Origin of the sequence: Gloeocapsa sp. DLM2.Bin57, from assembly GCA_007693955.1 — a bacterium.
Classification (GTDB): Bacteria; Cyanobacteriota; Cyanobacteriia; order Cyanobacteriales; family Gloeocapsaceae; genus Gloeocapsa.
The window spans coordinates 1-57,671 of record RECR01000062.1 but is presented as its reverse complement, the minus strand read 5'-3'; the positions used below and the strand labels follow the sequence as shown (position 1 = coordinate 57,671).

At 38.2% G+C, this 57,671-nt stretch carries 54 protein-coding genes, 1 tRNA gene and 2 pseudogenes (1 of these 57 running past the window's edge); 40 read left to right on the top strand and 17 right to left on the bottom strand.

Annotation, left to right across the window (positions count from 1 at the left end):
• The 10 genes from EA365_07165 to EA365_07120 form a co-directional block, all read left to right on the top strand.
• A protein-coding gene (locus tag EA365_07165; protein ID TVQ45831.1) for a glucose-6-phosphate isomerase crosses the window boundary here: on the top strand, positions 1-888 show its 3' portion. Its footprint begins 702 nt before the window's first position; only the last 888 of its 1,590 coding nucleotides appear in the window; its start codon lies off the left edge, out of view; it ends in the stop codon at positions 886-888.
• A gap of 168 nt (positions 889-1,056) precedes the next feature.
• Complete coding sequence (gene gap / locus EA365_07160; GenBank protein TVQ45830.1) at positions 1,057-2,073, top strand: type I glyceraldehyde-3-phosphate dehydrogenase; 1,017 nt, start codon at positions 1,057-1,059, stop codon at positions 2,071-2,073.
• Positions 2,070-3,497 carry a pyruvate kinase gene (gene pyk, locus EA365_07155; GenBank protein ID TVQ45829.1) on the top strand — a complete coding sequence of 476 codons (1,428 nt, stop codon included), beginning with the start codon at positions 2,070-2,072 and terminating at the stop codon, positions 3,495-3,497. Before gap ends, pyk begins: the two co-directional genes overlap by 4 nt.
• An 86-nt stretch (positions 3,498-3,583) precedes the next feature.
• On the top strand, positions 3,584-4,258 hold the full coding sequence (locus EA365_07150; GenBank protein TVQ45828.1) for a hypothetical protein: 675 nt from the start codon (positions 3,584-3,586) through the stop codon (positions 4,256-4,258).
• Positions 4,259-4,282: 24 nt separating this feature from the next.
• Entirely contained in the window at positions 4,283-4,753 is a 471-nt protein-coding gene (locus tag EA365_07145; GenBank protein ID TVQ45827.1) for an MEKHLA domain-containing protein, read from the top strand.
• An 85-nt stretch (positions 4,754-4,838) separates the two neighbouring features.
• Entirely contained in the window at positions 4,839-6,227 is a 1,389-nt protein-coding gene (locus EA365_07140) for an NCS2 family permease (GenBank protein TVQ45826.1), read from the top strand.
• 183 nt (positions 6,228-6,410) lie between these two features.
• On the top strand, positions 6,411-7,940 hold the full coding sequence (locus tag EA365_07135) for a glucose-6-phosphate dehydrogenase (GenBank protein ID TVQ45825.1): 1,530 nt from the start codon (positions 6,411-6,413) through the stop codon (positions 7,938-7,940).
• A 28-nt stretch (positions 7,941-7,968) separates the two neighbouring features.
• A complete protein-coding gene (opcA, locus tag EA365_07130) occupies positions 7,969-9,342 on the top strand; it encodes a glucose-6-phosphate dehydrogenase assembly protein OpcA (GenBank protein ID TVQ45824.1) in 1,374 nt (457 codons plus the stop codon).
• A complete protein-coding gene (locus EA365_07125) occupies positions 9,342-10,661 on the top strand; it encodes a cobyrinate a,c-diamide synthase (GenBank protein ID TVQ45823.1) in 1,320 nt (439 codons plus the stop codon). Before opcA ends, EA365_07125 begins: the two co-directional genes overlap by 1 nt.
• Positions 10,658-11,524, top strand: a complete 867-nt coding sequence (locus EA365_07120) for an Rpn family recombination-promoting nuclease/putative transposase (protein ID TVQ45822.1) — start codon at positions 10,658-10,660, stop codon at positions 11,522-11,524. Before EA365_07125 ends, EA365_07120 begins: the two co-directional genes overlap by 4 nt.
• 70 nt (positions 11,525-11,594) lie before the next feature.
• Here the strand turns inward: EA365_07120 and EA365_07115 are convergent, their stop codons facing one another.
• Positions 11,595-12,236: a PEP-CTERM sorting domain-containing protein gene (locus tag EA365_07115; GenBank protein TVQ45821.1), complete on the bottom strand. Its 642-nt coding sequence runs from the start codon at positions 12,234-12,236 to the stop codon at positions 11,595-11,597.
• A gap of 297 nt (positions 12,237-12,533) precedes the next feature.
• On the opposite strand from EA365_07115, the gene EA365_07110 reads away from it, so the two are divergent.
• A complete protein-coding gene (locus tag EA365_07110; protein TVQ45820.1) occupies positions 12,534-12,875 on the top strand; it encodes a hypothetical protein in 342 nt (113 codons plus the stop codon).
• Between the two features lie 225 nt (positions 12,876-13,100).
• Here EA365_07110 and EA365_07105 read toward each other — a convergent pair.
• Positions 13,101-13,193 (bottom strand): annotated as a pseudogene (locus EA365_07105) (energy transducer TonB).
• Positions 13,194-13,302: 109 nt separating this feature from the next.
• On the opposite strand from EA365_07105, the gene EA365_07100 reads away from it, so the two are divergent.
• Positions 13,303-13,614 (top strand): hypothetical protein, encoded by a 312-nt coding sequence (locus tag EA365_07100; protein TVQ45819.1) that lies wholly within the window; start codon positions 13,303-13,305, stop codon positions 13,612-13,614.
• Positions 13,615-13,673: 59 nt separating this feature from the next.
• Here the strand turns inward: EA365_07100 and EA365_07095 are convergent, their stop codons facing one another.
• Positions 13,674-14,009, bottom strand: a complete 336-nt coding sequence (locus tag EA365_07095; protein TVQ45839.1) for a hypothetical protein — start codon at positions 14,007-14,009, stop codon at positions 13,674-13,676.
• 26 nt (positions 14,010-14,035) lie between these two features.
• On the opposite strand from EA365_07095, the gene EA365_07090 reads away from it, so the two are divergent.
• The 3 genes from EA365_07090 (at position 14,036) to EA365_07080 (ending at position 15,504) form a co-directional block, all read left to right on the top strand.
• Positions 14,036-14,515 (top strand): 2-C-methyl-D-erythritol 2,4-cyclodiphosphate synthase, encoded by a 480-nt coding sequence (locus tag EA365_07090; GenBank protein TVQ45818.1) that lies wholly within the window; start codon positions 14,036-14,038, stop codon positions 14,513-14,515.
• 34 nt (positions 14,516-14,549) lie between these two features.
• Positions 14,550-14,957, top strand: coding sequence for a hypothetical protein (locus tag EA365_07085; protein TVQ45817.1), 408 nt, complete (start codon positions 14,550-14,552; stop codon positions 14,955-14,957).
• 73 nt (positions 14,958-15,030) lie between these two features.
• A complete protein-coding gene (locus EA365_07080) occupies positions 15,031-15,504 on the top strand; it encodes a hypothetical protein (GenBank protein ID TVQ45816.1) in 474 nt (157 codons plus the stop codon).
• A 211-nt stretch (positions 15,505-15,715) separates the two neighbouring features.
• On the opposite strand, the gene EA365_07075 is transcribed toward EA365_07080, so the two are convergent.
• The 5 genes from EA365_07075 to EA365_07055 all read right to left on the bottom strand — a co-directional run bounded on the left by EA365_07075 (position 15,716) and on the right by EA365_07055 (position 20,850).
• Positions 15,716-16,297 carry a Uma2 family endonuclease gene (locus EA365_07075; GenBank protein ID TVQ45815.1) on the bottom strand — a complete coding sequence of 194 codons (582 nt, stop codon included), beginning with the start codon at positions 16,295-16,297 and terminating at the stop codon, positions 15,716-15,718.
• Positions 16,298-16,552: 255 nt separating this feature from the next.
• The gene (locus EA365_07070; protein TVQ45814.1) at positions 16,553-17,905 is read right to left on the bottom strand and encodes an anthranilate synthase component I; all 1,353 of its coding nucleotides are present in this window, start codon (positions 17,903-17,905) and stop codon (positions 16,553-16,555) included.
• Positions 17,898-18,377, bottom strand: coding sequence for a pantetheine-phosphate adenylyltransferase (locus tag EA365_07065; GenBank protein ID TVQ45813.1), 480 nt, complete (start codon positions 18,375-18,377; stop codon positions 17,898-17,900). Before EA365_07065 ends, EA365_07070 begins: the two co-directional genes overlap by 8 nt.
• 15 nt (positions 18,378-18,392) lie before the next feature.
• Positions 18,393-19,154: a pyrroloquinoline quinone biosynthesis protein gene (locus tag EA365_07060; protein TVQ45812.1), complete on the bottom strand. Its 762-nt coding sequence runs from the start codon at positions 19,152-19,154 to the stop codon at positions 18,393-18,395.
• Positions 19,155-19,224: 70 nt separating this feature from the next.
• Entirely contained in the window at positions 19,225-20,850 is a 1,626-nt protein-coding gene (locus EA365_07055; protein ID TVQ45811.1) for a Ppx/GppA family phosphatase, read from the bottom strand.
• Positions 20,851-20,909: 59 nt separating this feature from the next.
• Between EA365_07055 and EA365_07050 the strand changes: the two genes are divergently transcribed.
• The 3 genes from EA365_07050 (at position 20,910) to EA365_07040 (ending at position 21,876) form a co-directional block, all read left to right on the top strand.
• The gene (locus EA365_07050; protein TVQ45810.1) at positions 20,910-21,275 is read left to right on the top strand and encodes a sulfite exporter TauE/SafE family protein; all 366 of its coding nucleotides are present in this window, start codon (positions 20,910-20,912) and stop codon (positions 21,273-21,275) included.
• A 111-nt stretch (positions 21,276-21,386) separates the two neighbouring features.
• Positions 21,387-21,632, top strand: a complete 246-nt coding sequence (locus tag EA365_07045) for a DUF4160 domain-containing protein (GenBank protein TVQ45809.1) — start codon at positions 21,387-21,389, stop codon at positions 21,630-21,632.
• Complete coding sequence (locus tag EA365_07040; protein TVQ45808.1) at positions 21,604-21,876, top strand: DUF2442 domain-containing protein; 273 nt, start codon at positions 21,604-21,606, stop codon at positions 21,874-21,876. The genes EA365_07045 and EA365_07040 overlap by 29 nt, the downstream gene beginning before the upstream one ends.
• Here EA365_07040 and EA365_07035 read toward each other — a convergent pair.
• On the bottom strand, positions 21,851-22,453 hold the full coding sequence (locus EA365_07035) for a sigma-70 family RNA polymerase sigma factor (GenBank protein TVQ45807.1): 603 nt from the start codon (positions 22,451-22,453) through the stop codon (positions 21,851-21,853). The genes EA365_07040 and EA365_07035 overlap by 26 nt on opposite strands.
• 377 nt (positions 22,454-22,830) lie before the next feature.
• On the opposite strand from EA365_07035, the gene EA365_07030 reads away from it, so the two are divergent.
• The 3 genes from EA365_07030 to EA365_07020 are packed head-to-tail and all read left to right on the top strand — an operon-like array spanning position 22,831 to position 24,956.
• Entirely contained in the window at positions 22,831-23,412 is a 582-nt protein-coding gene (locus tag EA365_07030) for a glyoxalase-like domain protein (GenBank protein ID TVQ45806.1), read from the top strand.
• A 1-nt stretch (position 23,413) separates the two neighbouring features.
• Positions 23,414-24,742, top strand: coding sequence for an FADH(2)-oxidizing methylenetetrahydrofolate--tRNA-(uracil(54)-C(5))-methyltransferase TrmFO (gene trmFO / locus EA365_07025; protein ID TVQ45805.1), 1,329 nt, complete (start codon positions 23,414-23,416; stop codon positions 24,740-24,742).
• Positions 24,714-24,956 (top strand): hypothetical protein, encoded by a 243-nt coding sequence (locus tag EA365_07020; protein ID TVQ45804.1) that lies wholly within the window; start codon positions 24,714-24,716, stop codon positions 24,954-24,956. The genes trmFO and EA365_07020 overlap by 29 nt, the downstream gene beginning before the upstream one ends.
• On the opposite strand, the gene EA365_07015 is transcribed toward EA365_07020, so the two are convergent.
• The gene (locus EA365_07015; protein ID TVQ45803.1) at positions 24,953-25,570 is read right to left on the bottom strand and encodes a LysE family translocator; all 618 of its coding nucleotides are present in this window, start codon (positions 25,568-25,570) and stop codon (positions 24,953-24,955) included. The two genes, EA365_07020 and EA365_07015, sit on opposite strands and share 4 nt — an antisense overlap.
• Position 25,571: 1 nt before the next feature.
• Complete coding sequence (locus tag EA365_07010; protein TVQ45802.1) at positions 25,572-27,359, bottom strand: sodium:solute symporter; 1,788 nt, start codon at positions 27,357-27,359, stop codon at positions 25,572-25,574.
• An 88-nt stretch (positions 27,360-27,447) separates the two neighbouring features.
• Here EA365_07010 and EA365_07005 point away from each other — a divergent pair, with 88 nt between their 5' ends.
• On the top strand, positions 27,448-27,684 hold the full coding sequence (locus tag EA365_07005) for a hypothetical protein (GenBank protein TVQ45801.1): 237 nt from the start codon (positions 27,448-27,450) through the stop codon (positions 27,682-27,684).
• On the opposite strand, the gene EA365_07000 is transcribed toward EA365_07005, so the two are convergent.
• Positions 27,666-27,746, bottom strand: a tRNA-Leu gene (locus EA365_07000). The genes EA365_07005 and EA365_07000 overlap by 19 nt on opposite strands.
• Before the next feature lie 49 nt (positions 27,747-27,795).
• Here EA365_07000 and EA365_06995 point away from each other — a divergent pair.
• Both EA365_06995 and EA365_06990 read left to right on the top strand, forming a co-directional pair.
• Positions 27,796-30,066: a single-stranded-DNA-specific exonuclease RecJ gene (locus EA365_06995; GenBank protein TVQ45800.1), complete on the top strand. Its 2,271-nt coding sequence runs from the start codon at positions 27,796-27,798 to the stop codon at positions 30,064-30,066.
• 157 nt (positions 30,067-30,223) lie between these two features.
• Complete coding sequence (locus EA365_06990; protein ID TVQ45799.1) at positions 30,224-30,403, top strand: ssl1498 family light-harvesting-like protein; 180 nt, start codon at positions 30,224-30,226, stop codon at positions 30,401-30,403.
• 23 nt (positions 30,404-30,426) lie between these two features.
• On the opposite strand, the gene EA365_06985 is transcribed toward EA365_06990, so the two are convergent.
• The 4 genes from EA365_06985 to EA365_06970 form a co-directional block, all read right to left on the bottom strand.
• A complete protein-coding gene (locus EA365_06985; GenBank protein ID TVQ45838.1) occupies positions 30,427-31,194 on the bottom strand; it encodes a tetratricopeptide repeat protein in 768 nt (255 codons plus the stop codon).
• Positions 31,195-31,199: 5 nt separating this feature from the next.
• Positions 31,200-33,836, bottom strand: a complete 2,637-nt coding sequence (locus EA365_06980; GenBank protein TVQ45798.1) for an aminopeptidase N — start codon at positions 33,834-33,836, stop codon at positions 31,200-31,202.
• A gap of 76 nt (positions 33,837-33,912) precedes the next feature.
• A complete protein-coding gene (locus EA365_06975; protein ID TVQ45797.1) occupies positions 33,913-34,386 on the bottom strand; it encodes a hypothetical protein in 474 nt (157 codons plus the stop codon).
• Positions 34,387-34,479: 93 nt separating this feature from the next.
• Positions 34,480-35,340 carry a 6-pyruvoyl tetrahydropterin synthase gene (locus EA365_06970; protein ID TVQ45796.1) on the bottom strand — a complete coding sequence of 287 codons (861 nt, stop codon included), beginning with the start codon at positions 35,338-35,340 and terminating at the stop codon, positions 34,480-34,482.
• 247 nt (positions 35,341-35,587) lie between these two features.
• Here EA365_06970 and rimP point away from each other — a divergent pair, with 247 nt between their 5' ends.
• From rimP to EA365_06925, 9 genes are all read left to right on the top strand, one after another.
• The gene (gene rimP, locus EA365_06965; GenBank protein TVQ45837.1) at positions 35,588-36,049 is read left to right on the top strand and encodes a ribosome maturation factor RimP; all 462 of its coding nucleotides are present in this window, start codon (positions 35,588-35,590) and stop codon (positions 36,047-36,049) included.
• 25 nt (positions 36,050-36,074) lie between these two features.
• On the top strand, positions 36,075-37,238 hold the full coding sequence (gene nusA / locus EA365_06960; GenBank protein TVQ45795.1) for a transcription termination factor NusA: 1,164 nt from the start codon (positions 36,075-36,077) through the stop codon (positions 37,236-37,238).
• Complete coding sequence (locus EA365_06955; GenBank protein TVQ45794.1) at positions 37,235-37,486, top strand: YlxR family protein; 252 nt, start codon at positions 37,235-37,237, stop codon at positions 37,484-37,486. The genes nusA and EA365_06955 overlap by 4 nt, the downstream gene beginning before the upstream one ends.
• Before the next feature lie 136 nt (positions 37,487-37,622).
• Entirely contained in the window at positions 37,623-40,562 is a 2,940-nt protein-coding gene (locus tag EA365_06950; protein TVQ45793.1) for a translation initiation factor IF-2, read from the top strand.
• A gap of 41 nt (positions 40,563-40,603) precedes the next feature.
• Positions 40,604-41,404 (top strand): glutaminyl-peptide cyclotransferase, encoded by an 801-nt coding sequence (locus tag EA365_06945; GenBank protein TVQ45792.1) that lies wholly within the window; start codon positions 40,604-40,606, stop codon positions 41,402-41,404.
• A 48-nt stretch (positions 41,405-41,452) separates the two neighbouring features.
• The gene (locus tag EA365_06940; GenBank protein TVQ45791.1) at positions 41,453-43,090 is read left to right on the top strand and encodes a hypothetical protein; all 1,638 of its coding nucleotides are present in this window, start codon (positions 41,453-41,455) and stop codon (positions 43,088-43,090) included.
• Positions 43,091-43,133: 43 nt separating this feature from the next.
• The gene (locus EA365_06935; protein TVQ45836.1) at positions 43,134-44,057 is read left to right on the top strand and encodes a histone deacetylase; all 924 of its coding nucleotides are present in this window, start codon (positions 43,134-43,136) and stop codon (positions 44,055-44,057) included.
• Positions 44,058-47,546, top strand: coding sequence for a PAS domain S-box protein (locus tag EA365_06930; protein TVQ45790.1), 3,489 nt, complete (start codon positions 44,058-44,060; stop codon positions 47,544-47,546).
• Complete coding sequence (locus EA365_06925) at positions 47,527-49,233, top strand: diguanylate cyclase (GenBank protein TVQ45789.1); 1,707 nt, start codon at positions 47,527-47,529, stop codon at positions 49,231-49,233. Before EA365_06930 ends, EA365_06925 begins: the two co-directional genes overlap by 20 nt.
• Before the next feature lie 2 nt (positions 49,234-49,235).
• Here the strand turns inward: EA365_06925 and EA365_06920 are convergent, their stop codons facing one another.
• A complete protein-coding gene (locus EA365_06920) occupies positions 49,236-51,515 on the bottom strand; it encodes a hypothetical protein (GenBank protein ID TVQ45788.1) in 2,280 nt (759 codons plus the stop codon).
• A 141-nt stretch (positions 51,516-51,656) separates the two neighbouring features.
• On the opposite strand from EA365_06920, the gene EA365_06915 reads away from it, so the two are divergent.
• The 7 genes and pseudogenes from EA365_06915 to EA365_06885 all read left to right on the top strand — a co-directional run bounded on the left by EA365_06915 (position 51,657) and on the right by EA365_06885 (position 57,310).
• Complete coding sequence (locus tag EA365_06915; protein TVQ45787.1) at positions 51,657-51,971, top strand: hypothetical protein; 315 nt, start codon at positions 51,657-51,659, stop codon at positions 51,969-51,971.
• 88 nt (positions 51,972-52,059) lie between these two features.
• Positions 52,060-53,778 (top strand): AarF/ABC1/UbiB kinase family protein, encoded by a 1,719-nt coding sequence (locus tag EA365_06910; GenBank protein ID TVQ45786.1) that lies wholly within the window; start codon positions 52,060-52,062, stop codon positions 53,776-53,778.
• A 15-nt stretch (positions 53,779-53,793) separates the two neighbouring features.
• A complete protein-coding gene (locus tag EA365_06905) occupies positions 53,794-54,516 on the top strand; it encodes a Stp1/IreP family PP2C-type Ser/Thr phosphatase (protein TVQ45785.1) in 723 nt (240 codons plus the stop codon).
• The gene (pyrR, locus tag EA365_06900) at positions 54,517-55,056 is read left to right on the top strand and encodes a bifunctional pyr operon transcriptional regulator/uracil phosphoribosyltransferase PyrR (protein TVQ45784.1); all 540 of its coding nucleotides are present in this window, start codon (positions 54,517-54,519) and stop codon (positions 55,054-55,056) included. It begins immediately after the preceding gene.
• A 300-nt stretch (positions 55,057-55,356) separates the two neighbouring features.
• Positions 55,357-55,602 carry a DUF3134 domain-containing protein gene (locus tag EA365_06895; GenBank protein TVQ45783.1) on the top strand — a complete coding sequence of 82 codons (246 nt, stop codon included), beginning with the start codon at positions 55,357-55,359 and terminating at the stop codon, positions 55,600-55,602.
• A gap of 5 nt (positions 55,603-55,607) precedes the next feature.
• The gene (locus EA365_06890) at positions 55,608-56,651 is read left to right on the top strand and encodes a phospho-N-acetylmuramoyl-pentapeptide-transferase (GenBank protein TVQ45782.1); all 1,044 of its coding nucleotides are present in this window, start codon (positions 55,608-55,610) and stop codon (positions 56,649-56,651) included.
• A 209-nt stretch (positions 56,652-56,860) separates the two neighbouring features.
• Positions 56,861-57,310: pseudogene (locus EA365_06885) on the top strand (hypothetical protein).
• The last annotated feature ends 361 nt before the right edge of the window (positions 57,311-57,671 follow it).

Below are 57,671 nucleotides of genomic sequence, written 5' to 3'. Positions count from 1 at the left end.
GGAGGTCGTACTTCTGTAATGTCAGCGGTAGGCTTACTTGGCGCAGGGTTACTAGGTGTAGATCTCAAAGCCATGATCGCGGGAGCAAAAGAAATGGATATGGCTACTCGTATAGCAGATATCAAAAAAAATCCCGCCGCCTTGTTAACCTTAGCTTGGTACTATAGCGGTGATGGCAAAGGTAGCAAAGATATGGTCATACTTCCTTATAAAGATAGTCTTCTCCTCTTCTCTCGCTATCTCCAACAATTAGTTATGGAGTCACTAGGGAAAGAAAAAGACTTAGACGGTAACACCGTTTATCAGGGTATCGCTGTTTATGGTAACAAAGGTTCAACGGACCAACACGCTTACGTACAACAGTTAAGAGAAGGTGTACCCAACTTCTTCGCTACCTTTATTGAAGTGCTAGAAGATAGAAACGGAAAATCCCTCGAAGTAGAAAGGGATGCTACCTCGGGAGACTTCCTCTCAGGATTCCTCCTCGGAACACGACAAGCACTCTATGAGAATAATCGCGATTCCATCACCATTACCATCCCTAAAGTAGATGCACGTCGTGTGGGTGCATTAATCGCCCTCTACGAAAGAGCAGTTAGTTTCTACGCTTCTATTGTCAATATCAACGCCTATCACCAACCTGGAGTAGAAGCAGGTAAAAAAGCCGCAGCTTCAGTATTAGACCTACAGCGTAGTATCTTAAAAGCCATCAAAAATAGCTCAGCACCCCTGAGTATCGCCGATTTAGCAGCTAAAGCAGGTGCAACCGAACAGGTGGAAACCGTTTATAAGATTGTGCGTCATTTAGCAGCTAATAACCGTGGAGTATCTCTAGAAGGAAATCCCTCCACCCCAGGAAGTCTCATGGTTTCCATGGTTCAGGCTTAGGTAGAACGGTTTTAGTGGTTATTCCGAATGCGCGAATGCGCGAATTAATGATTTTTTCGCTCATTCTACATTCTTCATTTCCATCTCCCCCTCTCCCCCTCTTTTGCCTCTTCCCTTTTGCCTCTTCCCTTTTCCCTTTTCCCTTTTTAACCTTACGGAGTCAATCAAATGATTAAAATTGCTATCAATGGTTTCGGTCGTATTGGTCGTTTAGTAGCTCGTATCGCTATGCAACACCCAGAAGTACAATTAGTAGGTGTTAACGACTTAGTACCCGCAGACAACCTCGGTTACCTATTTAAATACGACTCTACCCATGGTCGTTACCAAGGCACAGTAGATGTTAAAGATGAAGCGATTAAAATCGACGATCAAGTCGTTCCCTGTCTCTCAGTCAGAAATCCCGAAGAACTACCCTGGAAAGACCTTGGCGTTGATTATGTAGTAGAATCTACAGGACTATTTACCGACTATCAAGGAGCAGAAAAACACCTAAACGCAGGTGCAAAAAAAGTAATTATTTCCGCACCCACTAAAGACCCCGATCGCGTCCATACCTTCGTCATGGGTGTTAACCACACAGAATATAAACCCGATTATAAAATCGTTTCTAACGCTAGCTGTACCACTAACTGTCTCGCTCCCATAGCTAAAGTCCTAAGCGATAATTTTGGTATCAGCGAAGGTTTAATGACCACGGTACACTCTATGACAGCTACTCAACCCACCGTCGATGGACCAAGTAAAAAAGATATGCGCGGTGGTCGTGGAGCATCCCAGAATATCATCCCCTCTTCTACAGGTGCAGCTAAAGCAGTAGCTTTAGTTTTACCCCATCTGAAAGGAAAACTTACAGGGATGGCTTTCCGTGTGGGTACTCCTAACGTGTCTGTAGTGGATTTAACCTTTAAAACCGAAAAAGCTACTAGTTATGAAGAAATCTGTAAAGTGGTTAAAGCAGCTTCGGAAGGAGAATTAAAAGGTATCCTCGGTTATACAGATGAAGCAGTAGTATCTAGCGATTTTCTCACCGATCCTCACTCCAGTATCTTTGATGCAGGAGCAGGAATCGCCCTGAACTCCAACTTCTTTAAAGTTGTCTGCTGGTATGACAACGAGTGGGGTTATTCCCAACGCGTAATTGACTTAATGCTCTATATGGCGAAACAAGAAGGACTTGTATGAAACCCCTAAATTTCCGCACTAAAATAGTCGCTACCATCGGTCCTGCTAGTAGCTCTCCTGAAATGCTTAAGCAAATGCTCCTAGCTGGTTTAAACGTAGCTCGTCTTAATTTCTCTCACGGTAGTTACGAAGACCACGCAGCCAGAATTAAACTACTGCGCTCAATATCTGAAGAGTTGGATTTACCCCTGACTCTCTTACAAGATTTACAAGGACCTAAAATTAGAGTAGGGGAATTACCACCAGAGGGAATTAATTTAGTTCCCGGTCAGTCTTTGACTCTTGTACCCTTAGCAGAGTTAAACGGACAAGAAAATACCGTCGGTATCGACTATCCCTATGTAGCGGAAGAAGCCCAAAAAGGTACTCAAGTACTCCTAGACGATGGTTTACTAGAGTTAACCGTAGAATCGGTTCAAGGTAATCGGGTAACTTGTACAGTAGTCCAAGGTGGAGTGTTAAAGAGTCACAAAGGGGTTAATTTCCCTACTCTTAATCTCCGCTTACCTTCCATGACTCAAAAGGATAAAAAGGATTTAGAGTTCGGTATCTCTCAAGGGATTGATATCGTCTCTTTGAGCTTTGTTCGTAAACCTGAAGATATTCAAGAACTCAAGGCGTTTTTACAAGAGCGTAATTCCGATCTACCTGTCTTGGCTAAAATCGAAAAACCCCAAGCAGTAGAAAATCTTGAGGCGATCGTCGATGAGTGTGACGCGATTATGGTAGCAAGAGGTGATTTGGGTGTAGAAATGCGCCCCGAAAAAGTCCCTCTGATCCAAAAACGCATCATCCGCATCTGTAACCAAAAAGCTATCCCCGTGATTACTGCTACTCAGATGCTCGATAGTATGATCCATAATCCTCGTCCTACTCGCGCTGAAGCTAGCGACGTGGCTAACGCTATTATCGATGGTACTGACGCGGTTATGCTCTCGGGAGAGTCAGCGGTTGGTGATTTCCCCCTAGAATCGGTGAAAATGCTCGCTAATATCGCTCTTGATGTGGAACCAGAGCAAAACTACGTCAATTATCCCCCCCGCGCTCAAGATAAGGCTAATGCTTTAGCTGAAGCTCTCAATACCATCGATAAGGTGTTAGATTTACAATGTATCGTGGCTTTAACATCTACAGGTGAAGCAGCAACCATCGCTTCAGCGGAACGTCCTAAAGTCCCTGTGGTAGCTTTAACTCCTAATCTCAACGTCTATCACCGTCTCAATTTAGTTTGGGGTGTTCGTCCTCTCCTGTTTAACTATGACTACCCCACTTGGGAAGAGTTTATTCAAGAGATGGAAAAAGAGTTACTTAAACGTAATTTTGTCAGCAATGGTGATAATATCTTAATTGTTGGTGGAATTCCTCTTAAACAAGCTAAAACTAGTACCTTTTTGGATATTCATACCATCGGTGAATTGAACTAAATACACTTTTAATACTCATTCTCTTTCTTTGATTGGGAATGAGTATTAATATAAGTAAAGAGTTAAGGTGGGGAAGACAGGTGTCTATGAATACTGATTTTTGGATAGATTTTATTAATAACGTTAGACTTCGCAAAACAATTACAGTACAGATAAATAAAGATGAATTCTCTTACTCTTTAAATTATTACAACAGGAAAACACGCTGGTCTTATTATAGAAAAGACGGAAGCCAATTATTTATAGGTTTTGCCTATGAACAAGGAAGTTTTGTAATCACTAATAAGAAAAGTAGTAGTTTTTCATTATCTTATTATTATAATTTTGCCATAAAATTTAACCCTGATGCAACTCAAGAAGAAATTGATTTATCTCATTCCAACCCAGAAGAATTTTTTAAGAAACTGTCATTGTCAGAATTTACACAATCTCATCATCCTTATCTAACCACAGGTCTTAATTATAAATATACTGAAAGTATTCAAAATCTAGACCAAAACCATAAGTATATAATATCTAGTCTAACTTCGGCATTTTTTTATGCACTAGCAATAGAAAAACCAACCTTAACATTTATCAATAATGAATGGATAGTTAAGGATGAAAACTTGGGTTGTTATGATTTCATTTCTTATTTTAAAAGTCCTAGAATAATTCCCATTAAAATACCTTTTCCTCAACCTATAGAAAAAAATAGTCAAAAAGAAAATATCAAAGAATTTTTATCAATATTGCCTTGTGAGTTCAACGAGGAAAACTAACCAGAACATCTTAAGCAAATAAATATGACTAATTTCATTTGGCAACAACCCCAAGTTGTTAATCAGAGTCAGTGTTTATTAGATAGTTATGCTAAGTATTTAGGTAAACAATTAATAACCAGAATAGGAGATACTTTATTAGAAGCTGAAACTTTATTTTATGTTCCTTTTGTGGTGGTTGCTCATAATACTGCACCTGACCCTATTTTAACTTATGGTAATCAAATCGCTTTACAACTTTGGGAAATGAATTGGGATGAATTCTGTCAAACTCCTTCTCGATGTACCGCTGAACCAATTAATCGCGAAGAACGTCAAAGAATGCTGACTTTAGCTGCTCAACAGGGTTTTATTGATAATTACCAAGGTATCAGAATTTCTCGCAGTGGTAAACGTTTTTTGATTAACAAAGCGATTATTTGGAATCTAGTTAATAGTCAAGGTGAAGCTTGTGGTCAAGCTGCTACTTTTTCTAATTGGGAATATTGTGACTAAGTTATTATGTATTAAAGCGCACAGCTATGCGTAAACTTATGTGATAGGATACCGGCTTGTTGCTCAGAATCGCTATTTAATTAAAATGATTGAAAGTCCTACCAAATGGCAGATCAAAATAAGCAATTATTTTAAATTAACTGAATATAACACTAACTTTCGTACCGAGATTTTAGCTGGTTTAACTACTTTTATGACGATGGCTTATATACTCATCGTTAATCCCCTGATTCTCTCTGATGGTATATTTCTCAATCAACCTCAAGATTTATTCTCAGAATTAGTGGTAGCTACCGCGGTATCTGCAGGAGTCGGGACAATAATTATGGCATTATACGCTAATTATCCCTTTGGTTTAGCTCCAGGAATGGGTATTAATGCTTTTTTTGCTTATTCCGTTGTCTTAGGGTTAGGAATTGATTGGCGTTTAGCTTTAGCCGCTGTTTTCGTAGAAGGATTAATTTTTATTGGCTTAACCCTCAGTAATATTCGTAACCAGATTATTAAAGCCATTCCTATGTCATTAAAAAGTGCTACAGGAGCAGGAATAGGTTTATTTATCGCTTATCTAGGTTTAGGAGGTAATCCCGAAACAGGAGGCGCAGGAATTATTGTCTCATCACCAGTAACCAAAACAGCCTTTGGGAGTTTAACCGAACCCAACACGATTGTAGCGATAATAGGATTATTCATAACCATCGCCTTTGTGGTAAGAGGGGTAAAAGGGGGATTACTCTGGGGAATTCTCGCTACAGCTATTTTAGGTTGGATTTTGGGGATAACACCACCCCCCCAAGGATTAATAGAAATACCTCCTTTTCCTAGCCATTTATTCGCTGAAGGGATTAAAGGAGTTTTACAGATACGTCTGGATAATTTAATTAACTTCCTCGCGGTTTTGTTTGTTTTCTTATTTGTAGATATGTTTGATACAATCGGAACTCTCACAGGAGTAGGGATGAAAGCAGGTTTTATCAATGCTAAAGGAGAATTACCTAGAGCAAATGAAGCACTCTTAGCAGACGCGATCGCCACAACTGTAGGAGCTGTGATGGGTACTTCTAGTGTTACTACTTATGTAGAATCAGCAGCAGGAGTCGCTGAAGGTGGTAAAACAGGTTTAACGGCTTTGATAGTAGCCTTGTTATTTTTTATTTCTCTACTATTCATCCCGCTTTTAGCAGCTATACCAGCTTATGCTACCGCACCTACCCTAATAATTGTCGGTGTCTTGATGATGTCTAACGTGGTTTATATACGCTGGAATGATTTAGGAGAAGCGATTCCCGCGTTTTTAACTATGTTTATGATCCCTTTAAGTTTTTCCATCGCTGAAGGTTTATCTATAGGTTTTATTACTTATCCCTTAGTCAAATCTTGCCAAGGAAAAGCCCAAGAAGTACCTTTGGCTACCTGGATTTTAGCCCTAGTATTTGTACTGAGATTTGCTTTTATGACTTTAGGTTTTGATTAATCTATATTTCTTAAGAAAGTCTAAAATCAAGGTAAATAGAAAACTTCTGAGTATAAAATAAGAAAGTCTTAGGGTAAATCTATGTATGGTTTTATATGTTATTAAAAATAGATATTTCTCAACAAAAATAATATAATAAACATATCCTGAAGATATCAGCATCCTTAAAGCTCAAAAGAAACTATGGTAAATTTATTAGAAAATCCCCTCAGAGCAGGTTTAAGACAAGAAAGAATACCTGAACCCTTGATTATCACTATATTTGGGGCTTCAGGAGACTTAACCCAAAGAAAACTAGTGCCCGCTTTATACCAATTAAAACGCGAAGGAAAACTACCACCAGAAATAACTATTGTAGGGGTAGCGCGTCGAGAATGGAGTCATGAATATTTCCGCTCAAAAATGCGGGAAGGAGTAGAGGAATTCTCTGATGGGATAGGAGATGAAGAAACCTGGTCAGACTTTGCCGAAGGGTTATATTATTGTTCAGGAAATATGGACGAAGAAGCAAGCTATCAAAAGCTTAAAGCTTTCTTAGAAGAATTAGACGGACGTAGGGGTACAATGGGTAACCGCGTCTTTTATCTAGCAGTATCACCGAACTTTTTCCCACCAGGGTTAAAAAATCTCGGTGCTGCTAATATGATACGCGAACCCAATAAAACCCGCATAGTGATTGAGAAACCCTTCGGTAAAGACCTCAGAACAGCCCAAGCACTCAATAAAATTGTACAACAAGTCTGTAAAGAAGAACAAGTCTATCGCATTGACCACTATCTAGGTAAAGAAACCGTTCAGAATTTGCTCGTTTTTCGCTTCGCTAACGCGATTTTTGAACCCCTCTGGAATCGTCAATACGTAGATCACGTACAGATAACCGTAGCTGAAAGCGTAGGAGTAGAAGAACGCGCGGGTTATTATGATACTTCTGGAGCACTTAGAGATATGGTGCAAAATCACCTACTACAACTATTTTGCTTGTGTGCGATGGAAGCGCCAAACGCACTTAACGCAGATAGTATCCGCAACGAAAAAGTCAAAGTCTTACAAGCTACCCATCTAGCGGATATAGACAACCTAGAATTATCAGCAGTGAGAGGACAATATGCAGCAGGTTGGATGAAAGGTAAACCAGTAAGTGGTTATCGAGATGAACCAGGAGTAAAGGAAGGTTCAACCACACCAACTTATGTAGCGTTAAAACTTTTGATTGATAATTGGCGTTGGCAAGGTGTACCCTTTTATTTACGCACAGGGAAACGCTTACCTAAAAAAGTATCAGAAATCGCCATTCAATTTCGCCAAGTCCCCTTGTTAATTTTTGAATCAGCCGCCCATCAAGCTAATCCTAACGTGTTAACTATGCGTATTCAACCTAATGAGGGTATATCTTTAAGGTTTGAAGCAAAAATGCCAGGTACAGAGTTGCGTAGTCGTACTGTAGATATGGACTTTAGTTATGGTTCAGCTTTTGGTATGGCAACAGCAGAAGCTTATCATCGTCTTTTGCTAGATTGTATGTTAGGAGACCAAACTCTGTTTACTCGCGCCGATGAAGTAGAAGAAGCTTGGCGCGTGGTTACACCTGTACTTAATGCTTGGGAACAACCAAGCGATCCTAATTTGATCCCAACTTATGAAGCGGGAACATGGGAACCATTAGAAGCAGAATTGTTACTCAACAGAGATGGTCGTCAATGGCGCAGATTATAAAATTATTACTTAAGGCTGAAGATTAATTATGGTACACTCATCTACCCCTCTAGTTTCTTTACAAGCACCAAAAGACGTCTCAATTGAGGATATTGAGGCAGAATTACGGGAAATCTGGCAAAGTTATCGCAATAATGACGATGGACCTAGTGTCACAAGAGCAACAACTTTTACTCTAGTAGTTTACGAACCAGAAGAAACCCAACGTCTCTTAGCAGCTTTACATTTTTATAACGGTCCAATTGATGGTTTAACAGGACCAAAAACAATCTCAGCTATTAAAGCAGCTCAAAAATTCTATGAAATAGAAGTCACAGGACATTCTAACCCACAGTTACTCAATAAGCTACAACAGGCTTTTGAGGAAGCGAAAACCACGGGTAAATTATCTCAAGCAGAAGCTAACGCGATTTCACACTATAGTCCGGACCTCCAAGGAGCAGGTATCGCCGACGCGATCGCTGCTTCTAATCCCTGTCGTATTATTACTCTTTGTCCTACCGTAGGTGATGATCAAGGGGTGACAGCTCAAGTTTCCGCTTATTGTCCCATTCAAAAGCGATCGGCTCATAGTTTAATCTGTTGTGAGTATATAACCCTACAGGGTACAGCAGAAGCTTTAGAAAGAATAGCTGGTATTATATCTGCTTTAGTTATAGCAGAATTACCCACATTCTTATGGTGGAAAGCGACACCAGAACCAGATTATGGCTTATTTAAACGTCTCTGTCACGATAGTGATGCGATTATCGTTGATTCGAGTACCTTTAATTATCCTGAAGCTAATTTACAATTGCTCGCTCAATTATTAGAAGATGGAGTAAAAATTACTGACTTAAATTGGTCGAGACTCTCTCCTTGGCAAGAATTAGCAGCACAAGCTTTTGATCCCCCTGAACGACGTGCAGGTATTTATGAAGTTGATAAAGTTACAATAGACTATGAAAAGGGTAACTCTACTCAAGCACTGATGTATCTGGGTTGGTTAGCTAGTCGCTTAAAATGGCGTCCCGTTAGTTATCAATATCAAGAAGACGAGGGAGGAAACGATATCAAACATATCAATCTAGTTAATAGCGACGGCAAAGAAATTCAAGCAGAATTAGGAGGTATCAATCTGGCTGACTGGGGAAATGTACTAGGTGATTTACTCAGTTTACGGTTATCATCCACCAATTTACAGGCTGATTGCTGTACCGTGTTGTGTTCAGAAACCGCAGGTTGTATGCGCATGGAAGCGGGTGGAGGTGCTCAAGCTTGTCGAATTCAACAAGTAACACCTGTTTATGATCAAAATACTGAGATACTTTTAGGACAACAGTTACAGACTCGGGGTCGCGATCCTCTCTACCTAGAAGCGATGAAAATTACTCACCAAATTCTACAGCTGATTAACTGCTAATGGGTCTAATTATCGCGGGTTGTCGTTCAGGAGAAGGTAAAACTACCGTTACCCTAGCTATTCTCGCTTATTTAACCCGTCAAGGTGCAACAGTACAATCTTTTAAAGTAGGTCCAGACTATATTGACCCTATGTTTCATAGCCTGGTTAGCGATCGCCCTTGTCGTAATTTAGATCCTGTACTGACTTCCTGTGATTATGTGCAAAATTGTTTTACTTATCACTCCTGTGATGTAGATTATGCTCTCATCGAAGGGGTGATGGGTTTATTTGACGGTATTAGTTATAATAAGATTACTGATTTTGCTAGTACCGCTCATATCGCTCGTCTCTTGGATTTACCAGTACTATTAGTGATAGATTGTTCTAGGTTATCAGGTTCAATAGCTGCGATCGCCCATGGTTATCGTAGCTTTGACTCTAGGATAAAATTAGCAGGAGTAATACTTAATAGGGTAGGTAGCGATCGCCATTTAGAATTACTCACTAACGCTTTACAACCCCTTAATTTACCTATTTTAGGTGTCCTCAGACGTGAAGACTCGGTTACCTTCCCTTCCCGACACCTAGGTTTAGTTATCCCTTCAGAAATACCTCAATTTACGGAGATTAGTAATAAACTAACAGCGATCGGTCAATCTTGTTTTGATTGGTCTCAACTACTCCCTTTAATGTCTGTTAAGAGTAAAACTTCCCCTCAATCCCTGTTTCCCTCTATACCTTGGAAACAACGTCAACGTTTGGCGATCGCCCGTGACCAAGCTTTTAACTTTTATTATCAAGATAATCTCGACATTCTTACTGCTAATGGTGTGAAATTAATCCCCTGGAGTCCCCTAAAAGAGGAAAAATTACCCCCTGATATTCAAGGAATCTATTTAGGTGGAGGTTACCCAGAAGTATTCGCTTCCCAATTAGCGGAGAATCAAGCAGGAAAAAACGCCCTTAAACAAGCTATTCAACAAGGATTACCCACCTATGCTGAATGTGGAGGATTAATGTATCTCAGTGAAGAGATTATTGATTTTAACCAGAATCATTGGTCAATGGTAGGTATTCTACCCACTACGGCGATTATGACTCAAAAACTTACTCTTGGTTATCGTCAAGCCCAAGGTATAATAACTGATTTCAAAGATGATCAAGTATGGGGTCATCAATTCCATCGCTCCCAACTTACTACCTCACCCCGACAACCAGTCTGGAGAATTAATCATACTTACGAAGGTTGGCGAATCAATAAAGTCTATGCTTCTTACTTACATCTCCATTTCGGAGGTTATCCCCACATAGTACAAGAATTTTTAATTACAAAGTGAAAACCGATACCATCTTCTATCGACTCTTTCAAAGTTTCCCTGAGTTTTTCTTTGAATTAATCAACTCCTCAGAGGAAACAGCTAACCTTTATCAATTCTCTTCCGTAGAAGTAAAACAACTCTCTTTTCGCATTGATGGTGTCTTTCTCCCGAATCAAGAGAATCAACCAATTTACTTTCTAGAGGTACAATTTCAGTATGACGCTAATTTCTATCGTCGTTTCTTTGGGGAAATATTTCTCTATTTAACTCAGACATCTTTGTCTAGTGATTGGCGAGGAGTGGTTATTTATCCCCATCCTCAGATAGAATCAGAATATAGAGATAATTATCGTGAGTTATTCGATTCAGGAAGGGTAGAGAGAATCTATCTTAATGAATTAGAGTTAACCGAGTCAATCGGGATTAACACTATTCTACTAGTAACCGCCGAAACAACTCAAGCCATAGAGATAGCCAAACCCTTAATAGAGAGAGTAACTCAACAGGTAAATAATGGCAACATCAAAGCCGAGATTTTAGAATTAATAGAAAGTATTTTAATCTATAAATTACCCTTTGCCCAACGTCAGGAGATAGAAGCGATGTTTAGTCTAAGTGATTTGAAACAAACTAGATTTTATCAGGAAGCGAAAGAGGAAGGTAGAGAGGAAGGAATTGAGTTAGGGAGAGAGGAAGGAATCGAGTTAGGGAGAGAGGAAGGAATCGAGTTAGGGAGACAAGAAGAAAGACAAGTAGTCAAACTAGAAACTATCCCTAAACTACTACAATTAGGATTAAGTGTAGAGGTTATCTCCGAAACCTTAGATTTACCTTTAGAAATAGTTATCACAGAAGGGAGAAAATATCTAAACAGAGACTAAGTTTTTATGTACTTATTAACTAAAATCGGTAGCAAAATGCTACCGAATAAACAAAATTAATTAAGCTTAACTATTTGCTGTATTGACGTTTTAAAAAAGAGCCAAAACCAAAAACAAATAATGAACCTAAAATAGTCATGGGTTCTGGAATTACTTCTTTTGCACTGATTTCAAAATTAGCAGAATCAAGAGTATAGGATTGAGCTTGAGGACCAGGGAAAGTACTTGAAGCAAAAGTTCCAATTAAACAAAATCCAGCTCCTTGGAGACATACATTATCAATAGGTTCAGCAATAACCGCTAAATCGAATAAATTACCTGAAAGACTAACGAAACCAGGATTCTCATCAAAACTTCCTGAAATATGAAAACCTCCTAGAGTTGTATCAAAACTAAAGGTTCGGTTGCCAAGTGTACCACCTGTTGAAGTTAAAGTAGCCATGACATTGTTAACCCGAATTGTGTCATTATCAACACTGCTGAGAGTACCATCAATCATCCCTTCAATAGAGACAAATTGATCAAATACGTAGGAAAAATCATAGTTAAATCCTGAACCTGATACTTCTATAAAGTCATCGGAGTTAATGTTAATAGGAGGATTGTTGATCTCAATAGGAGCATTTTGAGCTTGAGCAGAATTAGCAGTAACGCCAATAAGAGCGCATAAGCTAAAAGTAGAAACTATTATGGAATTAATTTTGTTGTGCATAAATCCGATTAAAATATCTAACTGCCGAGAGTATAGCAGCCTTTTTAAGGATTTACAAAGGTTATTTAGGCTCAAAAAAGGTTTTTAAAGATTGTATCTCTACCCCCCCCGATTTATCTCGTTCTAGCATTAATTTGCGTTTATTTGCTTGGTTTTACTATTTATAGTGGGGTTGTTTCTTAAAAAGGTTACCAGGTGAAAACTTTTGATGACTTTATGCGTGTTATTCGTACCTAAAATCGATTAAAATGATGAGACGATACTAACAGTATTGAACAAATACCGCAAACAAACTAAATGAAGACAAAATATACCGATATTTTAATTTTAACCACTCTAGTAGCCATGAATCTAATCACTTGGCAGTCAGTAGTAGTTGCAGAACAAAGATCAGCGATCGAATGTGATCGATTTGCTAGAGATTATGCTAATCGTAATAGTAGAGGTCAGTTTCTCAAAAGAGGAGCAATAGGAGCAGGAGTAGGAGCTCTAGGAGGTGCTATTTTTGGAGGAGCAGGCACAGGAGCAGCTATTGGTGGTGGCGTTGGTGCTGTTTCAGGAGGTGTTCGTCAAGTGAACGATCGCGATAACCTCTATCAAGCAGCTTTTGATGACTGTATGCGTGGTATTCGTCCCTAAAATCGATTAGAATAATGAGACGATCCCAACAGTATTGAGCAAATATGGCAAAAACAAGCGAATGAAGGCAAAATATACCAATAGTTTAATTTTAACTGCCCTAGTAGCCGTGAATCTAATCACTTGGAACTCGGTTACACTTGCACAACAACCCTCGGCAACAGAATGTCATCGGTTTGCTACGGACTATGCTAATCGTAATAGCAGAGGTCAAGTACTCACAAGAGGAGCAGTAGGAGCAGGCGCAGGTGCTCTAGGAGGGGCTATTTTTGGAGGAGCAGGTACAGGAGCAGCGATTGGTGGTGGTGTTGGTGCTGTTTCAGGAGGTGTTCGTCAAGTGAACGATCGCGATAACCTCTATCAAGCAGCTTTTGATGACTGTATGCGTGGTATTCGTCCCTAACTAAGATAAATTTGAGGAGTGAAAATGAAAAAATTATTAAGCGCTGTAACCACAATTTTGCTTTTAACTGGAGTTAATGTAGTTAAAGCTCAAGAAGAACTACCCAAAGACATTGACATTGAGACGATGGATTGTAGAACCATGTTACAAATGGGTGGCGACGATCGAGAATCAGTCATCATATTTTACCATGGGTATATTACTGCTCATAATAACGCCACAACGATCAATGTTCTTAACTTGGGACAACTTACAGATCAGGTGATTAATTCTTGTATAGATAATCCTGACGAAACTATATTAAATACTTTTAAACAACATAGTCCAGGATCATAAAATAATTCACCATCTCGTCTCCTAGTTAGAGACGGGATAATTGTAAAGATGATAATCTATCAACCTCGATATTCTCGCCAACGCTGTATCAAACCTTCCTCAAAAGTAATCAGAATCAAATTTTCTTGAGAGTTTTTTTGCTGTTTAAGTTGGTTAAAATCTTCCCATAACCACTCTAAGCAAGCCCGATTACCCTGAATCATTACACTGAGTACGTCAATTTTGATATATTCTAAACTAGCAAAATAATCCCGCGTCACTCTCTCTAGATCAGGTTTAACAATTTTTTGGTCTTTCTTTAAAATAATCTCTCCTGAAGGGGTAAACAAAGAAGCAAATTTAACAGCATCTCGATCAACGCAAGCCTTGACCCCTAAAGTGATAATTTGATAAATATATTCTGTATCCACAAATCGAGACTATGAACATTCGTATTGGTAATGGTTATGATATCCATCGCTTAGTCGCGGGACGCCCCCTGATTTTAGGAGGAGTAGAAATCCCCCACTCTCTGGGTTTACTAGGTCATAGTGACGCTGACGTCCTGACTCATGCGATTATGGATGCTATGTTAGGTGCTTTGTCTTTGGGAGATATTGGTCATTATTTTCCCCCCTCTGACTCAAAATGGCAAGGTGCTAACAGTCTGTTATTATTAGAACAGGTTAATGATCTTATCCTATCTCAAGGTTGGCAAATTGGCAATATCGACACAGTTATAGTTGCTGAACGTCCAAAATTAAAACCACACTTAACACTGATGCGCGATCGCCTTGCCAAAACCCTAGGGATTAATTCTAATCAAATTGGTATCAAAGCTACCACCAATGAAAGATTAGACGCAGTTGGCAAAGAAGAGGGGATTTCTGCTTATGCGGTAATTATCCTTCATAAAGAGTAAATAACTATTCGGCATTAAGCGGTGTTACCATAAAATGGCATTAATTACTCATAATTTAGATCAATTTGTCTTTAACTTAAATCGTTCTGTCATTGAAGAAATTAATAATACTGAACATTTCCCAATTCCTGATACTCTAAAACAACAAATTTTTCAAGGTTTATTTAACAATAATTATCTGATTTTTTTTAGTTATTATTGTGATGAACCAGTTATTAAAACTATTTATTTTAATGAAGGCAATCTAATTCAAATAGTAACTAAAAGTTATTTAGATTACCCTGATTTACTAAAAATAGTAACTAAAACACATTATTTATTAATCACACAATTAATCTCAACCGTTGAACAACAAAAGCGTAAAAACCATAGGTTACTGTTAATAATTCTCTTTATTTTAATTATAGTAATCATATGTCTATTATTTTTATTGTTAACATAAATTAATAAGTAAGCGCGCAAGAGTTGCTCTAAATATGCTAAAATAAACACGTTGTTTTAATAATAAATAATCTATGAGTTACTCTAAAATTGCTGTAGTTGGTATTGGTTTGTTATCTCTGTTTAGTTCTACCTCTTTAGTGGCTTCAGAATTCTTACAAGCACAAGCTGAATCTATTCCCTCTAACTGTCAATTTTTACAAGAAGTTACTACTGGTGAGACTGAGATTACTAAACAAATTCAAGCACTAGGGATTACCAATAACTTTAATACTGATTTTGCTATACCTGCGGGAATAAATTTTACCTCTTATGAAGCAATGATGCGGGTAGAAAATGATGGTAACTATAATGTTACTATTAACTTAAAGTATCCTAATAACGCAGCAAGTACAGCCTTAGAAAAAAAAGATGTCCCCATGGTAATTGGTGAAAATTATTCTTTACCTTTTCAAGATCCTATTGATCAACAGCCTTATCAAGTCAACTTTAATATAGCGGGAAATAATAATGATACTTATACAATTTCTGTGATGGCTTGTCAGTAGGTTGATAATTTAAGGGTAAATACGGTTGTTATCGCACTACGTGCCAGGAGAGAGGTAAAAGGGAGCTTCGGAGATGGGAGTAGGGGAGAATTCGGAATTCGGAAGAAAGGAACTCGGAATACCGTTCTACCTAAAACCTAACACCTAATATAGATTTCACGACCCGAAAATGTCAAACACTCCAGATGCGTACTGCTATAACTTTCTCTTATCACAAAATCTCACTTAAATCTAAAACAAATCCAGGTAAGACATTTTCTCCCGATAAAGTTTGAGGATTATTAACTATTTCTACTTCCCTTTGAGGACGATATATTTCTACTATTTTCCCCATAGGTTCAATCAACCAACCAAGTTTAACACCATTATCTAAATACTCCTGCATCTTGGCTTGTAAGTATTGATATCTCTGGTTTTGCAGGTCACTAAAACTTACTAACTCAATCACAAAATCAGGAGCGATCGGCGGAAAACCCTGTTTTTCTTCTAGAGTTAATTTATGCCAACGTTCTAATTTAATCCAACTCACATCTGGGCTTCTTCTTGCACCATTAGGTAAGATAAAAACTGTAGAAGAATCAAAAGCCTCTCCTGTAGCATCTTGATCCGTCCAATTGCCTACTTGTTGTATCAAACGACGATTTTTCCGACCTGCTTCACCTCCAGTAGGACTCATGATTATCAATTCTCCAGTTTTGCTTAATTCTAATTTTGCTAGTTGTTCGGTATTAGCTAACTGTTCAAATTGTTCTGGAGTTACCCTGAATCCTTTAGGAATAGCGATCGCTTCCATCTTTTTTACTGAAATAATTTTTCTTCAATTATAGCGATAGGCGCAGGCAAGAGGCAAAAGGTAGATTAGTAATGGGTTTCATCTTACATTCCGCACGTCTAATTGTAATAAGCGAGAAAGTAGTCAGGAGTCAGGAGTCAGGAGGGGTAGTAATTAATACTTAGTGTGCTTTGATTATAATTTAATTCATTTAGCAATCAAAGCGAATTAAGTAATGTAAAGTATATTTAGAATGTTGGTTAACGCTACCTTTCCTTATCTTTGGTTAACACCTAAAGCCGCTAATTGTGCTTGGGCTTTATAGAGAGATTCGTACCATTCTTGAGTAGGATCGCTATCGGCGACTATTCCTGCTCCTACTTGTCCCCAGACTCGATTATGACTAAATAAGAGGGTGCGAATCAAAATATTTAAATCTAAATCGCCATTGTAATTGATATAACCACAAGAACCATAAAATAAATTACGTCGTAGGGGTTCTAATTCTTCAATAATCTCTAAACAGCGAACCTTCGGACATCCTGTAATCGTTCCCCCAGGGAAAACAGCCCTAATTAAGTCTATAGGGTCATAATCTCGATGCAGTGTACCCTTGACGTTACTAACTAGGTGCATGACATGACTATAACGTTCTATAGTAAACAACTCATCTACCTCTACCGAACCCCATTGACAGACTCTCCCTAAATCATTTCTTTCTAAATCTACCAACATAATATGTTCGGCGCGTTCTTTGGTAGTATTAATTAATTCTTGGGCTAGTTGTCTATCTAATTGTTCAGTTTCTCCCCGACTACGAGTCCCCGCGATGGGGCGAGTTTCGGCTTGATTTCCCTGTAATTTAATTAAACGTTCAGGAGAACAACTAATCATCACACCCCAGGGAGTTTGCCAATAACTAGCAAAGGGTGAAGGATTAATAGTAGAAAGACGTTGATAAATTGACCAAGAATCTTGTTGGGTTGAGACTTGAAAACGTAGAGATAGATTAGCTTGAAAGATATCCCCTGCGTGAATATAATCCAAAGCTTTAGTTACAGCTTGTTCGTAATCTGATTGGGAACTAACTAAGGAAAAATCTAAGATATTGCTTTCTGAGTAAGTTTCTTCAACTGGCGATCGCAGCTGTGTCACTAATTCCTCAACTTCTGTTAAAGTAGGTGCAGCCAACCAGAGAGTTTGTTCCAGATGATCGGCGATCGCCAATTGAGCAGGTTCATACCAATAAGCCACCCGAAAGGGTAGAGTATCCTGTTTCAGTTGAGGTAAGTTTTCAATTTCCCAAGCTAAATCATAACCCAACCATCCCAACCATCCTCCTGTAAAGGGTAAATCGGGGGAATTTGTTGACTGTTGATTGTTAGTAATTAGAGAACGTAACAGAGGTAGGATCTCACCGATTGGGGGTGTAAATAGTTGTTTTACTCCATCCTTAATTATAGGTTCTCCCGCACAAATAGAATAGCGCGCTAAAGAGGGTTGTTCTTGATAAGTAGGAAAAGGACTTTCTAAGAGAGTAGCAATAGGAGAAACCCGACGAAATAATTGATTAAAAATAACTCTACCTGGACGATTTTCTAGAGGAAGCGATCGCCAATATCTACTCATGCTGATAGGAATTATAAAGGTCTTTAGCTATATTTTCCGTGACTAGATGATTAACTGAACCACCAAAACGGGCTATTTCTTTCACCACACTACTACTGAGAAAACTATATTCTTTAGTGGTAGCTAAAAACACTGTTTCAATATCCTCACATAGAGTTTTATTGGTATGAGCCATTTGTAATTCTTTTTCAAAATCAGATAAAACCCGCAATCCCCGTAGTAATACTCCCGCTTGACGTAAACGAGCGTATTCTACGGTTAATCCTGTGAAACTATCTACCTCTACGTTAGTCAAATGTTGTGTACATTCGCTGATTTGTTCGATTCTTTTGGCTTGAGAAAATAGCGGACTTTTACTCGGATTAGATAAGACAGCAACAATCACCTTTTCAAACAGTTTAGAACTGCGTTCAATGATGTCTATATGTCCTAGAGTAATTGGGTCAAAACTGCCTGGATAGATAGCAATCACTGGTTTAAAATTATTTTAAGCTATTGCGTTTGCTAATTCGGGACGAGTGTACCAACTATAAAAACCTTCTGTCACTGGTTTTATGTTTAATTCTTGTCTCCACTCATCGATTGGACGTTCGAATCCTTCCTCCCATTTAATAGGAAATAAAGGTTTAGCTGCTTGTCCTATTTGCAATCCTTTGCTAATTACCTCAAATTTATAACCTAGAGTTTTAGCTGCTTCAGTCATATCTAAATCTGGTTGATATAAATCTTCGTTAGCCAAGAAAGAGGTAAACATACTAATTAAATCAAGAAAAATAAAAGCAGGATAAGCGAATTGACCAGCGCTTACTGAAATAACCCCTAATTCCCCTAAATTATCTAAACTAAATCCTGTTAAGATATGGTGGATGTCGTGAGTTTTATAGACACGAAAATTGACGTAAGCTTCATCATTGCTGAAAGTTTCCGGATGTCGGTAGAATTGGGGGTCATAATCTAGAGTACTCATCACTCGGGCATAAGTCCAGCCTAGAGAATATTTAGGCATCTTTAGCATAGCCTCTAAATCATAGAGAGGTCCTGTATAACGTTCCTCAATTATTTGAGCACTAGCTGGATTCTTTTTCAGTACTTTAAGACACCTATTCATTGGTTTACTTTGATTCAGTTTGTCGCTAAGATCAAAAACGCTGTTGACATCTACAGGTGCACCTGCGGCTAAATCTACTAATTCTAGCAATTTTTGTATATTCTCTTGATTAGCTACGTTATTAATGTATCTGTAACCCATTGTTTCACCTCAATATTTTTTTTCTAATTTAACATAGATATGGCAAAAAAAATTAATTATGATAACTATTTTATCGTAAAGTCGTGACTATTTTTACGCCAAACTCTTCTTCAAATACTCCTTTTTTATAATCTAAACTCCACAATTCTAAGGCGCAATCATCATTAGGATAACTAGGGTTTAAATGGAGGTGTAACTGTTGATATTCAGGATCATATTTACATTCTATCTTATTAATAGCGCCAATTTGACGACGATCTAAAGCGATCGCCAGACGTAGAATAGCGCTTAATTGTCTAACCAATAGTTTGGTTTCTTTATGACTAAGATTATTATAATTTTCGTGTTTCTTTTTTGGTTTACTTTTACGGTGGTAACGAGCTAAATTAGCGATTATTTCTATATCTGTTTCGGTATAGCCTAATAATTCTGCGTGACGAATCAGATAATAGGAGTGTTTATGGTGAGCAGCATGACTTATATATAACCCACAATTATGTAAAATCGCAGCAGCCCACAATAACTCTTTCGCTTTATCTCCCCAATTGTGTAAAACTCCCTGAAGTTGGTCAAATATACTTAGAGTAAAACTAGCTACTTTTTGACCATAATCTAGATTAGTTTGGTATTTATGGGCTATTTTCAGGACACTACGTTCTCTGACTTCGGTTTGATAGCGTAAACGACTCTCTATATAGCCATTATTCAACATCCAATCGACGATAATTCCTTCTCGCAGAGATCGTTCACACAAGGTAATCTGATCGAGATTGAGCATGGTCATCGCTTCTACTAAAACCATTGCACCTGCTAGAATAATTTCAGCTCTTTTTTCGGACATACCAGGTATAGCGGCTCTTCCTGAGTAGTCTAAAGCGACTAGTTGTTTAACTATTTCCTTGATTTCTCTTCTACTAATTTGATAACCTTGTAGAGGAGTAGGAGTAGTTCCTAATTTTTTGAGAGCACTAATTGTGGTTAGGGTTTCGATTGTACCAGAAGTTCCTACTAAACGGGGTTGCTCTCCTGTACGCAAACTTTGTAAAATATTTTCTACAGGACGTTCGAGCATACCTCTGATATAAGCCTGTAACCTAACAAACTCAATAGTACTAATAGGATCGGTGCTGATAAAGTCTTGAGTAAGACGAACAGCGCCTACTTTAGTACTACTCAGGAAGCGAGGTTCTTGACTATCGGCTAAAATTAATTCTGTCGATCCTCCCCCAATATCAATAATAATATGTGGTGTCTGTTGAAAGTCTAAACCAGATAAAACCCCGAGATAAATACGTCTGGCTTCTTCTTGTCCTGAAATTAAATCTACTGAGATTCCTAATTCTGTTTGAATATGTTCTAAAAATGCTCTTCCGTTAGGTGCTTCCCTAGTAGCACTAGTAGCTACTGCTATAATATCTCTAGCTTTGAGACTAATTGCTAAAGCTTGACAGCGTTTGAGGGCTTCTATAGCTCGATTCATCGCTTCAGGGGTTAATTCTCCCGTTTCAGGATGGCGATCGCCCAAGCGAACAGTATCTTTTTCTCTGGCTATAATCGTAAAAGCGGGTAACTGAGCGTCGATTTTTACTACTACCATATGGACAGAATTAGTACCGATATCGATCGCGGCTAAAATACAATCATCGAGATTTTTAGCATTGGAAATGGGGTTAGTCTTGATGAGGGAGTCAACCATGATTGTTGCTAAGAGAAACTATCTTAAGGTATATTAAGCTTAAATGAGTCTAACTGAACATGGATTTAGCAATAATTTTATACTTAGGGTTAGGTTTAGCAGCGGGAACACTTAGCGGTTTAATTGGTATAGGTGGAGGAATATTAATAGTTCCTACCTTAGTTTTCCTCTTTAAGTTTAGCCAACAAGAAGCCCAAGGAACGAGTTTAGCGATGATGATCCCTCCCATTGGACTCTTAGCGGTATGGACTTATTATCAACAAGGTTATGTTAACTTAAAAGTAGCCGTATTAATGTGTATTGGCTTTGTTATCGGAGGATTGCTAGGAGCAAAAATAGCCCTAGCTATTCCCAAAGAAATGTTAGGAAGAGTTTTTGGAGTAGCTTTGATTCTCGTTGGTGTAAAAATGGTTAGCGGAAAGTAAGGGAAGAAGTCTCCTTCCTAGGAACTCATCATATCTTAGTTCAGCAACGCTATTGTGTAGTTCATTTACTTAAAATAGTTGCAGATACCTGTAATGCTATAATCTAGAATTATGCCAACAGTTTTACGGCTCGGTCCTTACCGCTTTTACTTTTATAGCCATGAACTGAATGAGCCACCGCACATACATATTGACCGCGATGCTTCATCGGCTAAATTTTGGTTAAAACCAGTTAGCTTATCTAGTAACATTGGTTTTAGTGCTAAAGAACTTCGCCAATTACAATCGATAGTCTTAGAAAATCAGAAAAATCTCTTGGAGGGTTGGTATGAGTATTTCGGCAATTCGGACGGATGAGAGAGTAAAGAATGTTTACTTTACTGACGAGACTATTAGCGTTGATTTAATGGATGGGAGGGTAATTACAGTACCTCTAGTTTGGTATCCAAGACTACTTAATGCCACACCTGCTCAACGTTCAAACTGGGAAGTTTGCGGCGGTGGTTATGGAATTCACTGGAGTGATATCGACGAGGATCTTAGTACAGAAGGTATGTTGCGTGGTGCACCTGCGGTTAACCGTAACTTTCTAGATAAATAGCGCGAATATCAGCAGGTAAACTAGCTTGTAAATCAGTATAACCTTGCTCTAAATAATGATTTACTTCTTCTAGAGAGATAGTTTGACCTTCAGCTTGTAGGTAAGCAATAATCCTGGTTTGATTCCAATTAAATTTTTCACTCATCACTAAAATAAACCGCGATAAAGGGTCAAGATTTTCTAAACCCTGTTCCACATAACACCATAATGGGGGTGGAGTTGTCTCTAAATCATAAGTGATCATCTCGGGTACACTAACTTCCCGTAAAAATGCTCCAGTATGATAGATTAACCAATCCTGGAGAGAATCTAAGGGTAAATCCTCGAAGACTAAACCACGCATTTCATAGAAAAATTGACGCCAAACCAAAGCCAATAAATAATTAGTCACTTCAGGGGTAACTAGATTTTGCAGGATTAAACCATAAACAATTGGATAATAACGATAAAAGATAGCAGCAAAGAACTTACCTTGATCTGGATAATCTTGAAACTGTCTGAGTAATTCTGAATCTCTTTGGGTTTTGAGAGAATCAAGGAGAGGATGATTAGCTTCGGGAAATTCGGGAACGCGCATAAAATAAGAAGGCAAGAGGGAGAGGGGAGTAGCTCACAGGTGTAGGTTTTTAACATTTCGGTGAAGACGAGACAAGGAAGGAACGAAGAATGGGGGACAAGGTAGATACTACAATTCAAAAAGTGTGTTTTTGATTCAAGGTAATATTTAAATACATATACTTCGAGAGTCTACTTTCCCTCCTTGTCTGCCTTGTCTTACCTTGACTACAAACTTATTGTAAAAAACCTACCCTTGTCAGGAGGGGAGTAGGGAGACTTCGGAGACGGAACCTCGAACTCTTTATATGGGTTTCACGACTTGAAAATGTCAAACACTCCAGATGCGTACTGCTATAATAAACCTAAATGCACCTGTATCTTTAATTTTAATAGTTTATGACACAAGTAGCGATAAATCATCTTCTCTATTTGGCGGCTTTTTTCCCTTCCTCACTAGATACCATCTTCTCTACACAGGGAATCATGGTTATGCTTTTGGCAGCTTACGCTTTAGCTATGTGGATGTTTCTAACTAGTGCACCTAAAGTACATACCATCATGGTTTCTGATTTAGAAATCGCTAGAGAATTCTACGAAGGTGTACTCAATTTACCCGTAGCAGATGTACCCCTACATTATTACTATAACTATGAACAAACCCTAGGAGCAGGTGGAATTGAACCACTTTATCTAGCCACTAGTCCTAGTGCTACTAAAACCAGTACTGCTGTAGCAGGTTCAGAAGGTTTATGGTATCAACTCAAAAAAAATATTCAATTACACGTTATCTCAGGTTCTAATCTAGGTTATAAAAATCGTCAACGTCACGTTTGTTTTGACCACGATTGTTTAGAACAATTATTACTCAAGATTCAAGCTAGAAGACTTAAATATAAGATACGCAAAGATAGACCCCTTAATTTTTTGGTCAAAGATTTTAATGATAGAGTGATTGAAATGGCGGAAGTAGATAGTTAAGATGAGAATTACTGTTGTAGGAGGAGGCTTAGCAGGAACAGAAGCAGCTTGGCAAATCGCCCAAGCAGGGATACCAGTAACCTTAATCGAAATGCGCCCCCAAGGTAATAGTCCTGCACATCATACTACGGAGTTAGCCGAATTAGTCTGTAGTAATTCCTTTGGCGCACAAGGAAGCGATCGCGCAGCAGGGTTACTTCATGAAGAATTGCGCCGTCTTAACTCCATTATAATTAGTACCGCAGATCAGCACTCAGTACCCGCAGGAGGCGCTTTAGCGGTAGATAGGGGTGTATTCAGTCAAACCCTCACTCAAAGACTCTCTAATCACCCCTTGATTGAATTAACTCGTCAAGAAGTCACAGAGATACCTAGTGAGGGTATAGTAGTTTTAGCGACAGGTCCTTTAACTAGTCCTAGTCTAGCTACTAGTTTACAACAATTCACAGGGTTAGAATATCTGAGCTTTTTTGACGCGGCTAGCCCTATAGTGGTGGGAGAGTCGATTAATCGAGATATCGCCTTTTTAGCCTCTCGCTACGACAAGGGAGAAGCAGCTTATCTCAATTGTCCTTTGAATCAACAGGAATATCTACACTTTTGGCAAGAATTGGTCAAAGGAGAACAAGCCCAATTAAAGGATTTTGAGCTAGAAACCGCTAAATTCTTTGAAGGTTGTTTACCTATCGAAGAATTAGCCCGTAGGGGTGAAGATACCATGCGTTTTGGACCTCTTAAACCCGTAGGCTTGCGCAATCATTATCAATCTAGCGAACCTCTCCACGCGGTGGTACAATTACGTCAAGAAGATAAAGCAGGTCAACTGTGGAATCTGGTAGGATTTCAAACTAACCTACGTTGGGGAGAACAAAAACGGATTTTTCGTCTGATTCCTGGTTTAGAAAACGCCGAATTTGTCCGTATGGGAGTAATGCACAGAAATACCTTTATTAACTCACCAGAGTTACTCCTACCTACCCTACAATTTAAACAAAGACCAACTTTATTGGCAGCAGGTCAATTAATCGGTACAGAAGGTTATACCGCAGCAGCCGCGGGAGGATGGTTAGCGGGAACAAATGCAGCTCGTCTCGCTTTTGGCTTGACACCAATTACCCTCCCTGATACAACTATGATGGGTGCGCTATTTGCTTTTATTAGTTCAGCATCTCCTAAACATTTTCAACCAATGCCCCCTAATTTCGGTATCTTCCCCCCCCTAGAACAAAAAATCCGTAATAAACAACAGCGTTACGCCCAATACCGCGATCGCTCTTTATTAGCAATAGATGAACTCCAACATGAAAGAAAAGTTAGTAAATTGGCTTAATAAAATACTGGTTATTGATGTCTTTGTGGTGATTATCGGCTTTTTATGGTTCGCTATCGCTTTAATCGGTAAAAGCATGGGATTATCTCTGGGTTGGGATATCTGGTACAAACTCTGGTTACCTGTCTTTAACCCGGCGATCGCTATTCTGATTTTGGGGGCTATCTTAAATTGGGCGATCTCTAAAATTCAACAACGCTTAAACGACGTCTAAAATAACAAGATTACCCCAATGATAATCATTAGACAACCAGCGATGATCTTAATTCCTTGGGTGGTTTTGGCGCTAATATAGATACTAACCTTATCAGCCATTAAAGCATAGATAAGTTTTACACCACCAACAGCTATGATAGCAACAGCAATAATTACTAGAGTTTCTTGATAAGATATTTGAGTGATATTTACAAAAGCAGGAAGAAACCCTAAATAAAATAAAGTCGCTTTTTGATCAGCTAAAGTAATGAATAATCCCGTCAAAAAACTAGATACAAGGGAATTATCTACCCTTAACAAAGCTAAATTGTCTGGTTGTTCATCAACAGGGCAAGATCTTAATAATCCTATCCCTAAAAAGATAAGATAAGCGCTACCTAGGTATTTAATAAATATAAACAAACCTCCCATAGTTTCTGCTAAAAAAGACAATCCCCAAATAGCTAATAAAATAAAAATAATATCACCTAAAACTATGCCTAGGGTTGTACAGAAACCATGAATAAATCCGCCACTAGCTGTCCTGGTACATACCATTAAAACACTTATACTAGGTAAAGAAGCTAGAATAACCATAGCTAAAAATAAGGCAATAATGCTGTTTAAGGTCATATTATGTACCAGTTGAATCTAAATATCTAAACCAAGTAAAATAAAGAGCAATAGACAACAGTAAAAAGATTAAACTCAATAAACCGAGATTATCCCAACTCCTAGTCATTAACATTACAGGCATCATAAATAAAACCAATTGCCAAGGAATAGCGATGACAGTAGCCAGGATATCTCGTCTATTTTCCCGCTTAATCTTGGCTACAGCTACGGGAGAGAGTTTAGCCCTAATTTTACCCCAAAAACCAAAAGGACGAGTTTGTAAGTAGAAATTTTCTACTACTGCTAAATCAGGTGGTGGCGTTAATAATGTTCCTAAAATACAGCCTGTAACAGAACTAAGACTCGGGATTAAAAACAACAGGTACTCTTGCCATTGTAGAGAGGTTAAATTGGGGATAACTAACATTTTCGTCAAAATAGCGGCGATCGCCCCTGTAGCAGTACCTATAGCTAGCCCATAGCCATTAAAACGCCACCAATACCACCTCATTAATAAGGGAATAGCTAAACCAACTCCCAACCCTACGGTTAGCCAACCCCAAATATCGTTAATATTACTCAGATTAAAACTCAAGATTAAACCTAAAACAACTATCACAATGGAAGCTAAACGACTTTGGATTAGTAGTTGTCTCTCGTTAGCTTCAGGATTAAGATAAGCTTGATAGATATCTTTTACCCAATAAGCTGCGCTAGAATTAATCAAAGAGTCAAAGGTTGACATAGCCGCAGCCATAAAACAAGCAATGATTAAACCTTTGATTCCTGTGGGTACATAAGTATTAATGACTAGGGGTAAAATTAACTCAGGATCTCTAATCATCTCCACTTGGTTACTATAGTGAATCCCCAACAAAGCAAATGCAGTTACCAAGGGCCAACGAAAGGAGAGTAAAATAATCCAAAACAGAGATAATAAACCAACGTCGCGATCGCTTTTCGCTGCGAAATAACGTTGGATCATGTATCCCCCTTGACCACTTACTCCTTCTAGGATAGTTTTAATGAGATAAAAGCTAATTACTCCCCCAAACAGATTAAAAGCTGCATAATCTCCCTGCAAGTCGGTAGTCAATGGGGGTATAATCCTCGTCCATTCTTCTAAACTCCAACTCTGTAACTCTTCACTTCCAGGTAAAGCCACGACGATAGTCTCGGGAATAGTTACTGTTTGCCAAGCTAAAGTACAAATATACATAATAGCCATAAAGACTAAAATAGCTTGAAATAAATCACTCCAAATTACCCCATAGAAACCACTAATCACCGTATAGACTAAAGCCAGAATAATTAGAATAATAGCTGCATAGCGATCAGATATACCCAGAAAACCACCTAAAAACTTACCCCCCGCTAGAGAAAAATAACTCAAAGCTGCAATAGAAAAGATTAAAATAGCGATCGCACTCATGATTCTAGCTATTTTCCCTTCTTTTCCCTTACCGAAGCGAAACTCCATCCATTCTGCTAGAGTCATAACTAGGGCCCGGCGATTCCATTTCCCCATAAAAGTCATTAAAAAGGGCATAATTAACACTAAACCCCCTCTAATCTCGATAAACAGTCCTTTTGTACCTAGACTATAGATTAAAGCTGCTATAACCATTGTGCCCGCTAAGTCGGTATTAGATACCATCCCCGAGACTCCCAATAACCACCAAGGCATCTGGCGATCGCCTAAAAAGTAACTATCTATACTTCTGGCGGCTTTCTTTTCTAAAACTATCCCGAGAATAATTATTAAAATTAAATATAAAACTATAATTCCATAATCGATTGTTGTCATCACTCGAACTAAAGATATCCTTAAGGTTTTTAGGATTGTATCCTAAGAGTAGATATCTTAGTTAAATACCCTGTTAATTACATAAATCATGGACAAAGATACTAAATTCGCTTTACTGGTAATTGGTTTACCCTTTTTAGGTTTAATTTATTGTGCTATAATTATTACTTTCTTGGTTATGTCTCCCGTGGGACGCAATCATCCTATTCTTACTGGCGCAGGTTTTACGATTGTACCCTTCGCTTTTGCTGCTTACACCTGGATTCGGGCTTCTGCTAAAGCTTATCAGAAAAATGCTTCCCCCAATGCGGATGGCGAGATTTGAACTCGCACGACGTAAGTCACACGCCCCTCAAGCGTGCGTGTCTACCGTTCCACCACATCCGCTGACCTTGCCTAGCTTAGCACAACTAACCGAAAAAAACAACTAATTTTTATGAGTAAATTTGTCTGGGAATTGTCACAACCTTCTACAACTTCTAGAGAGTTAAGAGAGTTAGTCAAAACATATTTACCCGAATCTGAGGGAATATTTGCGGCTAAATTGTTACAACAACGAGGAATAACCCCTGAAACCGCGGTTAGTTTTCTCTCACCAGACAAATATCAACCCACTCCCCCTAATGCTTTTGGACAAGAGATAAAATTAGCTATTAATAGATTGCAACAAGCGATCGCCTGTTCAGAAAAAGTCACCATTTGGGGAGATTTTAACCCTGATGGAGTCATGGCGACTATTTTACTCTACTCAGGATTAGGGAAATTTTGGGGTGATTATCTAGATTATTATCTCCCGAGTCGCTTAGAAGCATTCCACGGATTGAATAAATCAGGAATAACTAAACTAGCGAAACAGGAAGTCAAAGTAATCATTACCTGTGGGATTGGGAGTACTAATCTAACTGAGATTAACTACGCTCAAGAATTAGGTATAGATTTAATTATTATAGATCATCATACCCCACCCGAAGATCGTCCCGAGGTAGTCTCTATACTTAACCCTCGTTATTTTATTGAGACTCACCCTCTCTATCACCTTTCAGCAGTAGCAATAGCTTATAAACTCCTCGAAGGGTTTTATTTAACTTGTCAACAAACTTCACCACCTGAAAGCTTATTGGACTTAGTAGGTATTGGCTTAATCTGTGATCAGGTAGAATTAAAGGGAGATTGTCGCTATTTAGCCCAAAAAGGTTTACAACAGTTACCAAAACAAAATAACCCAAAAACCGCTACACGTCTAGGATTATATTATTTATTACAAAAATGCCAACAAAGTGGCGATCGCCCTACGGATATTAGTTATGGTATTGGTGCACGTATTAACGCTGTCAGTCGTATTTACCATGATAGTAATTTATTAGTGCAATTATTAACAGAAAAAGACAGCAAAAAATGTCAAAAATTAGCCCATGAGGTTGAATTAGCTAACGCTAGACGTAAAGAATTAGAGAAAAATACCCTCTCACAAATTAAAGCTAAACTAGTCTTTATCGACTTATCTACAACTAGTGTAATAGTCTTAGCTGATAGTCGTTGGGAAGTAGGAGTCTTGGCTTTAATAGTTAATACTATTGCTAGAGAATATAATCGCCCTACTATCTTATTAAGTATAGAGCAAGAAATAGCTAGAGGTTTAGGAAGTACCCTTAATAACCTAGATTTAGACGAGTTAATTAAATCTCAAATCAAGTTGTTAACTGGTTTTAGTGGAGATACCTCTGCTGTCAGTTTAACCTTACCAGTAGCTAATATTGACCTATTTACTGCAGCAATCAATCAAGTAGCTAGAAGGAAAATAGATAACTTTAAAGATCCTACTTTAGCCATAGATTTAGTAATTACCGTCAAAGAGTTAGGAAGAAATCTGTTTAAAGAGTTAAAATTATTAGAGCCTTTTGGTATAGGTAATCACCCACCTAAATTACTACTAAAAAAATGTATATTTACCGAAATTAAAACCAGTAATATTAAAGATTGTGGTAGCCAAAATATTCGCTATCAGAAAACAACTTTCTTTATTCAAGATAAATCAACTCAGAATAAATTTCCAGGAGTTTGGTGGGGACATTCTAGCCACGAATTACCTACAGATACTTACTGTGATTTGGTGGTAGAATTAGACTATAGTTATAATATTAGTCAATATGAAGTGAGACTAATCGATTGGCAACCCACAGGAGAAAACAACTATTATCAATTAAACAATGATCTAGGTTTATTAGATTGGCGTAATCAACCCCAGCAACCACAACAATCTGACATCCTAACCCTTAATCAATGTCCTAGTTATTGGTCTGATATTACCCAATCCTATCAAGAAGCAAAAGAAAAAGGACAACAACTGGCTCTAGCATACCATCAACCGACTCAAACCCAAGCTATAGATATTTGGTATCAACTAATTGGTATCGCTAAATATTTACATCGTACAGGAAAAAGCGTTACTTATCAACAAATACAAACTAAACTACAAATAAGCGATCGCACCTTAAAACTAGGTTTAGAAACCCTATCTCATTTAGGATATATTATTACTTATTCTGAGGAAGGATTGCAGATTACCAGCCATCAACAATCTACCCTAATTCCCCAAAAATATCTTGATTCTTTTCTAGAAACACTTACCGAAGAATTATTTCAACAACAATATTTTAACCAAGTTCCTTTAAATATTATCCAAAATTTCACAATTTCTTTAATTTAAATCAGTAGCCGTTTTACTTATTATAGCAGTACGCATCTGGACTGTTTGACATTTTCAAGTCGTGAAACCCATTTAAAGAGTCGGGAGAATCGTATTGATCCCTAGATATGATATTATACTTAACTTAATAACAATTTAGTAACAAGGATAGGTTAGAATGCCTTATACTACAGAAGATGGTGGCAGACTGAATAATTTTGCTAAAGAACCTAAAGTATATCAGAGTGAACCACCAACTCAAACTGAAAAACGCAATTATATTATCTTGGGAGGTTTAGCCCTAGTTTTCGTCATTGGTATTATTTTCGTGGCTTTTGCCGTCTCCAATATCAATTAACTAGATATATTCAAGGCAAGAGATTACTGATCTCGGGCTAAAATTGTTAATAAATCTTTGACCCTCTTGTAATTCTCTTGCTTTCCTTGTTCGGCAAATAATTCTTGGGCTTTACGTAAGTCGGTGATACCTAACTCTGATTCCCCTATCTTGAGATAGCTAATACCTCGATTATAGTAAGCTTGAGGAAATTCTGGGGCTAAATCTATACTATTGGTATAACTGTCTATCGCCTCTGTTGTCTCCTCTAAGCGATTATAAACCAAGCCTTGATTATAAAATAGTATTTCATTGGTTGGCTCAATTTTTAGTCCTTGTTGATAGTCTTCTAAAGCTAATTGATACTCTCCTAAATCATCATAAGCATTACCTCGATTGAGATAATAATTAGCATTATTGCTATCTAAATTAATGGCTTTTGTACACATCGCGATCGCCTCTTCGTACTCCTCCAAGACGTACAACCCATAACAACGATTAGCATAAGCTTCCACTAACTCTGGATTTAATTTAATCGCTTCTCTATAATCAGCGATCGCCCCTTGATAATCACCTAAACGATGTTGAGCATAACCTCGATTATAATAAGCTTGGGCTTGGTCAGGATTTAGTTTTATCGCTGCGTTAAAATTAGCGATCGCTTCTCGATAATTAGCTAATTCTAGCTGCTCTACTCCCTGATTATAACGTTTTAAAGCCTCCTGCTCTCCCGAGTTAGCCTCTATTTTCCTAACCATCAAGACATTAGTTAATACTAAACTAGTTAAGAGCACTATTAATTGTTGTTTCAGTCTCATTATTTATCCCCTAAAGTTTTAGAAATAATTTCATAAACACCAGGTGAAATACCCTCAGAATTAACAATTCTAGTCAAGTTATTCCTCATCAACTCTTTTCTTACTGAATCTAGCTTTTGATATTGATAAAAACAAGTAGCCAAATTCGCAGCGATATTGCTGTTATAGCTATCTATCTCAATCATCTTATTGGCAATTAACTGATAACCTTCTCCATTAACCTTATGAAAAGCCAGAGGATTACTAGCAAAACTTCTGTAGAGAACTCTCAGTTTGTTAGGATTGTACTTATCAAAATAGGGATTATTTGCCAATACTGTAACCATTGATACAGACGCTAAGCGAGAAGAAGCTTGAGCCTGAAACCACTTATTCATAACCAACGGTTCATCATGCCATTTTTCTTGCCACAACCGAAGACCTTCTTGTGTCTTTTCTGACTCATAATTAACTAAAATCCTTAAAGCTGCGTACTCATCAGTCATATTAGTTGCTTTTACTAATTGAGAAAAAGTCAAGTCAAAAAAGTCCTGATCAATACGAGTAAGATAACCTAAAATAGTATTTTTCAAAGCCCGTTTACCCATAACTTCTGGTTGGATAGAGTATGCACCCTCTAAACTAGGCAAAAGTTCTCCAAAAGTTTTAACCAGAGTTTCGTATGTTCCTTTAGCTAAAATTGTTATCAAAGCTTCACGTCCTCGATCAGCCCTTTCGTAGTCAATAGGGTTCATAGATTCAACAATAGCGCTTAAAGGTGGCATAGTGAGTACTTCAGCACGAAAAGCAGCATCTAGACTAGAATCACCGATTAAACCTGCAAAAGCAGTAACAATCTTTTCAACATCAACAGCAACCTCAGAATCGTTTTCTAGGGAAGAAATAGCCTGATGAGTTAGTCTTTGGGCTGCTTCATAACGAGTTACTAAATCTGTATCATAGCTAAGAAGGTGGAGCAACTCTTCGAGAGTATAATCATACTGGAGCTTAACAGGAGCAGAAAAATTGCGTAAAAGAGAGGGAACAGGCTTTTCTTTAACTTCTGTCCAGAGAAAACGCTGTTTTTGTTCTTTAATGACTAAATTTGTCGTTGTTCCCAGAGATTGATTAGACAAAACTAAAGGTATCTCACTACCATCAGGGGCTAGCAAACCGATAGACAAAGGGAAATAAAAAGGTAATTTTTCCTCTTGACCTGGAGTTGGGGGACAGGATTGCTCTACAATTAGTTCACAGGTAGCTTGTTCTTGATCAAAAACAAGTTCTACTGCACAAATAGGAGTACCCGCTTGATCATACCAACGTTGAAACTGAGTAAAATCTAGACCAGAAGCTAAGTGCATAGCATTGAGAAAATCTTCAGTAGTGACTGCTTGTCCGTCGTATAACTCAAAATACTTAGCAATACCTGCGGCGAATAACTTTGGTCCAATTAAGGTTTGTATCATTCTAATCACTTCTGAACCCTTATCATAGACTGTAGAAGTGTAGAAATTATTGATTTCGATATAAGATTGTGGTCTAATAGGATGAGAATTGGGTCCAGAATCTTCGGCAAATTGAACGATTTTGATAAACTTAGCTTCGTGGATACGTTGAACCGCAGGAGAATTGAGATCAGCAGAAAACAATTGATCTCGAAAAACTGTCAACCCTTCTTTGAGGGTGAGTTGAAACCAATCACGACAAGTTACCCGATTTCCTGTCCAATTGTGGAAAAATTCATGAGCTACTACGCTTTCAATTCTGAGAAAATTGTCATCAGTAGCAGTTTGAGGATCAGCAAGTACTAAAGAAGCGTTGAAGATGTTTAAGCCCTTATTTTCCATCGCCCCTGCATTAAAATCATTAACAGCAACGATCATAAATTGATCTAAATCGTATTCTAGGTTAAAGACATCTTCATCCCATTTCATCGCTTTTTTCAGGGAGTTAATAGCGTGTTGACAACGTGTTTCATTGCCTGGATCTACATAAATGGCGATCGCTATTTCTCGTCCACTTTTAGTCACAAAAGAATCTCTAACCACCCCTAAGTTACCCGCTACCAAAGCAAATAAATAACAAGGTTTAGGGAAGGGATCTTGCCAAGTGGCGTAGTGAAGTCCTCCTTCTAAATCACCTTCGGCGCTCAAATTACCATTAGAAAGGAGAATAGGTAGAGTATTTTTATCACCAATAATTTTCGTTGTATAAATACTCATAACATCAGGACGATCTAGAAAAAATGTTACTCTGCGAAAACCTTCAGGTTCCATTTGCGTACAAAAATTACCATTAGATTGATAAAGTCCAGATCCTGATTGATTAGCAGCGGGATTAATTTTGGTGGTTATTTCCAGAGTAAAAGCTTGGGGAACATCGGGAATAATGAGATTACTTTCTGTGATTTTATAATTATTGGGTTCTAATTTTAGGCCATTAAGTTTTACTTCTACCAGTAATAATTTATCTCCACCGTTTAAAACAAGTGGTGCATTCTCAGGGGTGTTTTGATTGCGCTTAAGGCTTAGATTTGAGCGCACAATAGTTTGCTCAGAATCAAGATTAAATTCAAGATTTACCCTAGGGATGAGATAATCAGGTGATTGATAATCTTTCAGAAAAATAGGTTGAGGTTGTAAGATTTGAGTCATGGTATTTGGAGTATATTTTATTAAAAAACCCCGTGACTTAAGCACGGAGTTTAGCTGAGAAAAAGAAGACTACTATTTAGACATCTTCTGGGGAATTCTTACCCACAATTTGTGCTTTAAAAGCGTCAAATTCTTGCCATAATTCTTGACGATTTTCCGCTTTCCAGAGATAACGATAGACAAACCAAGCGGTATAACCTAGTCCTACCAATTTTAACACAGGAGAAAGAAGAGGGATATCATCAATAGCATCTAAGACAGCCAGAGTGATGTAAATTGTCACAAACCCTGAAGCTATCAACAACAAAGTAACCAGAGGTTGTCTATAGTCAGAGAAAAAACTACCGATGTAGTTAGGAATTTTAGCTAAAAAATCCAAAATTGTATCTACTAACTCTTGCCATGGTTGTGACTTGATACTCTCAAAATTGAGACCCCCTGATTTTCCCTGACTTAGTTGACCGCCTACTTTTTGTACTGGAGTTGAGCTACCAATAGTCGCTTCTATCTCTTGTAACTTAGACTCTTGATCGGGAGATTTTGATTCCATAATTGACTGATCCTTTGCAAAAAAGAATAACTAACTTTTGCTCATATTATCAGACAAATTTTGTAGCTTTAATTAAAATTCTTGGCAAAATTTTCAAATCTTGACCAATTCTTGACTAGGTAAGGTTATAGAGCTAGATTTTTTACAATAAATTTCACAAGAGTTATTAGGACTTTCGATTAATTTGACCTTAGCCAACTCAGCCCCGACTGCAGCGATCGGACCTTGTAAAGTTTGGGCAATATAGACAGCTATATTTTCTGCTGTAGGTACTACCTTAGCAAAATAAGGGATATCTTTATTCAGGAAAGTATGGTCAAAAGGCTCAACGATATAATCATTAATCACTGCCTGTAACTTACCCAAATCTACCAACATACCAGTACGCGAGTCAATTTCTCCTGTTACAGACACCTCTAGATGATAATTATGTCCATGTCCATGAGGACGAGCACATTTACCATAGATTTCGGAATTCTCCTCATAACTTAGCTCATTAAGAGCCAAACGATGCGCCGCACTAAAATGAGTTTTTACTGTTAAAGATGCTTCCATGCCTTTTCCTTGATAATCAGCCCAAAGTTCTGGATGTTCAAACAATTGAATATTAACTAAAGGGAGATGGGGGGCTAACCTTTGCCAAATCACTCTAGCGATATTTTCCGTTGTTGGTAGAGTTTCGCTAAACTCAGACCAAACTTGATTAAGATAACTATAATCTAGTTGCTCAGTTATTTCCTGTTTAATGACCTTTTTGACCACGGATAGATTTTGAACCATACCATATTGGTCTAAATTGCCTCCTAGGGAAACATAGAGAACGTAATTATGTCCATGTCCTGGAAAATTACTACCCGCCCCAAAAAGTCTCAGATTTTCCTGTTCATCTAGTTCTGGCAACCAATAGCGATGACTGGCTGAAAACTGAGCACGACGATGAATAATACAGTCCATAATTTTAGATTGATTGCCCAAGAATATATTAACTTATATTAAGATATTCTAACTCACAACAGACAATTTCACCAGAAAACAACAAAAGCTGCTAAAAATTAACTTTTGTGCTAAGGTTGAATTGACTTGATTAAATTAAATGTCTTTAAGTTTTTCAACTCTAAAGAAAAACCTTGTCTAATGCAGACGAGGCGTAATTTTAACAAACAAGTGGGGCTAACCCGCTTTTTTTATTGCATTGATGGCGATGACTCATCCTATAGTACCTGACATTATGGCTTTAGCCACCCCAATTGCCTCACAATTAGGTTTAGAAGTAGTAGAAGTTGTTTTTCAAACCAATCGACGTCCACCAGTTCTACGTGTAGATATACGTAATCTAACCGACAAGACAGGATTAGATGATTGTGAAAAAATGAGTAGAGCCTTAGAGCAACTACTAGATGAAAGTAATCTTATCGAGGGTTCATACGTATTAGAAGTTTCTAGTCCAGGAACTTCGAGAATTTTAACCACAGATAGGGAATTTATCGCCTTTAAAGGCTTTGACGTCATTATTAAAGCCCACACCCCCTGGAGCGAGCCAAAACAATGGCGTGGTAAACTACAAGGAAGAGACGAAACCCAAATCTATCTCAATCAAAAAGGTAAATCAATTGCGCTACCCCGAGAAAACATCGTCAAAGTCCAACTAGATGATCAAGCTTAAATAGTTCATAAGGAGTATAACATATATGTCATTGGTCACTTTACCTGGTTTACAGGCAATGATTGAACAAATCAGTCAAACCCACAATTTACCCAAATCTTCAGTACAGGACGCTCTTAGAGAAGCCCTACTCAAAGGTTATGAAAGGTATCGTCGCGCCCAAAATCTCGAAGGATCTCAATTCAACGACGAATATTTTGATAACTTTGAAGTAGAATTAGACACAGAAGAAGAAGGCTTTAGAATACTCTCCACCAAAAAAATAGTCACCGAAGTAATTGACAACGATCATCATATCTCCCTACAGGAAGTACAAGAAGTAGAAAAAGAAGCCCAACTAGGAGACGAAGTAGTTTTAGACGTTACCCCACCACAAGCAGAATTTGGACGCATGGCAGCGATTCAAACCAAACAAGTACTCTTACAAAAACTACGAGATCAACAAAGAAAACTGATCCAAGAAGAATATCAAGAGATCGAAAACACCGTTTTACAAGCCAAAGTCTTACGCTTTGAAAGACAATCAGTAATTATGTCTGTAGCTAGTGGTTTTGGTCAACCCGAAGTAGAAGCAGAACTACCCAAAAGAGAACAACTCCCTAACGACAACTATAGAGCTAACTCCTTATTCAAGGTATATCTCAAAAAAGTTAGAGAAGGCTCTCACCGTGGACCACAACTAATCGTCTCTAGATCTGACGCTAGTTTAGTAGTGTATTTATTTGCTAATGAAGTACCAGAGATAGAAGAAGAAGTTGTACGCATAGTAGCAGTAGCCAGAGAAGCTAACCCACCTTCGCGCCACGTAGGACCGCGCACCAAAATAGCTGTAGATACACTAGAAAGAGACGTAGATCCCGTAGGAGCTTGTATAGGCTCAAAAGGCTCACGTATTCAAGCAGTAGTAAACGAACTAAAAGGAGAAAAAATAGACGTTATTCGTTGGTCACCAGATCCTACTATCTACATCGCTAACGCCCTAAGTCCTGCTAAAGTAGATACAGTGAGCTTGATTAATCCCGATGAACGTCAAGCACTAGTACTAGTACCAGAAAATCAACTGAGTCTAGCTATAGGGAAAGAAGGACAAAATGTGCGTTTAGCAGCTCGTTTAACAGGGTGGAAAATCGATATCAAAGAAACCAAACAATATCAATCAGAATTAGCTCAATCGTCACCAGAAGAATGAAGCCCAATTACAGACGCTGTTTAAGTTGTCGTCAAATCGCTCCGAAAGAATCATTCTGGAGAATCATCAAAGTCTATCCCTCTCAAGAGGTAAAATTAGATCAAGGGATGGGACGTTCAGCTTATCTCTGCCCCCAGGAAACCTGCCTGCGGGCAGCACAACAAAAAAATCGTCTCGCTAAAGCACTGAAAACATCAGTACCAGCTGAGATTTATCAACAACTATGGCAAAGACTAGAAACAAATTAATTTAGTTACCATAAAATAAGAACAATTTAAGGAGTAAACCACAAGCAATTTAACTTGATAAACATAAACATGAACACAAATAAAATCCAGCCATCAGGCAAGGTATAAGCAAATTATGTAACTAGGGGGATATTGGATGAACCACGACAAAGTCAGAATTTACGATTTATCAAAAGAATTGAATATAGATAACAAAGAAGTTTTAGAAATTTGTGCTCAGCTTAACATCACAGTTAAAAGTCACAGTAGTACAATAACAGAAGCCCAAGCTAAAGAAATTATAGCTAAAGCAGAACAAATTCGCAGCCAACAGCTATCTTCCTCAGTTATGGTAGAAGAACAAAATCCAGAACAGGCAAACAGTAAAAAACAGCAAATTTTAGCAATCCACCATAAACAGTATTCAGAGCAAGCAACATCAGATACAACAACAAGAGATTTAAGCTTGACACCACCACCGCGCTTACCCAAACATGAATCAACCTCAGCAGAGTCAATGTCTTCTGTCTCCCCAAATCCTAAAGATGAACAGTCAGAATCAACAACAGCAGAAACATCTTCTCATCTACTTCAACCACCTGTCAGACCAGAAAAACCCAAACCACAAGTTAAACCGATAACTAAAAAACCTAGCCAAACATCAGAAGAAAAGAAAGAAGTATCCCCAAAACAAAAACCAACTGTAGAAAAACCTAGAGAAACAGTAGAATCAGAAGTAGATAAACCAGAACCTAAGGCTAAAATTAAGGTTAGACCGAGAACTAAACCAGAACTTCCTTCAGAAAAAACTAGAGAAGAAAGTTCAACTCCACCTATAAGGTTGGCTAGACCTCAGTTAAATAAACCAACGAAAATTAAACCGGTTGAAGGAATAGATCCTGATTTAGAAGATCTAGACACAGATTCAGTAGATGATGAAAAACAAATCGGAGAAACAGATGAGATAATCTTACTAGAAAAACCCAAGCGCAATAAAATAACTAAACCTGAAAAAGCCAAAGTCTGGGAAGAAGATGATGATGAAAGTAAAGCAAAATCAGGTAAAGCGCCAACTAAAAATAAACGACGTTCTAACGTCATCGAAGAAGATGAGGATCTAGATACTCTTCTTGAGGAAACAGACTTGTCATCAGGGGTTATGAATCTGGCGATCGCCCGTCCCCCCAAACCCAAGTCAGACACACCAGCAGCTGTCGCTAAACCAAATCCTGGTCCTAAAGTCAAAAAAGCAGGAGAAAAAACTGAAAAACGTGGCGAAACCAAAGAAATCAAAGCAACAGAGCCTGAAAAACCAGAAGAAATAAGCATTTCAGGTAGCCTAACCGTTAGAAGTTTAGCAGACCTGCTCAAAATCTCAGAAACCGACATCATTAAAAACCTCTTTTTCCAAGGAATCGCCGTTAATATTACCGAAACCCTAGAACTAGAAACCGCCAAACAAGTAGCCGAAGAATTTGGGGTAAGAGTACTCACTCCCACCCTCGAAAGTAGCGCTGCTAAATCTACAGAAATGTTAGACGTAGATGACCTAGAAAATCTCGTCAGACGCCCTCCTGTAGTAACGATTATGGGTCACGTAGATCATGGTAAAACTACCCTACTAGACTCTATACGTCAAACTAAGGTAGCACAGGGAGAGGCAGGGGGAATTACCCAACATATCGGCGCTTATCATGTAGATGTAGAGCACAACGGCGAAACACAGCAGGTAGTGTTTTTAGATACACCAGGTCACGAAGCCTTTACAGCCATGCGCGCTAGAGGCACAAGAGTAACCGATATAGCTATCTTAGTCGTAGCAGCAGACGATGGAGTACAACCCCAAACCAGGGAAGCAATCAGCCACGCTAAAGCAGCAGAAGTACCCATAGTCGTAGCGATTAATAAAATCGATAAAATCGAAGCGAATCAAGACCGCATCAAACAAGAACTAGCCGAATTAGATCTTGTCCCGGAAGAATGGGGGGGAGAAACCATTATGGTTCCAGTTAGCGCCCTCAAAGGAGAAAACCTCGATACTCTACTTGACATGATTCTACTCGTAGCAGAAGTAGCTGAACTCTCCGCTAACCCCGATCGCCTCGCTAAAGGAACAATCATCGAAGCCCATCTAGACCGCGCCAAAGGACCAGTAGCAACCCTATTAGTCCAAAATGGCACACTGCAAGTAGGAGATGTCATCCTAGCAGGGTCAGTATTTGGCAGAATTAGAGCCATGATCGACGATCGCGGTGATAAAGTAGAAAAAGCTAGCCCCTCTTTTGCCGTAGAAATACTCGGACTCAATCAAGTACCCGCAGCAGGAGATGAGTTTGAAGTCTTCGCTAGTGAAAAAGAAGCCCGTCAAATGGCTGAAGCTAGACAAGATGAAGACCGTCAAACACGCTTACAACAAAGTCTCGCTTCTCGTCGCGTCAGTCTGACTACCTTCTCAGAACAAGCTAGAGAGGGACAACTCAAAGAACTTAACCTCATCCTTAAAGGAGACGTTCAAGGCTCAGTAGAAGCGATCGTCAGCTCTCTCCAACAACTACCTCAAAATGAAGTGCAATTGCGCATCCTTCTAGCCTCAGCAGGAGAAGTGACCGAAACTGATGTAGATTTAGCAGCAGCTAGCGGCGCAGTTATCATCGGTTTTAACACCACCCTAGCTAGTGGTTCTCGTAGCGCAGCTGACCGAGAAGGAGTAGATATCCGAGAATACAATATTATCTATAAACTTCTCGATGATATACAAGGAGCGATGGAAGGACTACTAGACCCCGAAGAAATAGAAGAAGAACTCGGAACAGCCGAAGTACGCGCCATCTTCCCTGTAGGTCGTGGTTCAGTAGCAGGTTGTTATATCCTCTCGGGTAAAGTGATTCGTAACCGTCTCTTGCGTGTACGTCGTCAACAAGAGGTCATCTATCAAGGTAATCTCGATTCCCTAAAACGGATGAAAGAAGACGCCAAAGAAGTCAACGCGGGTTATGAATGCGGTATAGGCTCAAATAAATTCAACGACTGGAAAGTAGGCGATATCATCGAAGTCTATCAGATGGTCATGAAGCGCCGCACCTTATCCCAGAACTAGTTTATCTTCTCTAGCCCAATTGGAGCTAGAGTTTTTTTCTCATGTCTTTAAATAAAATTATTTGGTTAGTAGCAATAATTTTACTTTGCGCTTTGGGTATTATTTTCTTTTCTACCTCAGCAGCAAGCAAAACCTATAGCTACACTATTATTAACACTTATCCCCACGATGAACAAGCTTTTACCCAGGGTTTAATCTATCACCAAGGTCAACTCTACGAAAGTACAGGATTAAGAGGAGAATCATCCCTACGTCGCGTTGAGTTAACCACAGGGAAAGTTCTGCAAATTCATCACCTACCACCTCCCTATTTCGGCGAAGGGTTAGCCTTATGGGATGACCAACTTATTCAGCTTACTTGGCAAGAATATACAGGTTTTGTCTATGATTCCGATAGCTTCGAGATTCGACAACGCTTTAACTATGATACCGAAGGTTGGGGTTTAACCAATGATGAGCAATATTTAATCATGAGTGATGGTTCGGATCTTCTCTACTATCTTGATCCTGGAACTTTTGAGGTAGTTAAAACTCTACAAGTGCGCGATGGTAGTCTAACTATTACTAGACTTAACGAACTCGAATATATTAACGGTGAAATTTGGGCAAATATTTGGGGAAGTAATTGTCTAGCTAGAATATCTCCCCAAACAGGTAAAGTTAAAGCCTGGGTTAATCTCCAAGGTTTACGCCCTACTTCTCTAGTAGCTAATCCTCAAGCAGTACTTAATGGTATAGCTTACGCACCAGAAAGCGATCGCCTTTTTGTCACTGGTAAACTTTGGCCCACTTTATTTGAGATTAAATTAACACCAGGTTTAAAAGGACAAATCTGTTTTTAGGAAAATTTGGTTTAGAATACAATTCAAACCAAACAAAAGGGTTAAATTATGAATCAATTTTTAGCACAGTCACCAACTGATGCACTTTCTAACTTCTTTACCCAAACCGTGGGTCAAGATATCTGGAGTGTGATCAAAGCGATCCTCATTTTGGTTGTTGGTTGGATAATAGCCACTATAGTTAGAGGAGTAGTGGAAAAACTACTCAATCAAACCGATGTAGATAATAAAATAGCCGCTTGGGTAACAGGTAACAGCGATGAAAAATTAATACCCATAGAAAAATGGGTAGCTAATGTAGCGTTTTGGCTAGTTATCCTCTTCGCGATTATCGCAACTCTCAACTCATTACAGTTAGACGCGGTTTCTGCACCTCTTAACTCCCTCCTCAATCAAATCACTAGTTTTATTCCTCAAATTGCAGGAGCAGCTTTGTTATTGGGGTTAGCTTGGTTATTAGCTACTATCGCTAAAATGTTGGTTACCAACACTTTACGAGGTATGCGTCTAGATGAACGTGTAGGAGAACAACTCAGAGATGATACTACTACAACAGCGACCACTAGTAATCAGTTTACTTTGAGTGATACCATTGGTAACGCCATCTATTGGTTAATCTTCCTTATCTTCATCCCTGGAGTTTTAAGTACACTTCAGTTAGAAGGTACTCTCGGACCTGTACAACAATTACTCAATGATATTTTAGGAATTCTCCCTAGAATCCTCAGCGCTATCCTAATCGGTGCTGTAGGTTGGTTTATCGCTCAAATTGTCCGTAAAGTAGTGACTAATTTATTAACAGCTACTGGAATCAACCGTATTGGGGGTAATTTCGGTCTTCCTCAAGATTCAGGAAGCAGATCTCTGTCTTGGATTATTGGGACGATCGCCTATGTGTTTATCCTCATTCCTACTGGGATAGAAGCCCTCAATAAACTTAATATTGAGTCTATCTCCCGACCTGGGACAGAAATGCTACAGCAGGTACTCAACAAAATACCCCAAATCTTTAGCGCTGCTGTAGTTCTCATCCTCGCCTATATTGTCGCTAAATATGTCTCTGATTTTGTCACCGATATCCTCACAGAGGTAGGCTTTGATAACGTCTTTCAATGGTTGGGTATTCAGCGACCAACTACTACAGAGACAACATTTGAACCAGAAGCTACAAGTCAACCTACTCAGAGTGGACAACCTACTATTGTTCAACTCTCAGAGAAGAAAACCAGCAAAATTCCTCAACGCACTCCCTCAGAATTGGTGGGATTTATTATTACAGTTGGAATTATGTTAATCGCGGCTTTAACCGCAGTAGATATTCTGCAAATAGACGCACTGAGAACCGTTGTGGGGATAATTCTCTTTATTTCGGGTAAGGTTTTATTAGCATTGCTAATTTTAGCGATCGGTCTCTATTTAGCTAACTTCGCCTTTAACTTTATTACTAGTTCAGGAACAAGTCAATCGAGAACCTTAGCTCAAGCTGCTCGTATTGCTATTATCATTTTAAGTGCAACAATGGCTCTGCAACAGTTGGGTATTGCTCCTGATATCATTAATCTCGCTTTTGGGTTATTATTAGGAGGTATAGCAGTAGCGATCGCTCTGGCTTTCGGTTTAGGAGGACGAGATATCGCCGCTGAACAAATCCGTAATTGGCTCAATTCCTTGAAGAACGAGCAGTAAAAAATTAACTATGGTAGCAATTAATTTGCTACCTTCTGCCATTATGTTAACCATCATTTACTCAGAACAATTCCTCGAACATCAAACAGGTTCATCTCACTCTGAAAAACCAGAACGTTTAACAGCGATCGCCACAGCTTTACAAAACGCTCCCTGGAATAGACAATTAAATTGGCAATTACCTACACCAGTTGACGCCAAAGTCTTAGATATTATTAAACAAATTCATAGTCAAGAACATATAGACAGAATTAAGTACATAGCCACAAAGGGTGGAGGTTATCTAGATTCTGATACCCCCATCTCTCCCCAGAGCTATGATATCGCTTTACTCGCAGTTAGCGCTTGGTTAGATGGAGTCGATAAGGTGTTAACTACAGGTAAACCTGCTTTTATTTTAGCACGTCCCCCTGGACATCACGCTACTAGAGATGATGCTATGGGTTTTTGTCTCTTTAGTAACGCCGCGATCGCCGCTAATTATGCTCTCACTCAACCGCAAATTAACCGAGTCGCTATCCTCGATTGGGATGTACACCATGGTAATGGTACAGAAGCGATCGTCTCTACTAACCCTGCGATCGCCTATTGTTCTCTCCATCAATACCCCGCTTATCCCGGTACAGGAAAAGCTAGCGATCGCGGACTATATAATAATGTCCTTAATATTCCTATGCAACCCTATAGCACTATAGCTGACTATGACCCAGCTTTTAGAGAACAGGTTATCCCCTTTTTAACTAACTTTAACCCCGATTTACTGATTATCAGTGCCGGTTATGACGCCAATGAATTAGATCCTCTCGCCTCTATTTCCCTTCACCCGGAAGATTATGGTATCTTTACCGATTATTGTCTAGAAATTACCCCTAAAATTCTTTTTGGTTTAGAAGGTGGTTATCATCTGCAAGCTTTAGCAGAATCAGTTAAAGCAACGATCGCTAGTTGTTTAAAAATTAGCAGCTGAATGAATCGCAAAATCTCCTTACTTCCTTGGTTAATTATCTCATCCGTAACCCAAGTTGTCCTCAGTGTAGGAGTAGTTGGCTATATCTCCTATCACAGTGGACAAAGTACAATAAATCACTTAGCTCAAGAATTAATGGTACAAGGAAACGATCGTCTTGTCAACAAAATTGACCATTATCTCTCTATCCCTGATTTAATTAATCGTCTTAACGAAGACTCTATACAAACAGGAATACTAAACCCTGAAGATTTAGCAGAAATTCACCGTCAGTTAATCCTACAACACCGACAATTTAATAGCGTTACCTCTATTGTCTATGGAGATCCTTTAGGAAACTTTAGACTAGTTAATCGAATTAGTACATCGGGAAGATTCGGAGTAGAATACGCTGAAATTTACCCTCTTGAAATCGGATTTAATGATCCCCTTAATCTAGGTAAGTTACATTTTTATAATCTTGACCAATTGGGTATCAAAGGAGAATATCTCTATACTCTTGATGTTGATGTACTCAATCGCCCCTGGTATCAACAAGGGGTTAAAACCCAACAACCAGGTTGGACTAAACCTTTTGAAATTGGGACAACCGGTATTTTAACGATTAACGCTTATCGACCCGTTTTTAGTCAAGATAATCAAGAATTAATAGGGGTATTTGCTGTCAATATTAGTCTGGAAGAAATTGGTAACTTTCTCAGGGAAATCCCGATTAGTGACTCTTCTGGGATCTATATAGTTGATTGTACTGATTATCTCATCGCTAGTTCCTATCTCAATTTACCCTATCATCTAGATATCTTGGCTCAGGAAAATTCTCAAGTTAGCACTATTGCTCCCACAGAAACCACTAACCATACTCTTAGAGAAGTTCATCATTTTTTACAGTCAAAATTTACTAATTTAGGTGAGATAAAATCTGTACAAACCTTCGAGTTAACTATTGACAGAGAAAACCATTTTGTTAGGGTAATTCCCTATGGTTCAGAATTAGGGTTAGACTGGTTAATGGTGATGATTGTACCAGAATCTGACTTTACTGCAGAAAATTTGGCTAATTTACAGAGAACTATTTTACTCTGTTTCGCTGCAGGAGCCCTCGCCCTTCTCAATAGTCTTTTTACTTCCCGTTGGATAGTTATACCTGTTTTAAAATTACAAAAACTTGCTCTTAATCTTCCCCATAATCATGAGGAAAATTTAATTAATAGTCCTATTCAAGAAATCCATCAACTAGGTTTGATTATAGAACAAATGGCTCAATCTATAGAAACTACTTTTACGCAGCTACGAGACAGCGAAAGTAGATTACAACAAACCATTGAATATCTTCCCGTAGGAGTAGTGGTATTAGATGCAAAAGGAACAATTACTTATATCAATCCTCATGGAATGAAATTATTAAATATTAAGACTATTCCTAACGCTAAAGAGGGTGAACATTCACAAGTTTATCAACTTTTTCGCGCAGGAACTAATGATTTATATCCCTATGCAGAATTACCCTCAATTCAAGCTTTACAAGGAAAAAAAGTCTTTATTGATGACATAGAAATTAGAGTCAATGGGAAAATAATCCCCTGTGAAGTCTATTCTAACCCCATCTTTAACCATAAACAAGAAATAATCGGTTGTGTCAACGCCTGTCAAGATATTAGCGATCGCCTCGCAACACAAACTATACTGTCTGACTATAACCAGACTTTAGCAACACAAGTCAACGAAGCCACCGAAACTTTACGCAAAAATCAAACCCTTTTACAGAGAGTCTTAAAAAAAGTACCGGGCAATATTTGCGCTTGGATTTCTTATCCCGATGGTAGGATTGAATATCAATTTATCAACCCTCTCTTAAGTGAAATTATCGAGATTGATACAGATGTCTTACTATATTATCCTAATGTCATGTGGGACTTAATCCATAAAGAGGATCACGATAATTATCAACGGGCGATCGCTCATAGTAGCGCTACCCTAGAATTATTCGCTCAAGAATGGCGGATTGTCAGTATTTCAGGTAAAACAAAGTGGTTACAAGGAATTCTCCAACCTGAATTAGGGGAAAATGGTGCTATCTATTGGTATGGTGTGATTCTTGATATCACTAATCGTAAAAAAGCAGAAGTTGAGTTAAAAGAGAGTGAAGAGAAATTCCGCAGCTGTTTTAACTACGTTGCCACAGGAATGGTAATGGTAGATTTGCAAGGGAATTTTTTACAAGTCAATAGTGTTTTTTGTGAAATTATGGGTTATTCTGCTCTAGAATTATTGCAAATGAATTTTAAACAACTAACGCACCCCGATGACTTAGATAATAGTCTCAAGCATGTAACTAAAATGCTCTCAGGAGAAGTCAAAAACTTTCAAATAGAGAAACGTTATCTTAATAAACAACAAAACACCATATACGCTCTCACCAACGTTTCCTTAGTTACCAATTCTGATAATCTCCCTGTGTATATGGTTGCACAAATCCAAGATATCAGCGATCGCCATTACGCCCAAATGGAGTTAGAAAAAGCTAAACTAGCCGCAGAAGCAGCCAATCTCGCCAAAACTCAGTTTATAGCTGCTATTAGTCACGAATTACGCACCCCCATGAATGCTATCTTGGGTTTTACCCAATTACTCTTAAAAAAATCAACTCCTTCTACCACAGCACAATTAAAAGCTATTCTCGACAACGGAAATCATCTCCTCAGTCTGATTAATAATCTCTTAACCATTGCTCAAATTGAAACAGGAAACTTTAATCTCAAGCTTAATCAAGTCAATCTCTGCGAATTACTTGCTCAATTGCACAATTCCTACGCTTTACAAGCTCAAGCCAAAGGTTTAGAATTGATTTGGTGTAATGAAACCGAAATCCCCTATTATATTGAAACAGACGAAGTTAAACTCAGACAAATTTTGATTAATATCCTCGATAATGCTCTTAAATTTACCCCCGAAGGCAAAATAGCCTTTACTGTAGCTCAAGAAAATGACCTCTTAGTCTTTAAAATAGCTGATACAGGCGCAGGAATTGCACCAGAAGAGATGCAACAACTCTTTCAACCCTTTAGTCAAACAAAAACAGGGAGAAACTCCCAACAAGGTACAGGATTAGGATTAGCAGTAACCCAACAATTGCTTGATTATCTCCAAGGGGAAATTATTGTCAACTCTCAAGAAAGCGTAGGAACTACATTTAGCGTCAAGCTACCTATTAATAAGCCTAGTACAGAAATACTCAAAAAAAATTGTTTAACTATAGAGAATGCAACTACTAGGAAACAAGAACAAAGTCTTGAGGAATTACCTACTATTTGGTTAAGGAAATTCCATCAAAGCATTCTTGAAGGAGACGTAGCCTTAATGCTAAAATTAGTCGAGCAAGTACGTGAGCAAAATGAGGCTTTAGCTGACTATCTTCATAACTTAATTCAATCTTTTAAACTGCGAGAGGTTTTATCTCTAATATCTAAATATGACCAACCAGAAAAGTAATATTCTTATCGTAGATGATACCCCAGATAACTTACGTTTATTAACAGATTTATTATCATCTAGAGGTTACAAAATTAGAATAGCACCAGACGGAGAATTTGCCTTAGATTCAGTTAAAGCTAATCCTCCAGATTTAATTTTACTAGATATTAGAATGCCTAATCTAGATGGTTATGAGGTTTGTCGTCGCTTAAAAGCTAATCCACAGACAGAGAAAATACCCGTAATCTTTTTAAGTGCGCTAGGTGAAGAAATAGATAAAACCAAAGCCTTTGCAGTAGGAGGAAGTGACTATATCACTAAACCATTTCAATTAGAAGAAGTTTTAGCCAGAATTAATCACCAATTAAAAATTCTTGATTTACAAACTAGTTTAGAACTCCAAAATCAGCAATTAAAAATAGCTGAAGCCAAGTATAGAAATATTTTTGAAAACGCTATTGAAGGTTTATTTCAATCTTCTTTAGATGGACGTTATTTAACAGTAAATCCAGCCATGGCTAGGATTTTAGGGTATCAATCCCCAGCAGAATTATTAGAAAATGTTAAGGATATTTCTAGTCAGATTTATGTAGAAAGAAACCGTTATCAAGAAATTAGAGATATTCTTCAAGAAAAAGAGCAAATTATCAGCTGTGAATCAACAGTGTATCGTCAAGATGGTCAAATAGTTTGGATTTCTGAAAATATTCGTCTAGTTAAAAATGAGTTAAACGAACCTATTTATTATGAGGGTAATTTACAAGATATAACAGAGCGTAAATGTTTAGAAATAGAGTTATTAGCTGCCAAAGAATTTGCCCAAACTACCTTAAAATCTATTGGTGACGGAGTAATAGTTACCGATACATCGGGATTTATCATCGATTGCAATCCTATAGCTGAACAACTAACAGGTTGGTTACTATCAGAAATCAAAGGCAAAAGAATTTCAGAAGTATTAATTTTAGTTAACGAATATGGTCAAGAAATTAGCGAAAACCCCTTAGATAAGGCTTTAAAGGAAAACCGTATTGTTGATTTAGCTAGTGGCACTATTTTAATCGGAAAAGAAGGGAAAGAATACCCAATTCAGGATTCAGCAGCCCCCATTAAGAATAATCAAGGAGAAATTATTGGAGGAGTAGTAGTTTTTTACGACGCCACAGAATCTTATAACCTAACGAGTCAATTATATTGGGAAGCCAATCACGATTTTTTAACAGGATTATATAATAGAAGAGCTTTTAAATATTATCTTTCCGAAGCTATTAACACTGCTTTTGATAATTATCTTTTCCATATCTTATGTTATTTTGATTTAGATAAGTTTAAATTTGTTAATGATAGTTGTGGTCATGAAATAGGCGATCATCTCCTTAATCAAATCACCAGATTATTAAGTGATAAAATCAGACCTAATGATGTTTTAGCTAGGCTAGGAGGAGATGAATTTGGACTACTACTTTATCAAACCAGCTTAATCAAAGGGATAGAAATAGCCAATTCTTTACGAGAAGCTATACTCAATTTTCGCTTTATTTGGCAAGGTCAAATTTTTAACCTAGGAGTGAGCATTGGTTTAGTGATTATTGACGATAGTGAAAACGATTTAGGAGAAATAATGCGTCGTGCAGATAAAGCCTGCTACAACGCCAAAAAACGTGGAGGTAATTCAATTTCTATCTATCAAAACCAAGAACAATAGCACTAATCTACCAATATATGGGTATGATTGAGCCAAGGTCTGTTATTTAATGTAGCTAGATGAACTCTATTACCTGGTGCATCTGGATAAGAATCAAAGAAGAGATTACCAGTACCTTGGTCATAGAGAAAACTTCCTCGTGCAAGAGGAGTACTGGTATTGCCTAGTCTAAACCGATTAGCAGGTAAAGTACCATAATCTAACTTAGTTCTCCATGCTTCAGGACCGCTGAAAGTATTTCGTGACACAACAATTAAATCTTCTTTAGTATTAAAATCAGTAATTCTATCTACTCCACCATCTCTAGGATTTTGGAAAACAAAGCGATCTCTTCCAGGACCACCAGTTAAAATATTATTACCAGGTCCACCAATCAAGCTATCATCTCCTGCACCTCCATCTAGAGTATCGTTACCTGTTCCCCCAATTAGGGTATCATTACCGTTTTCACCGCGCAGTAAATCATTACCAGAACTCCCGTGAAGATAATCATTACCATTACCGCCATTGAGAGTATCGTTTCCTGCTCCTCCATTAAGGAAATCATTACCATCTAAGCCATTGAGAACATCATTGCCACCATTGCCAATCAAAGTATCATCAAATTGAGTCCCATTAATGTTGTCATTACCATTAGTACCAACTCTAAAACTGTTTTGCAGTACAGGGTTAGGATTTCCTGACTCTACAACTTGAATAATTTGGTTAGCAGGTACATTACGTAAAGTTTGCTGAGCACCACGAGGCCAGACAATTTTAATTTCTCTAGCTACATTATGTTGATTCAAACCAAAGTGTATTCGCGAAGAGTGTTGACCAAATCCTGTATAGGGATGTAATTCTCGATATTGGGTTCTACCATCAGGAGTGGTTAAATAAACCTTAGCACCTATGGCATCACGGTTAGACATTCTACCTTCTAAATCAATCTGTAACCATCTATTGTTATTACCTTGATTAGCGAATAAATAAGATGGAGTAAACTGCCTGGAATTTCTTCTCTCTTCTAGTAGTACTTGAGTAGTAAAAATATCCATAAACCCATTCACATCATAATCAGCAGTAAATACCCTCTGAATACCTCCAGATCCAGTGTAGCCAGTAGGAAGACCAGGAAGCCATGTTTGCTCACTTCTATTCGGATTAGCTCCTGCACTTCCAGGAACTCTTTGAAAAGTCCCATTACCTCTATTTCTCAATAAAATGCTATTGCCAGTACGACGACGATTATTAACTCTGTCAATTTCCCAAGTTGTGATAAAAATGTCGAGATGTCCATCATTATCAAAGTCAGCGACAGCTAACCCATTACCATAGATAGGTTGAGCTAATCCCGCTTCTTCAGCTCGATCTACATAACGACGAGTGGTAGGATCATAGGTTAATAGCATTGGTGATCCAGGATCAGAACCTACATTTTGGGGAATGATTAAAATTTCTGGATTTAAATCGCCAGTAAAATCAGCAATAGCGATATCAGCAATTATTAGTCTTCCACGTATATCTAACTCTAAAGGTAGGGCATCAAGTTGTTTGGCAAATCGATTACCCCCTATTGAGCTATAGGCTGTTACTCTTTCTCTATAACCTTCAGAAAAAATTAAATTAAGTGCATTATCAAATGCTAAATCGGCGGGATGAACCGTAGCTGAGTAAGTTGGTTGTCCGAGAAAATTTACTTCTTGTCTAAAAGTTTGATTAGGTTGTTGTACAAATAAAGCAGTTTGATCTAAACCTCTTTCAGATAACTGTCTAACCAGAGGACTTTGGAAATAAGCACCTGTCATCTGCCAATTATTATGAATTAAATCTAAGCGCCCATTCCTGTTGACATCAACCCAAGTTACACCTCTCCCTCTCAAACCATGGCTATTTCTGGGGTCATTTCTATTACCGATAACCCCATCTACTCCTAACTGTCGGGATCTTTCTACTAGTCTTCCATTCTCATTAACGTGAAAAGCGCTAGCAGTAGGACCACCTGAGTTATAAGCTACATCTTGATCGCCATCATTATCAAAATCAGCCCAAGCCATTCCATGATTATCGGTGCGAAGTTGATTATAATCAGATTGAACTATGGGAGCAACGTCTCTAAAAGTACCATCTCCTTGGTTAAGGTATATTGCTAGCTGATTAACTCCTGGTTGTATCCAGTGGGGTGCATCTACTAAATCTGGTAAACCATCGTTATTAAAGTCTATCCAACTTGCTGCATAAGTATAGCCTCTACCTGGAGTCCAGGTAATTCCTGCTGGTCTTGTTTGATTGACAAATCTCATAGTATTATTTGTTACATAAAAAATACGTTAAGCTTAATATAACATAAAAAATCGCTAAAATCCAATCTGATTAAAAATAATTAGTATCCCCAAATTAAGTGTAATAATGTAAAGTGAAATGCTAACAACCATCTTAGTTTTATGAGTAATTCTGTCATACAAGCCTTTTTTTTAGGAAAAGCCCTAGCTGAAACTCTCGGTGAAAAAGTAGAAGAAACTGTAAGTAATACTTTAAGTGAGCTAGGTAAATTTGATGCCCAACAAAGAGAAAATCTGCGTCAGTTTACTAATGAAGTAATGGCTAAAGCAGAGAGAGAATGGAACGCCCAAGGTGTAGTAACCTCCACAACCTACTCAGAGTATTCTGAAGACGTACAAGAGACGATTGATGAACTCAGAGCAGATATAGCTCGTCTTAGAGCCGATTTGAAAAACTACAGTAATCAAAATCTGTAAAATTTACTTAACCTCAATCTACCCATAATATTTTAGTCAAGTGTCTGCTTTTTCTGAAAACTTTAACAATTCCTTTGCTTCTAGTTCTATGACATCTTTAACTCCGCTAGAAAAAGGGAAAAAAACTTATCGCTGGAATCAAGAAAATTATTCCCGTAACCGTCGTCGCTTTGATATCTGGGTGTTTGTTTTGACCCTATTGTTTAAATTATGGCGCAATAGCAAAAAATGGACCTATTTCGCAGAAGGTGGCTATAGTCCCGAAAAACTCAAGGCTCGTCAAAAAATCCAAGCCATCTGGATTAGAAAAACTATCTTAGAATTAGGACCTACTTTTATTAAAGTCGGTCAGCTATTTTCTACTCGGGCTGATTTATTCCCTACCGAGTATGTAGATGAACTTTCCAAGTTACAAGACCAAGTCCCTGCTTTTAGCTATGAGCAAGCTAGTGCCATTATTACCTCAGATTTAGGTAAATCTATCCCGCAATTATTTAGTAACTTTGACCCTACCCCCCTAGCTGCCGCTAGTTTAGGACAAGTACATAAAGCTCAATTACACAATGGAGAAGAGGTAGTAGTTAAAATTCAGCGACCAGGGTTGCAAAAACTGTTTACCATCGATTTAGCAATTCTTAAAAAAATTGCTCAATATTTCCAAAGTCACCCCCGTTGGGGAAAAGGAAGAGATTGGAATGGTATTTATGAAGAATGTTGTCGGATACTTTGGGAAGAAACAGATTATCTCAACGAAGGGCGTAACGCTGATACCTTTAGACGAAATTTTCGGGATAAAAGTTGGGTAAAAGTACCTAAAGTTTACTGGCGTTATACTTCCCCAAGAGTTTTAACCCTAGAATACCTTCCTGGGATTAAAATTAGTCACTATGAAGCCTTAGAAGCAGCAGGGTTAGATCGCAAGCGTCTAGCTCAATTAGGAGCTGAAGCTTATCTACAGCAATTACTCAATGATGGCTTTTTTCACGCTGATCCCCATCCAGGCAACCTCGCTGTGAGTACTAATGGTGCGCTAATTTTTTATGATTTTGGCATGATGGGACAAATTAAAAGCAATGTACGTGAACAATTGATGCAAACTTTGTTTGGTATTGCTGAAAAAAACGCCGATCGCGTGGTTCGTTCCTTAATTGATTTGGGTGCTTTAGCTCCGATAGGAGATATTGGACCTGTCAGACGTTCCATTCAGTTTATGCTGGATAACTTTATGGATAAACCCTTTGAAACTCAATCAGTAGCTTCTATTAGCGAGGATCTCTATGAGATAGCTTATGATCAACCCTTTCGCTTTCCTGCTACTTTTACTTTTGTGATGAGAGCTTTTTCTACTCTAGAAGGAGTGGGTAAAGGTTTAGATCCCGAATTTAATTTTATGGAGGTGGCGCAACCTTTTGCGTTAGATATTATGACCAATGCTAATGGGAAAAACGGTAATAGTTTAAGTAATACTATTTTCGATGAAATCGGCAGACAAGCAGCACAAGTAAGCAATACTGCTCTAGGTTTACCAGGGAAAATAGAAGATACCATCGAAAAACTCGAACGTGGTGACGTATTAGTGAGAGTTCGTTCCCAAGAAAGCGATCGCCTGTTACGTCGTTTAGGTATGATTCAATTGAGTAATAACTATACGATCTTAACTAGCGCTTTTCTTTTAGCTGCTACTATTCTCTTAGTCAATGGATATGTGAAAATAGCAATAGCGGCGATCTTAATAGCGATAGTACCAGCTTTTGCTTTATTCCGTTTACTTAGACGGATCGACCGCTTAGATCGTATGTTCCAGTAAAAAAGAGAAAAGCTTATGAAACTTAGTTTCACGGGGAAATCAGACCCTGGACTTGTGCGCTCAGTGAATCAGGATAGTTATTATATTGACGATCCTGAGGGGCGCTTTTTTATAGTAGCTGATGGAATGGGAGGACACGCGGGAGGACAAGAAGCGAGTACCATCGCCATTGAAACTATACACACTTACCTAGAAGAACATTGGGACTCCTCCATTTCTACGGATACTTTGTTGACAGAAGCGATAGACGCGGCTAATCAAAGTATCCTACAGGATCAATCTAAACATCCTGAAAGAGGAGACATGGGAACTACTTTAGTACTTATAGTCTTCCGCGGTGATCAAACTTGGGTAGCTCATATTGGTGACTCTCGTCTCTATCGCTTACGCGCTTCTAGTTTAGAACAGTTGACAGAAGACCATACCTGGGTAGCTAAAGCTATTAAAGCAGGAGATTTAACTAAAGAAGAGGCAAAAACCCACCCCTGGCGTCACGTTTTGTCTCAATGTCTGGGTCGTAGAGATATCTGTCAAATCGATATTGAACCCCTAGAGGTACAAATAGGCGATCGCTTTTTAATCTGTAGTGATGGTTTAACCGAAGAAGTTCCCGATGAGTTAATTGGTAAATTACTAACCCAGAGTTTACCAGAAGCTGCCGAAATGCTCGTTCATGAGGCTAAAAAAGCTGGGGGTTCAGATAATATTACTATCGTTCTCGTTGAAGCTGGTGATTGAATCATGGATAAAGTGATTCCCATTCTTTCTGCTGAAGAAATTCGTCGCACTATTACTCGTCTCGCATCTGAAGTAGTAGAGAAGTCAGGTGATCTCTCCAACCTAGTTTTACTAGGTATTTATACTCGGGGAGTTCCCCTTGCTCAACTACTAGCTCAGCAAATTCGCACTTTAGAACAGGTAGATGTAGCCGTAGGTGCACTAGATATCACTTTTTATCGCGATGATTTAGACCAAATCGCCCTGAGAACACCAGCTAAAACTGATATTCCCTTTGATTTGACTCATAAACAAGTGGTTTTAGTCGATGACGTCATCTATAAAGGGCGAACTATTCGAGCTGCTCTTAACGCAGTTACAGAATATGGTCGCCCCTCGGTGATTCGTCTTCTCGTCTTAGTAGATAGAGGACATCGTGAAGTGCCTATTCATCCTGATTTTACAGGTAAAATGTTGCCAACGGCTACCGAAGAAAAGGTTAAAGTCTATCTAGAGGATATTGATGGTAAAGATGCAGTAGAGTTAATCAAAGCCGTTTGACTTTAAGGGAATAGGCAATAAATAGGAAAGGAAGAAGGTGTAAAGGAAAAAGTTTATTATCATCAATTAACAGGACATGATCTAATCAGTGGCTTGAAATAGGATTTTAATCGTAACTAATTAATCGGACATGAGAGAATAACTCCGAACTCTTTACACTATCGTTGCTGCTCTTTGCGCTACCCCTTTCCTCCCGAACTCCGAACTCGTTAAGTCTCCTAAACCCTAACCCCGAACTCACCTAAATTAGTATAAAATTAAATAAAAATACTCCTAAATTTTTTCAATTGAATCGAAACAATGGATAATCCCTCATTACGTAGAGAGCCTCGTTATGAACCTGCTAATGTAATACCCTTGAAAGATGATTCAGGGTTATTAGATTGGTTAAAACAAACTGGACGTCTCAAATATAGAGAACAAATCAAAGATATCGAACCAGAATTGCTCGAACAAGACGAAGAAATAGCAGAATTAATCGACGTAGAAGATTATGCTGATGATTTTGAAACTGATGCAGAGAATTTAGAAGAGATAGAAGATTAAGATTAGTGAAAGGGTTGACACTACTTATTCTCTTGGTTTTAGGGTTAAGTTTAATGGTAATAGGGTTTTCCCTAACCAGGTTAACCCCAATAACTGCTATTTATGCTCTGGTAATTAGTACTATAGTCAGTGGTGCTATCGGTTATCTAGTTGTTCCTCTATTGCGCAGACTCAAAGCAGGACAAGTAATCAGAGAAGATGGTCCTCGAATACATCTACAAAAAGCGGGTACACCCACTATGGGGGGTATCTTTTTTGTACCAGTGGCGATCGCTGTTGCTTTACTGTTTGCGCCCTTTACTCCAGAATTAGTCGCTATTTCTTTAGTGACTTTTGCTTATGGATTGGTGGGATGGTTAGACGATTGGCAAATCTTGCGACAGAAGTCTAATAAAGGTATCTCACCCCAACAAAAATTAGCACTGCAAATAGCCATAGCCGTAATTTTCTGCATCTGGTTAGGTATTAGTCAACCAGAGAGTATAACCAATATATCTCTACCTGCTAAAATTAGCTTATCTTTAGGTATCTGGTTTTGGCCTTTAGCAGTATTTGTGATGGTAGCAGAAAGCAACGCTACTAACCTCACTGATGGTGTAGATGGTTTAGCCGCGGGAACTAGTGCGATCGCTTTTTGCACTTTAGGTTTAATCATTACCCCAACTCATCCCCATCTGAGTATTTTTGCTCTGAGTTTTACTGGTGCTTGTTTAGGATTTCTCCTTCATAACCACCATAAGGCTAGAGTATTTATGGGGGATACTGGATCATTAGCTTTAGGGGGTAGTTTAGCTGCTTTAGGATTATTAACTAATCAACTTTGGGCTTTATTAATAGTTAGTGGAATTTTCTTGTTAGAATCCCTCTCAGTCATCGCTCAAGTAAGTTATTATAAGGCTACCAAAGGACCCTCTGGTATAGGTAAACGTCTCTTTAAAATGGCCCCACTACACCATCATTTAGAATTAAGTGGTTGGCAAGAAACCCAAGTTGTCGGTTTTTTGTACTTAATTAATTTTGGTCTAGGCTTAATACTGTTAATTTTTTAGTGAAGCTAGGGCGATCACTTTTTTGAGGAATAAAATAGTCTCTATATTTACAAAATAATCTTATCGTAACTTAAACGAGATAACTTATGGACTGGAGTTTAGACTAAATCGCGAAAAAGAGGGGATTGGGGGATGTCAAATTTTGTGAGCTCAAAAAAGTAGTAAAAAGGGAGAAAATATAAAAAGCCTCCCTAATTTTTTCTACTACTATGAATTCTAACATAAATCGACTTCAAAAATTTAGAAATGATACCTATAATTTACTGGGGTTTGCCTTCATATTCTACTTATGATTTAATGGATGCAGTTTTAACCACAAGAACAGCTTATTCTTTGGCTGATTTTTCTCTTTCCCCGTTATTTAGAAGACAATGGCCTTCTACCTACGAATCTCTACAAGATTGTCGTCCAAACCCTTCTCAATTAATGAAAAGATACATCAAAGACATTCCCCTTTGGATTCATCATATGTTACTCTAGCTATAGATCATACAGCCAATACTAGATTAGATTCTTCTACCTTGAAAGACCGAGGCTATCATTACTCCCCATTAAACTTTCAAAAAGTAATTGAAGGATATAGTTATAGTAGCATAGTCTGGATACCTGAAGACCAAGGAAGTTGGGCTTTACCTCTAAGACATGAAAGAATTAGTACTTTAATGAAGCGTCAAAAAGCGCGATAATCAACTGTAGGGTGCGTTACTTAACGCACCTTATTAATCCTAGATTGGGAGCGTGTCAAGGATTCATTCATTTAAATTTGTTAGGATAGAAAGGATAAGAATTCGCAAGAAAGGTAAGTCTTGTTTTGCTGTATTCCAAAGAACATCGGCTCTTTCGGCATTATTGGGAAAAGTGTCTTAAAAGATATATTTTCTTCTACGTTGCCTGTTGCCTGTTGCCTGTTCCCTATAACCAATAACTTTTACTTATCACCATAGATACGGAAGAGCCTATCTTTTAACCCACATTCAGCAGCCCCATAGATAAAATATAAAAGAAGTATAAAGCCAAAGA

What these genes read in the sequence shown, in the direction of transcription:
- gap (TVQ45830.1), top strand. Translation starts at nt 1,057, where the DNA reads ATGATTAAAATTGCTATCAATGGTTTCGGTCGTATTGGTCGTTTAGTA.
- pyk (TVQ45829.1), top strand. Translation starts at nt 2,070, where the DNA reads ATGAAACCCCTAAATTTCCGCACTAAAATAGTCGCTACCATCGGTCCT.
- EA365_07150 (TVQ45828.1), top strand. Translation starts at nt 3,584, where the DNA reads ATGAATACTGATTTTTGGATAGATTTTATTAATAACGTTAGACTTCGC.
- EA365_07145 (TVQ45827.1), top strand. Translation starts at nt 4,283, where the DNA reads ATGACTAATTTCATTTGGCAACAACCCCAAGTTGTTAATCAGAGTCAG.
- EA365_07140 (TVQ45826.1), top strand. Translation starts at nt 4,839, where the DNA reads ATGATTGAAAGTCCTACCAAATGGCAGATCAAAATAAGCAATTATTTT.
- EA365_07135 (TVQ45825.1), top strand. Translation starts at nt 6,411, where the DNA reads ATGGTAAATTTATTAGAAAATCCCCTCAGAGCAGGTTTAAGACAAGAA.
- opcA (TVQ45824.1), top strand. Translation starts at nt 7,969, where the DNA reads ATGGTACACTCATCTACCCCTCTAGTTTCTTTACAAGCACCAAAAGAC.
- EA365_07125 (TVQ45823.1), top strand. Translation starts at nt 9,342, where the DNA reads ATGGGTCTAATTATCGCGGGTTGTCGTTCAGGAGAAGGTAAAACTACC.
- EA365_07115 (TVQ45821.1), bottom strand. Translation starts at nt 12,236, where the DNA reads ATGCACAACAAAATTAATTCCATAATAGTTTCTACTTTTAGCTTATGC.
- EA365_07110 (TVQ45820.1), top strand. Translation starts at nt 12,534, where the DNA reads ATGAAGACAAAATATACCGATATTTTAATTTTAACCACTCTAGTAGCC.
- EA365_07100 (TVQ45819.1), top strand. Translation starts at nt 13,303, where the DNA reads ATGAAAAAATTATTAAGCGCTGTAACCACAATTTTGCTTTTAACTGGA.
- EA365_07090 (TVQ45818.1), top strand. Translation starts at nt 14,036, where the DNA reads ATGAACATTCGTATTGGTAATGGTTATGATATCCATCGCTTAGTCGCG.
- EA365_07085 (TVQ45817.1), top strand. Translation starts at nt 14,550, where the DNA reads ATGGCATTAATTACTCATAATTTAGATCAATTTGTCTTTAACTTAAAT.
- EA365_07080 (TVQ45816.1), top strand. Translation starts at nt 15,031, where the DNA reads ATGAGTTACTCTAAAATTGCTGTAGTTGGTATTGGTTTGTTATCTCTG.
- EA365_07075 (TVQ45815.1), bottom strand. Translation starts at nt 16,297, where the DNA reads ATGGAAGCGATCGCTATTCCTAAAGGATTCAGGGTAACTCCAGAACAA.
- EA365_07070 (TVQ45814.1), bottom strand. Translation starts at nt 17,905, where the DNA reads ATGAGTAGATATTGGCGATCGCTTCCTCTAGAAAATCGTCCAGGTAGA.
- EA365_07060 (TVQ45812.1), bottom strand. Translation starts at nt 19,154, where the DNA reads ATGGGTTACAGATACATTAATAACGTAGCTAATCAAGAGAATATACAA.
- EA365_07055 (TVQ45811.1), bottom strand. Translation starts at nt 20,850, where the DNA reads ATGGTTGACTCCCTCATCAAGACTAACCCCATTTCCAATGCTAAAAAT.
- EA365_07050 (TVQ45810.1), top strand. Translation starts at nt 20,910, where the DNA reads ATGGATTTAGCAATAATTTTATACTTAGGGTTAGGTTTAGCAGCGGGA.
- EA365_07045 (TVQ45809.1), top strand. Translation starts at nt 21,387, where the DNA reads ATGCCAACAGTTTTACGGCTCGGTCCTTACCGCTTTTACTTTTATAGC.
- EA365_07040 (TVQ45808.1), top strand. Translation starts at nt 21,604, where the DNA reads ATGAGTATTTCGGCAATTCGGACGGATGAGAGAGTAAAGAATGTTTAC.
- EA365_07035 (TVQ45807.1), bottom strand. Translation starts at nt 22,453, where the DNA reads ATGCGCGTTCCCGAATTTCCCGAAGCTAATCATCCTCTCCTTGATTCT.
- EA365_07030 (TVQ45806.1), top strand. Translation starts at nt 22,831, where the DNA reads ATGACACAAGTAGCGATAAATCATCTTCTCTATTTGGCGGCTTTTTTC.
- trmFO (TVQ45805.1), top strand. Translation starts at nt 23,414, where the DNA reads ATGAGAATTACTGTTGTAGGAGGAGGCTTAGCAGGAACAGAAGCAGCT.
- EA365_07020 (TVQ45804.1), top strand. Translation starts at nt 24,714, where the DNA reads ATGAAAGAAAAGTTAGTAAATTGGCTTAATAAAATACTGGTTATTGAT.
- EA365_07015 (TVQ45803.1), bottom strand. Translation starts at nt 25,570, where the DNA reads ATGACCTTAAACAGCATTATTGCCTTATTTTTAGCTATGGTTATTCTA.
- EA365_07010 (TVQ45802.1), bottom strand. Translation starts at nt 27,359, where the DNA reads ATGACAACAATCGATTATGGAATTATAGTTTTATATTTAATTTTAATA.
- EA365_07005 (TVQ45801.1), top strand. Translation starts at nt 27,448, where the DNA reads ATGGACAAAGATACTAAATTCGCTTTACTGGTAATTGGTTTACCCTTT.
- EA365_06995 (TVQ45800.1), top strand. Translation starts at nt 27,796, where the DNA reads ATGAGTAAATTTGTCTGGGAATTGTCACAACCTTCTACAACTTCTAGA.
- EA365_06990 (TVQ45799.1), top strand. Translation starts at nt 30,224, where the DNA reads ATGCCTTATACTACAGAAGATGGTGGCAGACTGAATAATTTTGCTAAA.
- EA365_06980 (TVQ45798.1), bottom strand. Translation starts at nt 33,836, where the DNA reads ATGACTCAAATCTTACAACCTCAACCTATTTTTCTGAAAGATTATCAA.
- EA365_06975 (TVQ45797.1), bottom strand. Translation starts at nt 34,386, where the DNA reads ATGGAATCAAAATCTCCCGATCAAGAGTCTAAGTTACAAGAGATAGAA.
- EA365_06970 (TVQ45796.1), bottom strand. Translation starts at nt 35,340, where the DNA reads ATGGACTGTATTATTCATCGTCGTGCTCAGTTTTCAGCCAGTCATCGC.
- rimP (TVQ45837.1), top strand. Translation starts at nt 35,588, where the DNA reads ATGACTCATCCTATAGTACCTGACATTATGGCTTTAGCCACCCCAATT.
- nusA (TVQ45795.1), top strand. Translation starts at nt 36,075, where the DNA reads ATGTCATTGGTCACTTTACCTGGTTTACAGGCAATGATTGAACAAATC.
- EA365_06955 (TVQ45794.1), top strand. Translation starts at nt 37,235, where the DNA reads ATGAAGCCCAATTACAGACGCTGTTTAAGTTGTCGTCAAATCGCTCCG.
- EA365_06950 (TVQ45793.1), top strand. Translation starts at nt 37,623, where the DNA reads ATGAACCACGACAAAGTCAGAATTTACGATTTATCAAAAGAATTGAAT.
- EA365_06945 (TVQ45792.1), top strand. Translation starts at nt 40,604, where the DNA reads ATGTCTTTAAATAAAATTATTTGGTTAGTAGCAATAATTTTACTTTGC.
- EA365_06940 (TVQ45791.1), top strand. Translation starts at nt 41,453, where the DNA reads ATGAATCAATTTTTAGCACAGTCACCAACTGATGCACTTTCTAACTTC.
- EA365_06935 (TVQ45836.1), top strand. Translation starts at nt 43,134, where the DNA reads ATGTTAACCATCATTTACTCAGAACAATTCCTCGAACATCAAACAGGT.
- EA365_06930 (TVQ45790.1), top strand. Translation starts at nt 44,058, where the DNA reads ATGAATCGCAAAATCTCCTTACTTCCTTGGTTAATTATCTCATCCGTA.
- EA365_06925 (TVQ45789.1), top strand. Translation starts at nt 47,527, where the DNA reads ATGACCAACCAGAAAAGTAATATTCTTATCGTAGATGATACCCCAGAT.
- EA365_06920 (TVQ45788.1), bottom strand. Translation starts at nt 51,515, where the DNA reads ATGAGATTTGTCAATCAAACAAGACCAGCAGGAATTACCTGGACTCCA.
- EA365_06915 (TVQ45787.1), top strand. Translation starts at nt 51,657, where the DNA reads ATGAGTAATTCTGTCATACAAGCCTTTTTTTTAGGAAAAGCCCTAGCT.
- EA365_06910 (TVQ45786.1), top strand. Translation starts at nt 52,060, where the DNA reads ATGACATCTTTAACTCCGCTAGAAAAAGGGAAAAAAACTTATCGCTGG.
- EA365_06905 (TVQ45785.1), top strand. Translation starts at nt 53,794, where the DNA reads ATGAAACTTAGTTTCACGGGGAAATCAGACCCTGGACTTGTGCGCTCA.
- EA365_06895 (TVQ45783.1), top strand. Translation starts at nt 55,357, where the DNA reads ATGGATAATCCCTCATTACGTAGAGAGCCTCGTTATGAACCTGCTAAT.